Origin of the sequence: Saccharothrix luteola (assembly GCF_020859565.1) — a bacterium.
Taxonomy (GTDB): Bacteria; Actinomycetota; Actinomycetes; order Mycobacteriales; family Pseudonocardiaceae; genus Actinosynnema; species Actinosynnema luteola.
This window is the reverse complement of the sequence record NZ_JAJHUO010000012.1, coordinates 81,055-137,823: the sequence shown is the minus strand read 5'-3', so window position 1 is coordinate 137,823 and position 56,769 is coordinate 81,055. Positions and strand designations below refer to the sequence as shown.

Sequence of the window (56,769 nt, the reverse complement as noted above, 5' to 3'; positions counted from 1 at the left end):
CGGCGCGAGTTGCGCCAGTGGCGACTGGCGGCGGGCCTACGCTGACTACCTGGTCAAGTACGTGCAGCTCAACCGGGACTCCGGGGTGCCGATCACGCACCTGGGCTTCGTGAACGAGCCCGAGCTCACCACCACGTACTCCAGCATGATCGTCAACGGCGCGCAGGCGGCGGACTTCGTCAAGGTGCTCGACTCGCGGCTGCGCGCCAACGGCCTCGACCTCGAGATCGTGTGCTGCGACGCCATGGGCTGGCGGCACGGCAACGACATGGTGAACACCATCGCCCGGGACGGTGCGGCGTTCTCCGCGCTGGACGTGGCCGGCAGGCACGGTTACAGCTCCCCGCCCACTACGCCGTTCACCCAGGCGGCCAAGCCGACGTGGATGACCGAGTGGGCGAACTTCGACCCGTTCACCACCGCGTGGGACGACGGGTCGGCCGGCTCCGGCTTCACCTGGGCCGACCGGACGATGACCGCGCTGACCTCGGCGAACGTGAGCGCGTTCCTGCACTGGTGGGGCGCGGCGAACAGCACCGCCAACTCGCCGCTGATCCGGCTGAACGGCGACTCGTTCCAGACCTCGTCGCGCCTGTGGGCGCTGGCCAACTACAGCCGCTACATCCGCCCCGGCGCCACCAGGGTCTCCGCCACCGCCGCCGACGCCGACGTGAAGGTGGCCGCGTTCCGCAACGCGGACGGCTCGCTGGCCGTCGTGGCGCTGAACACCACCCGCTCGGCCGTCTCCGTGCCCGTCACCCTGCGCGGCACGGACATCGGCACGCAGGCCGTCCCGCACCTCACCAACGGCTCGAACAACACCGCCGCGCAGACCCCCGTCACCATCAACGGCGGCGCGTTCACGTCCACGATCCCCGCTCGCTCCCTGGTCACCTACGAGGTCCGCTCATGAGCCGCTCACCGGTCGTGTCCGCGCTCCTCGGCTTGGTCGTCCTCGCGACGGTGGCGCCGGCGGTCGTGATGACCGCCCGCGCACCGGACGCGTCGGCCGCCGCCGAGGGCGACTACATCTCGTTCGCCCCGGTGGACGGCGGGTTCACGCTCGCCGCGAACGGCAGGGCCACGCCGGTGTTCGTGAGCGGCGGCGACTACCCGGGCGTGGTGCGGGTGGTGGACGACCTGCGCACCGACGTGGAGCGCGTCACCGGCGTGCGGCCGACCGTCTCCACGGGCACGCCGACGTCCGGCGAAGTGGTGCTGGTCGGCACCCTCGGCCGCAGCGCGCTGATCGACGGGTTGGTGTCCGCCGGGAAGCTCGACGTCACCCGGATCCGGGGCAAGTGGGAGACCTCGCTGCAACAGGTGGTCGAGAACCCCGTGGCGGGGGTGAGCCGGGCGCTGGTGATCGCGGGCAGCGACCAGCGGGGCACGATCTTCGGCGTCTACGACGTGTCGCGGCGCATCGGGGTGTCGCCGTGGCACTACTTCGACGACGTGCCGGCCCGCAAGCACAGCGCCTTGTACGTCCGCCCGGGCAGCCACTCCCAGGGCACGCCGGCCGTGAAGTACCGGGGCGTGTTCATCAACGACGAGAACCCCTCCACCGGGCGGTGGGCACGGGCGACGTTCGGCCCCGGCCTCGCGCCCGGCCAGGCCGGTGGGTTGAACCGGCTGTACTACGAGAAGGTCTTCGAGGCCATGTTGCGCCTCAAGGCCAACTACCTCTGGCCCGCGGTGTGGGGCCGGGCGTTCGCCGAGGACGATCCCGAGAACCACGCCACCGCCACCCGGTACGGCGTCGTGATGGGCACCTCGCACGAAGCCCCGATGATGCGCGGCATCGAGGAGTGGAAGCGCAACCCCACCCGCTACGGCGGCAACGGCGAGTGGAGCTTCGTGCGCAACGCCACCGCCGTGGAGAACTACTGGGCCGACGGCATCAAGCGCATGGAGCGGGAGAAGTTCGAAGGCGTCGTGACCCTGGGCATGCGCGGCGAGGGCGACACCAGCCTGCCGGACGGCGACGGCGTCGAGCTCATGCAGGGCATCATCGCGAGCCAACGCCGGATCCTGGACCGCGAGAGCAGCGCACCGCTCGACCGGATCCCGCAGGTCTTCACGCTCTACAAGGAAGTCCAGCGCTACTGGGACCGCGGCATGCGCCCGCCCGACGACGTCACGGTGGTGTTCGCCGACGACAACTGGGGCAACATGCGCAATGTCCCGGACCCCGCACTGGCGCCGCGGTCGGGCGGGTACGGCCTGTACTACCACTTCGACTACGTCGGCGGCGGACGCAACTACAAGTGGGTCGACACGATCAACCTGGCCAACACCCGCGAGCAGCTGGACTTGTCGTACCAGAGCGGCATCGACCGGTTGTGGGTGGTCAACGTCGGCGACCTGAAGAACGAGGAGGCGCCCACGCAGTTCTTCCTCGACTACGCCTGGAACCCCGCCGCCATCCCCGCCGACGGCGTCGAGGAGTGGACCCGGCAGTACGCCGCCCAGAACTTCGGCGAGCAGGCCGCGCCCGCGATCGCCGACGTGCTGCACGCGTACGGACAGCTCCAGGCGCGTCGCAAGCCGGAGGCGACCAACCGGCGTTACACGAGGAACGCGGCCGGCGCGATCACCACCGACGACGCGATGACCCCGTACAGCATCGAGAACTACGGCGAGCTGGACCGGGTCACGGCGGAGTGGGAGGCGTTGGCGGCCCGGGCCCAAGCGGTGGGCCGCACGCTGCCCGCGGCCGACCAGGACGCCTACCACCAGCTCGTGCTCTACCCGGCGAAGGCCACCGCCAACCTGTACGCCCTGCGCAGGGCGCAGTTCCTCAACCGCTGGTACGCCTCACAAGGCCGGGCGGCCACCAACGACCTCGCCGCGACCGCCGAGGCACGCCTGGTCGACGACGTGGCGATGTCCAACCACTACAACAACACCCTCGCCGGCGGGAAGTGGACCGGCTGGCAGACGCAGACCAAGTTCGGCTACGGCGACAAGGCCCGGTACGGCAACAACGCCAGTTGGCAGGAACCGCCCGAGCCCGACCAGATCTACCCGGCGGTGCAGCGCGTCACCGTGCCGTCGGCGGCGTCGATGGGCGTGGCGATCGACGGATCGCTCAACTGGTGGCCCAACGCCACCGAGCAGCCGGTGCTGCCCGAGTTCAGCCCGTACCAGACCCAGCCCGCCCAGCACGTCGAGGTGTTCAACCGGGGTGCCGCCGCGTTCACCTACCGGATCACGCCGTCCGTGCCGTGGCTGACCGCGACCCCGGCCAGTGGCACCGTCACGAAGCAGACCCGTGCCACGTTCACGGTGGACTGGTCCCGGGCACCGGCCGGGAAGACGACGGTGCCGATCACCGTCACCGGCGCGGGCCGCACCGTCACCGTGCAGGCGGTGGTGAACAAGCCCGCCGCGCCGCAGGAGGGTTTCGTGGAGGCGAACGGCTACGTCTCCATCGAGGCCGACCACTACACCAGGGCCGTCGACGGCAACGGCGTCTCGTGGTCGCACCTGCCCGGCATCGGCCGCACCGGGTCGGGCATGCGACCCAGCCCGGTGACCGCCCGTGACCAGACACCGGGCGGCGCAGGCGCGCGCTTGGAGTACCAGGTCACCCTCACCACGACCGGACCGGTCACGGTGTGGGCCTACCTGTCACCGCGCAACAACGTCCGCCCCGGCGCCGGTGTCGAGTACGCGATGTCGATCGACGACCAGGCGCCGAAGACGGTGAACATCACGACGGCGACCGGGTCCGACGACACGGCCATGAACAAGGGCTGGGAGATGAACGCCCTGGAGGCCGTCAACCGCACGTCGACCACGTTCACCGTCTCGTCCCCCGGCGTGCACACCCTGAAGTTCTGGGCCGTCGACCCCACGGCCGTGCTGCAGAAACTGGTGGTCGACACCGGCGGCCTGAAGTACAGCTACCTCGGCCCACCGGAGAGCCACCGGGCCTCACCCGACGATCCGACGACGACCACGCCGACCAGCACCACCACGACGCCGGGCGGTCCGGCCGGGTGCACCGCGTCCGCGTCGTCGAACTCGTGGAACGGCGGCTTCACCGCCACCGTGAAGGTCGCCGCCGGGTCGTCCGACGTCGACGGCTGGACCGTGACGCTCACCCTGCCACCCGGCGCGACCGTCACCAACGCCTGGAACGCCCACCGTGACGGCGACACCGGCACCGTCCGGTGGACCAACGCGAGCTACAACGGCCGCGTCGCCGCCGGCCAGTCCACCGAGTTCGGCTTCCAGGGCACGGGCGTCGGCACCGGCCTGGCCCCGACCTGCACGACCGGCAGGGCGAAGGAGGGGTCATGAGCAGGACTTCGTCGATCATCGGGCTGGCCGCCGCGGCGGCCCTCGTGGTGGCGTCGCAGGCGATCGGCTCGGCGCCGGCGTCCGCCGAACGCTGGGTGCACACGTGGGCGTCGATGCCCCAGCTGACCGAGTCGTCCAACATGCCCCCCGCGCCGTTCACCCAGAACGGCGTGGTCATGGCCAACGCGACCCTGCGCCAGACCGTGCACGTCTCCGTCGGCGGCGACCAGCTCAGGCTGCGGTTCTCCAACGCCTTCGGCGGCGCGCCGCTGCCCATCACCGCCGTCACCGTCGCCCAGCCGCGCGGCGGCCAGGCCGGCGTGAACGCCGTCGAGCCGGGCACATCGCGCCAGGTCACGTTCCACGGCAAGACGTCCACGACCATCCAGAAGGGTGCTCAAACGGTCTCCGACCCGATCTCCTTCCCCCTCGCGGCCCAGGCGAACCTGACCGTGACGACCTACCTGGCACAAGGACAGGCGTCCACGAGCATCACCTCGCACCCCGGCTCGCGCACCACCTCGCACCTGCTGGCCGGCAACCACGTCCGCGCCGACGCGATGTCCGGCTCCACACCCACCGACCACTGGTACTTCCTCAGCGGCGTCGAGGTGCTGTCCGGTCCGACCGCGGCCGCCGCGGTCGTGCTCGGCGACTCGTTGACCGACGGGCGGGGTTCCACCACCAACGGCAACGACCGCTGGCCCGACCAGCTCCTGGCCCGGCTCCAGTCCCAGCCGGACACCGCGGACGTCGCGGTGATCAACCAGGCCGCGGGCGGCAACAGCGTGCTCCGGGGCGGCCTGGGCCCGACCGCGCTGTCCCGCCTGGACCGCGACGTGCTGGCGCAGAGCGGGATCGCGTGGCTGGTGGTCTTCGAGGGCGTCAACGACATCGGCGGCTCCCCCGCCACCGACGCCGGTCAGCGCCAGGTCGCCGCCGAACTGATCGACGCCTACGACCAGATCATCGTCCAGTCCCACGCCCAGGGCATCCGCGTCCACGGCGCCACGCTCACACCGTTCGGGGGCAACGGCTACGACGACGCCGCGGGCCACCACGACCAGGCCCGGCAGGCGGTCAACACCTGGATCCGCACCAGTGGCCGGTTCGACGCCGTGATCGACTTCGACCAGGCCGTCCGCGACCCCGCCCAACCACGCAGGCTCCGGGCCGCCTACGACAGCGGCGACCACCTGCACCTCAACCCCACCGGCTACCGGGCGTTGGCGGACGCGGTGCCGGCGCACCTGCTCACCACCACCTAGTGGTCGCGCCCGCTGGTTCGTCGGGGGTTGGCGCCAGGCGGTGATGTCGTTGAGGTAGAGCCCACAGGCGCAGTCGAGGGCTTCCTGTGGTGTGCCGAAGGGGTGTCCGCTGGGCAGGATCGAATTCCCGTAGTCGTTGTGGCTGGCGCGGTGGATGGCGAAGCCCCGGGTGGTGGCGGATCCGTTGTAGCGCGACCGCAGCAGCGGCAGGGTGGTGCCGTCGGCGAGGTCGCCGGTGACGTAGGCGAACGCGCCGTGGTGGCGCACCCGCACGCTGGCCAGTCGGGGCCGGCGTTCCCGGGCGCGTGCCGGCAGGCGTTGGCGCAGCGAGACTTTGTCGACTCGGGCGGGGAGGCCATGGGTCACGATCCTGCCCGATACCGTCCCACTCCCGTAGTCGATCTTGGAGTGGGTGGATTGAGTGGCCGTGCGGAGCCCGTATGCGATCACGCTGGACGAAGCGGATCGGCAGGCACCGGAGGCTCTGGCGCGCAGTGGTCGTGCCGAGCATCGCCGGGTGCCGCGGGCCCGGATCGTGTTGGCCGCCGCCGACGGGTGGTCCAACGCCGGCATCGCCCGCGAACTGCGGATCCTCGAGGACACGGTGCGCAGGTGGCGCAGGCGGTTCCGCCACGAAGGGCTGCCGGGGTTGGCCGACCGGCCGCGCGTGGGGAGGCCGCGGGTCTTCCCGGCCGCGGTCGTGGCGGAGGTCAAGGCACCGGCCTGCGAGCCGCCCACGCAGAGCGACATGCCCTTGGCGCGGTGGAGCTGCCCGGAGCCGGCCCGCGAGGCGGTCGCCCGCGGCGTCTGCAAGCGGGTGTCGGCATCCACGGTGCGCCGCCGGCTGGCCGCCGACGCGATCAAGCCGTGGCAGCACCGGTCGTGGATCTTTCCGCGCGATCCGTACTTCGCGGTCAAGGCGGCCCGGGTGCTCGACCTGTACTCCCGCGTCCGGGAGGGTGAGCCGTTGGGAGAGAACGACTTCGTTCCCAGCGCGGACGGGAAACCCGGCGTGCGGGCCCGGTACCGGCTCCACGTCACCCTGGCCGCCGGTGCCCACCGGCCGATGCGGGTGGAATCCGAATACTCCCGTGGCGGCACGCCGGCCTACTTCGCCGCCTACGACGTCCGGCATGCCCGTGTGATCGGCCGCTGCGAGCCCACCACGGGCATCGTCCCGTTCTCCCGTCTGGTCGACCAGGTCATGACCACCGAGCCCTACGCCGGCGCCCGCCGCGTGTTCTGGATCGTGGACGACAGGGCGTCCCACCGCAACTGGGCCGCCACGGCCCGGATGAACGACGCCTTCCCCAACGCCCACCTGGTCCGCTCACCGGTACACGCCTCGTGGTTGAACCAGGTGGAGATCTACTTCTCCGCCGTGCAGCGCAAAGCGCTCACCCCGGACGACTTCGGCGACCTCGACGAAGCCACCGAACGACTGATGTCCTTCCAGGAGCACTACAACGCCACCGCCCAGCCCTTCGACTGGACCTTCACCCGCCACGACCTCAACCGGCTGCTCACACGGATCGGCCGCCATGACCGCCACGCCCCACAACCACCGACAGCATGATCACCCCCGACGAACTAGCGGGCGCGACCACTAGTTCCGGTCTGGGTGTTCCCTGTGAGTGCGCCGCGGCGGCGGTGCGCGGCGCACGGTCGGGTGCGTCGGATTCCCAGGGTTCTCCCAGGAGCACCCAGGGATCGGCCAGGCCGGCGCGCCAGGCTCGGACCCATGACGATGATCGACGTGCGGGGCCTGACCAAGCGGTACGGGCCCGACACCGTGGTGGACGACCTGTCGTTCACCGTCGAGGCCGGGCAGGTGACCGGGTTCCTCGGGCCGAACGGCGCGGGCAAGTCCACGACCATGAAGGTGATCCTGGGGTTGGCCGCGCCCACGAGCGGTTCGGCCACGGTCGGCGGACGCCGCTACCGCGACCTGCCCGTGCCGCTGACCGAGGTCGGCGCGCTGCTCGACGCGGGCGCCGTGCACGGTTCCCGCAAGGCGTACGACCACCTGCTGGCGCTCGCCGTGAGCAACGGCCTGCCCCGGCGGCGGGTCGACGAGGTGCTCGCCAGGACCGGGCTCGAAGGCGTGGCGGGCAAGCGGGCGGGCGGGTTCTCGCTCGGCATGCGGCAGCGGCTCGGCATCGCGGCGGCGCTGCTGGGCGACCCGCGCGTGCTGATCTTCGACGAACCGGTGAACGGGCTCGACCCCGAGGGCATCCGCTGGATCCGGGACTTCATGCGGTCCCTGGCCCGCGAGGGACGCGCGGTGCTGGTCTCCAGCCACCTCATGAGCGAGATGGCGCAGACCGCCGACCACCTCGTCGTCATCGGCCGTGGCCGGCTCATCGCCGACACGGGCATGGGCGAGTTCCTCCGCGGCAGCGGCGAGGGCACCGTGCTCGTCCGGACGCCCGAGCCGGCCGCGTTCGCGCTGCGGCTGACCGCGTCCGGCGCGACCGTGCGGGAAGGTCCCGAAGCCGCGCTGGTCGTGTCCGGCCTGACGAGCGGGGAGATCGGCAAGCTCGCCTGCTACCACGGTGTCGTGCTCAGCGAGCTCACCCCGCAGCGGCCCTCGCTCGAGGACGCGTTCATGGAGCTGACCAGGGACAGCGTCGAGTACCAGGGGGCGGCGGCATGAGCGGGCTCGTGACCCGCGTGCGGTTCGGCCACGCCCTGCACGCCGAGTGGGTCAAGCTGCGCAGCCTGCGTTCCACCTGGTACACGCTGGCGTGCCTGTTCGCGGTCGGGCTCGGCATCACGTTCCTCTCGATGGGCGCGGCGGGCGAGGAGTACGCGACTTCATCCCCTGCGGACCGGCCGGCGTGGGATCCGACGAACCTCAGCCTGACCACGCACGTCGTCGCCCAGTTGATCATCGGTGTGCTCGGCATCCTGGTCGTCACCTCCGAGTACGCGACGGGCCTGGTGCGGACGTCGTTGGCCGCCGCGCCGCGCAGGAGCCGGCTGCTGGCGGCCAAGGTGGTGGTGGCCGCCGCTGTCGCCGCGGTGGCGGGGCAGGCGCTGATGTTCGCCGCGTTCCTGCTCGGCCAGGCGCTCCTCGCCGGGCACGGCGTGCCGCACGCGCGGCTCGGCGACCCCGGTGTGCTCCCCGCCGTGGCGGGCGGCGGGCTCTACCTCGCGGCGATCGCACTGCTCGCGATCGGCCTCGGCACGATCATGCGTGCCACGGCGGGTGCGCTCGCCACGCTGGTGGGGATCGTGTTCCTGGTGCCCGCGCTGTCGGGGCTGTTCCCGTCGTGGCTCCAGGGCCTGTTCGACTTCTGGCCGAGCAAGGGTGCGGTCGCCGTGCTCGCGACGGTGCCGGACCCGGCCCACCCGCACCCCTGGCTGAACCTGGGCGGGATGTGCCTCGGGGTCGCCGCGGTGCTGGCCGCCGCGTTCGTCGTCTTCCACCGTCGTGACGTGTGATGGTCACGCCGCGGGAGGTGTGCCGGGGTGTGGTGGCGTCGGTCGCGGCGTTGGCCGCCATGGTGGGGGTCGCGGCGGCCGGGCTGTTGCTGCTGGACGCCGACCGGATCGGCGGGTTCGGCGGGCTGACGGCGGCCGTGGTCGCCCTGGCCGTGGGCGGGTCGGTGGAGTTCAGCGCGGCGGCTGACCTGCCTTTCGCCGTGCGGGGTGGCGTCACGGTGGCGCCGCTGGGTGTCTCGCTGGTGGGCGCGGTGGTGCTGGCGTGGCTGCTGCTGCGTCGTCGGGACGGTCTGCTCGGCCGGGGTGCGGCGGCGGTGGTGGCGTTCCCGGCGGGGGTGGCCGCGGTGGCGTGGGCGGCCCGGGGGACGGTGGCGCTGCCGGGCGGTGCGACGGGCGGCGGGTCCGGGGCGTCCGCCTGCGGGGTGCCGGCGGCGGGGCCGTTCGGCCGGGGTGGGTCCGTGGACGCGCTGGGCGCCGGGTTCGCCGTGCCGGTCTGGCCTGCCGTGGCAGGCGCGGTGGGCTGGGTGCTCGCGGTCGTCGGCGTGTGCTGGCTGGTCACGCGTTTCCGGGTGGCCGTGCGGGGCGTGGTGTGGACGACGATCGCGCTCACCGTCGTGTGCCTGCTCGTCGCGTGGGTGTTCTCCGGGGCCGCGGCGGCCGGGGCGGTGCTGCTCGGGCTGCCGCTGGTGGTGTTCGGCGCGTTGTCGCTCGGGCTGGGCGTGCCGTGGACGGTGACCTCGGACGGCGCGCTCTCGTGCGTCCTGGACGCGGTCGGGCCGCCCACGCCGGGCGGGCCGCTGACCTGGGTCGCGGTGGCCGTGCTGCTGGGTCTCGGCGCCCTCGTCGCCCGGTCCGGTGGTCGCGACGGCGGGCCGCTGCGCCGTGCCGCGCGCGTCTCGGTGTGGCTGGCGGCGGTGGTAGGAGCGGCACTGGGCGGGTCGGCAGTGCTGTCGCGGGTGACGGTGGAGCTGGGCGTCGTCGCGTTCGGGTTCACGCTCCCCGTCTTGGAGGCGCGGTTGGCGGCCGACCCGCTGGTCGCACTCGGGCTGGGGCTCGCGGCCGGCGCCGCGGCGGGCTTCTCGGGCAGCCTGCTCGTCGACCTCCGCGCGCGGTTCCGGTCTGCCGACCAGACCACACGGTGATCAGGCGGCGGATACCGGAACGCGCCGGGCCTCCGAACCCGACGCGGCGCAGACCCGCACGGCGCGGCGGGAACGCGGTCACCGAGGCGGCGGGGCGGCGGTAGCGTCCGGCGGATGACCGTGCGGGTGGATCCGACCAACTCCGACCAGCTCACCGCGTGGGACGGCGACCAGGGCGCCTTCTGGACCGACCACGCCGACCGCTTCGACGAAGGTGCCGCCCGGTACCACGAACGGCTGCTCGACGCGGCCCGGGTGGACCCCACCGACCGCGTCCTGGACATCGGCTGCGGCACCGGCAAGTCCACGCGCGAAGCCGCCCGGCGCGCCGCCCACGCCCTCGGCGTGGACCTGTCGTCCAGGATGATCGAAGAGGCACGGCGGCGGGCCGGGCTCGACGGGATCGCCAACATCGCGTTCGAGCAGGCCGACGCCCAGGTGCACCCGTTCCCCGAGGCCGCGTTCGACCTCGTGATCAGCCGCCACGGGGTGATGTTCTTCGGCGACCCGGACAAGGCCTTCGCCAACATCGCGACCGCCCTGCGACCCGGCGGCCGGATGGCGCTGCTGACGTGGCAACCGTTGGCGCGCAACGAGTTCGCGTCCACGTTCCGCACGCTGTTCGCCGCCGGCAAGCCCCTGCCCGCAGGGGCGCACCCGTTCTCGCTCGGCGACCCCGACCGGGTGCGCGCGCTGCTGACCGGCGCGGGCATGACGGACGTCGAGCTGCACGCCGTCAGCGAACCGGTGTGGCTCGGCCACGACGTGGAGGACGCGTTGGCGTTCATGACCGCCCGGCAGGCCTCTCAGCTGGCCGAACTCGACGAGGACGCGCGCGCACGGGTCGTCCAGGCCGCACGGGAGGACATCGCCCGGCACCTGGACGAGCACGGCGTGCGCTACGCGTCCGCCGCGTGGATCGTGCAGGCGGTCAAGCAGCCCTAGGCGGAACCCCGCCGTCCCAGCCAGTTCAGGATCACCCGGTTCGTTTCTTCCGGCTTCTCCTGCTGGATCCAGTGACCGCAATCCAGGCTGACCACCTCCACCTCGGGCACGAAGTCCGCCAGGTTCTCCGACTTCGCCACCGGATCCCGGTCGCCGTAGACCATGAGGGTGGGCTGGTGGATGATCGGGTCCACGTCCGCCAACAAGTGCCAATTGCGGTCGAGGTTCCTGTACCAGTTCACACCGCCCGTGAACCCCGACGATTCGAAAGCGGACACGAACACGGCCAGTTCACCATCGCTCATGACGGGCTCACCGAGCGGCTTTTCCGCCCTGGCAAGATTGATCAACGCCATACCCGGCCGGGGTTCTGCGGGAGGCACGTTCTTCCGGTACAGGTTGCGGAGGAATCGGAGCGGGTTCTCGTCGAACACGGCGTCCGCGACGCCTGGCTGCCGGTTGAAGTGGACGAAGTAGAAGTCGCCGCCGAACACCTGTTCCAGGACCTCGATCCAGGGCTTCTCGCCGCGTTCGATGTACGGCAAGCTCAGGTTGACCACCTTGTTCACCCGCCCGGGGTGCAACAAGGTCAACCCCCAGACGACCATCGCACCCCAGTCATGGCCGACGAAGGTGGCATCGTCGTAGCCGTAGTGGTCGAGAAGTGCGACGAGATCACCCGACAGGTGTTCGATGTCGTAGTCGGTCACCTCGGTCGGACGGGACGAGTTGCCGTAACCCCGCTGGTTCGGAACGATGACGTGGTAGCCTGCGGCGACGAGGGCGGGAATCTGATAACGCCACGAAAAGGCGTGCTCCGGCCAGCCGTGGCAGAGCACGATGGGCTCGCCGCCGTGGTGCCGGCCCGCTTCGAAGACTTCGAGTTCCACGCCGTTGACGGAAACGGTGGTGGGCTCGGGAAAATCGGTTGGGTTGAACATCGTGTTCCCTCGTCATCCATGAACAGGGTGGTTCGGCCTGATCGGCTGCCGCCACCGTAAGCGGCATTGCGGACAAGTCCGGCCCTCGATAAGTGGCGACGGAGAAAAATGCGGAAGGACCCCACCGGTCGAGCGCTTCGGCACCCGAGCCGGCCGAGAGCGCAGCGACGAACACCCCGTCCGCGGCCAGAACGGGGCAGTTCCCTCAGGTTGGCCTCCGTATCCTGGCCGGCGTGGGCGGACCTGGTCGGGCGATGACGCTGCTGGTGGTGGACGACGAGGCGACCGTGCGCGAGCTGCTGTCCGCGACGCTGAGGTTCGCGGGGTTCCGGGTGACGTCCGCGGCGACCGGCGCCGAGGCGCTCGCCGCGGCCACCGCGGAGGCGCCCGACCTCGTGCTGCTCGACGTGATGCTGCCGGACGTGGACGGGTTCGAGGTGGTCCGGCGGCTGCGTGAGCGGCGCGCGGAGGGCCACCGCGGTCCGGTGCCCGTCCTCTTCCTCACCGCGCGGGACCGCCAGTCCGACAAGGTCACCGGGCTGTCGCTCGGCGCGGACGACTACGTGACCAAGCCGTTCGACCTGGAGGAGCTGATCGCCCGGATCCGCGCGATCCTGCGCCGCACCTCGGGCCACCAGGCCGGCGTGCTGACCGTGGGCGCGCTCGCGCTCGACGCCGAGGGGCACCAGGTGACGCGGGCGGGACGGCCCGTCCGCGTCTCGCCCACCGAGTTCCGGCTCCTGCGCTACCTGATGGAGAACGCCGGGCGCGTGGTGTCCAAGGCGCAGATCCTCGACCGGGTGTGGCGCTACGACTTCGGCGGCGACGCCGGCATCGTCGACACCTACATCTCCTACCTGCGCCGCAAGGTCGACGTCGAGGACCCCAAGCTGATCCACACCGTGCACGGCGTCGGCTACGTGATGCGGGAGCCGACGGGGTGAGGCGCGTGCTCGGCCGGTTCTCGCTGCGGGCCAGGCTGCTGCTGCTCACCTCGGGCCTGCTGCTGGCCGGGTTGGGCCTCGTCGGCGCGGTCGTCTCCGACCAGCTGGAGCGCTACCAGCTCGCCCGCATCGACGACCAGCTGCGCTCGTTCGCCGCGATCGTCTCCGGCGTGTCGACCACCGGGCCACCCGAGGTCGTGGACACCGCCCGCCACCCCGAACTCCTCGACCCGGCCCTCGAACTTCTCGGCACGCCGTACCTGGTGTACCTCGACGCGGACGGCGAACCGGCGGGCGGCATCCACGCCAGCCGCCTCGACGGCGCGACGTTGCCCTCGCCCGACGAGCTGCGCGCCGTCCCGGCCGGTGGTGACGCCGTCGACCTGCGCGCCGCGGGCGACTCGGCGAGGTGGCGCGCCGTCGCGATGCCGATCACCGGCTGGGGCGGCACGGTGATCGCCGCCGCACCGCTCGCCGAGGCCGACGCCACCGTCGCCCGGCTCCGGACGACCAGCCTGGTCAGCGGCGCCGTGCTGCTCGTGCTGCTGACGGCGGTCGGCTGGTTCGCGCTCGGCCGCGGCCTGCGACCGCTGCGCCGGATCGAGCACACCGCCGCCGCCATCGCCGACGGCGACCTCACCCGGCGCGTGCCCGTGCTCGCCGCGCCGACCACGGAGGTCGGGCACCTCGCGGCGTCGCTCAACACCATGCTGGGCCAGCTCGAACAGGCCTTCGCCGACCGGGCCGCGGCGGAGGCCCGCATGCGCACGTTCCTGTCGGACGTCAGCCACGAGCTGCGCACGCCGCTGTTCGGCATCAAGGGCTCCACCGAGCTCTACCGGATGGGCGCGATGCCCGGGCGCGCCGACGTGGACGAGGCGATGCGCCGGATCGACCGCGAGGCCACCCGGCTCACCGCCCTCACCGAGGACCTGCTGCTGCTCGCCCGGCTGGACGAAGCGCCGGAGGGCCAGCTCGACCCCGCCCCGATGGACCTGCGCACCCTCGCCAACGACGCCCGGCACGACCTGCGCGCCCTCGACCCGTCCCGAAAGGTCGAGCTCACCGGCCCCGACGGCGCCGGACCACCCGGACCGGCCCCGGTGCACGGCGACGAGGACCGCCTGCGCCAGGTCATCACCAACCTGGTGGGCAACGCCGCCACGTACACCCCGCCGGGCACCGCCGTCCGCATCGGCGTCGGCACGGCGGACGGCCGCGCCGTGCTGGAGGTAGCCGACGAGGGGCCGGGCCTGACGGCCTAGCAGGCGACCCGCGTCTTCGACCGCTTCTACCGCGCCGACCACTCCCGCAACCGCACGGGCGGCGCCAACGCCGGGCTGGGCCTGGCCATCGCCCGCTCCCTCGCCCGCGCGCACGACGGCGACATCGACCTGGACACGGCGCTCGGCGAAGGCGCCCGCTTCCGGCTCACCCTGCCGCTGCTCGACCAGGACTGAGCGCCGGGATCCGGCGCGTGCCGGCACAGCGGCATTCCGACGCGAAACCCCCCGTCGTGGGGCACGCTTCTTGCGCAACGTTCCGCAACCCGGTCCACTCGTGCGAGCGCCACCGGCTCTCGGCGGCGGCACACCACTGCCGCGAACAGGCCAACTTCACGGTTGCGCCTGGACAGCGGCTGGTGAGCGGGGCGGTTCGGCGTCCACCCTGCTCCGACCACCATCCGCCGCCGCGTTCGCCGGGGTGAGCGCGGCCCATCCTGATCAAGGAGTGCTCGCATGTCTCGGAGCAGCGGCTTACGCAGACGCTTCACCACCTTCCTCGCCCTCACGTCCGCCGTGTTCCTCGGCGCCTCGTTGACGGCCACGCCCGCGCAGGCGACCTACGGTCCCGCGCAACCGGTGGACATCCAGCTCAGGGGTTACTCGGGCGGTTACACCACGCTGGTCGGCCGGCTGGTCGGCACGGTCCGGTTCGACGACGGCAACTCGCTCTACCGGCTGGACCTGACGCTGTGCCGCCAGTCCAGCTACACGAGCACGAAGCTCACGGTCAACGTCAACGGGGCCTTCCACCAGTGGTACTCCCGCGAGGACGGCTACCGGCCGGAGGCCTGCGGGGGCGGGCACGGCCTGTCCGGCGTGGTCAACGTCGACCTGCCCTACGCCGGCGTCGTGCAGAACATCGGCCTGGTCTACGAGGGGCTCCACTTCTCGGGTTCGACCGCCACGCCGGTCTCCCGCGGCGCGTTCTACGACAACCCGTTCAACTAGTGCGGTGACCCGGGTGGCGGCCCCCGCCACCCGGTCCGCCGATGTTCGCCGCGTGTTCGCCTCGCCGCGACCATCGGCGGGTTGACGACGTCACGCCCCGGCCGGGAACCTCGGTGCCGGCCGATGATCTCCGCGACACCGGCCGCTCCGCCGCCGTGCCAGTCGACACCGGATGGAGGGCATGGTCGTCGTGACCGCCCAGTTGACCGACCCGTCCCGCACCCCTTCCCGAACCAGGCGGACGACCGTGAGACTGCTGAGCGCGCTCGTGGGCGCGACTCTGCTCGCGGTGCTCGTGCCCGGAGCCGCGTGGGCCGAGCCGCCACAGGCCCTGCCCGCGAACTACACCGCCGCCGACGGCAAGTGGCAGCCGGCGTTCGACTACGACACCGACGGCTGCTACCCGACACCGGCGATCTCGCCGTCCGGGGCGGTGGCCACCGGGCTGAAGAACTCCGGAGCCCTCAACGGCCAGTGCCGCGACCAGTCCGACCTGGACAACACGAACTCCTACTCGCGCTCCAAGTGCAACAACAACTGGTGCGCCTACCTCTACGACCTGTACTTCGAGAAGGACCAGGCCGTGGCCGGCTGGGACTGCTGCGGCCACCGCCACGACATCGAGCACGTCATCGTGTGGGTCAGCGGCGACCAGGCCCAGTACGTCTCCACGTCCGCGCACGGCAAGTACTCGACCTACCTGCGTTCCCAGGTCGCCTGGGAGGGCACGCACCCCAAGATCGTCTACCACAAGGACGGCCTGAGCACGCACTGCTTCCGGCTCGCGGGCGCGAGCGAGCAGCCGGAGAACCACTACGGCACGTGGCAGTACCCGGACCTGGTCAGCTGGGACCGCTTCCCCGCCGGCGTCCGCGACATCCTGGTGAGCGCGAACTTCGGCAGCGCGAGCCTGGCCATCAAGGACGGCGCGTTCGCCTACAACCTCGCGCAGGCGAAGCCGAGCGGCATCCCGTTCGACCCGAACGCCTGACCCGGCGCGGGAACCCCGTCCGCCCGGGCGGGGTTCCCGCTCACCCGGTGAAGTGGACGTCGTAGCGGTCCTGCTCCGACCGCAGGGCCTCGACCGTGTCCAGGCCACGCGCGATGCGGCCCAGGTGGCGGAAGTAGCCGAACCGCTCGACACCCGGCGTGAGGACGACGAGCACGTCGGCGTGGTGGCCCGGCGCCGCGCCGAACGCGTGCGGCACGCCCGGCGGCACGATGACCAGCCCGCCGCGGTCCACTGTGGTCGTCGCCCCGTGCCGGAACTCCAGCACGCCGTCGAGCACGTAGAACAGCTCGCTGGACCGCGCGTGGAAATGGGGCTTCGCGCCGTCCGCGCCGACGTCCAGGGTGAGCCGGTTGACGCCGAACGCGCCGCCGTCGGCCAGGAGTCGGAACGCGCTTCCGCCGGACAGGGCCACGACCTCGGCGGTGTCGGCGGGGATCACGGTGATCGTTGACATGCCCCGAGTCAAGCGCGGGAACAACGCGCGAACCAGGAGCGGTTGACGATGGCGGGGATCACCGGACGTGATGGATCGAGGGGCGTGGAGTTCCGGCAGTTGGAGGCCTTCCTGGCGGTCGTCGACGAAGGCGGGTTCGGGCGGGCGGCGCAGCGGCTGCACATCGTGCAGTCGGCGGTGAGCCAGCAGGTCAAGCGGTTGGAGCGGGAGCTCGGCGTGACCCTGTTCGACCGCGGCGGTCGCGTGGTGCGGCTGTCCGCGGCCGGTGAACGCCTGCTGCCCGAGGCGCGGGCCGTGCTCGCGGCCGTGCGGCGCACCCGTGAGGTGGCCGCACGGGTGGCGTCCGGCGCGGAGGGCGTGGTGCGGCTCGGCACGGTCAACGGCTCCGGCGAACGCCTCTACCGCGCGTTGGCCAGGCTGGACGCCGAAGGGCTGCGGGTGCGGCCGGACCAGTCGCCGCCGGCGCGACGGCTGGCCGCCGTGCGGGACGGCGCGCTGGACGCGGCCCTGGTGCGGGCGGCGACCGACGTGCCGGGGCTGACGGTCGTGCCGGTGTGGACCGATCCGCTGTACCTGGCGCTGCCCGCCGCCCTGGCCGACCGCCGCGGACCGCACCTGGGCGACCTCGCCGACCTGCCGCTGCGCCTGGCTCCCCGTGAGCACAACCCGCCGTTCCACGACCTGATCACGACGGCACTGCGGGCGTCGGGCCACGTGCCGCCGGCCGGGCCGCCGTTCACCACGCTCCAGCGGACCCTGGCGGACATCGCGTCGGGGCCGCCGTCGTGGACGGTGGTCTACCGGGTGACCGACCTGCCGCCCGCGCCGGGCATCGTGTTCCGCCGGCTCGCCGACCCGGTGCTCACGACCTCGCTCGTCCTGCCCGCCACGCCCTCTCCGGTGCGACGGCACCTGCTCGCCGCGTTCGGCGGATGACGGTTCAGTCGTACTGGTCCTGGTTGAGGAAACGCGCGAAGCCGCGCCACGAGTTCGGGCCCATCACACCGTCGATCGGGCCGGTGTAGCCCCACCGCGCCGCCAACCGCTGCACCGCCGCCCACGTGTTCGCACCGGGCGCACCGTCGATCGGGCCCGCGTAGCCGTGCGCCCGCATCGCCCGCTGCAACGCCGCGTACGTGTTCGTCCCCGGCACGCCGTCGATCGGACCGGTGTACCCCTGCTCGATGCGCAGCCAGTTCTGCGCTCGCTTCCACATGGTCGGGCCGGGGACTCCGTCCTGCTCGGTCGTCGTCTTGGGCAGGCCGCTGCCGCTGCCGACGTAGAGCAGCGGGTTGATGCGGGTACCGCTCGGGTTGACCATGTGCCAGTGCAGGTGCGGTCCGGTCGACGAGCCCGACCCCGGTGCGCCGACCGCGCCGCCGGACAACCCCACGACACCGCCCGTGCCGACCCGCGTGCCGTTGGCCAGCAGGAACTGCGACAGGTGCAGGTACTGGGTGCGGTAGCCGTTGTCGTGCTGGATGGTGACGGTGTGGCCGCCCGTGCCGTTGTTCGGGATGTTGGTCACCACACCGCCGCCCGCCGCCGGCAGCCGGGTGCCGACGGCCATCCCGTAGTCGATGCCGCCGAGCGAGCCGCTGTTCAGGTGGTCCTGCCAGGTGCCGGTGATCCGGTAGCCGGTGAACGGGTTGTAGAACCCCGGGACGGCGGCGCCCGCCGTGCCCGTGCCGAACGCCGTGATGACGCCGGCCGCCACCGTGCCCCGCAACAGGGCACGCCTGCCGATCCAGTCGTTGGTCATCACCCGAACGTAGGGACGGTGTGGCGCACTGACATCCTGTGTTCGACCGACGGCCATTCGGGTGGGTCGCCCGGTCGAGCGGGTGGTGCCCGCCGGGACCGGCTAACGGCGCCGCGGCCGCGGCGAAGGTCCGACCATGAGACTGTCACGACTCGTCCTCGCCCTGATCGCGGTGCCGGCGTTCGGCCTGTCCGCCGTGCCCGCCCACGCCCTGGCCGTCGAGCAGACGTGCGTCGGCACGGAGGTCACCACCTTCGACCCGCCGCTCACCCTGACCGCGCGCCCGGTCACGATCACCGTCAGCGGCACCTACCCCACGTGCACGAACGCGGGCGCGGTGACCGCGACCTACAGCGAGACGTTCAGCCTCACCGCGTCCTGCCTGGTGCTGTTCGACTCCGGGTCGGCGCTGCGCACGTTCACCTGGGGCGGGACGGTGGCGTCGAGCGAGTTCCAGTACAACGTCACCTCCAGCGCGGTGGCCGGTCAGGTCGTGGTCACGAACACCGGCGTGATCACCTCCGGTGGTTTCGCGCCCGCCGGCGCGGTGCAGGTGATCACTCTGGTGACGCCGAACATCGCCCAGTGCCTGGCCGGCGGGGTCGCGAACGTGGCGGGGCCGACCACCCTCACCATCCACCGACCGTGACTGTGGCGTCGTCCCACCGCGCCGTTGGCGCTGGACCACTCGTCACACTGCGCCGAGTCGCCGACCGGGGACCACCGAACTGGGCGGCACGTTCATCGCTTCCAGCCGGGTCTGCCCGGCCGACAGCGTGAACCGGCTGAAACAGCCGGTGTCCCAGGGCACTCGGCGCACGTCGTCCAAGTCGCCCCCGAGCGCCCGCCCCACCAGCCACGAATGCGGCCCGGCGTGGCCGACGACGAGCACCCGCTTGCCGGCGTGGAGCGCGGGCAGGTCGTCGAAGAACGACAACGCACGGGCCGCTTCGTGGGACTCGTCCGACGCGTTGTCCCGCAGCGCTTCGGAACGCTCGACCGTCACGTCCAGTCCCGCGGTCGCGAGCCTGGCGGTGTCCCAGGCCACCGCGGAGTCCGAGCTGACCACGACGTCCGGCGCGAACCTCCGGACCGCCGCGCCCGCAGCCGTCGCCTCCGCCCGGCCGAGCGCGGAAAGCCCCACCCCGAACGCCTCCCCAGCGTGGTCGGGCTCGCCGTGGCGGAGGAAGAGCAGGTCGACCTCGTGATCATCGACCTCGACCGACGGGCCCTCGGTCCGTTCGAGGTCGATGATGTCGAGCACGTCGTCGCAGACTTCCTCGGGCAGCTTCCCCCGGATGCCCAGGGACACGCCGATCGGCCGGAAAGCTTCGTGCAGCTGACGGATCCGGGCCTCGTCCATTTGCTGGAGCGGGTCGCGGAGCAGGTTGCGGTGCAGCAGGTCCGCCACGTCGGCGGCCAGCGAGATCGTGATGAGCTGATAGCCGCGCCGTTCGAAGCGCAACGCCTGGCCCGCCAGGAAGTCGAGGTCCTCGAACACACCGTCCACCACCGGCAGGAACCCGCTGTCGCAATAGGACAGCGCGAGGTCGAGGCACGCGAGCTCGGACGCCTCCAGGGTGAAGGCGGTGAAGTCGCGCGGGTGCGCCATGTACCTGACGGAGTCGTTCGACACCCGGACCGAGGGTGGCAGCGCGTCCCTGAGCAGGGCCGCCGTCGTCGTCTTCCCCGTGCCCGGCAGGCCGCGGATCAGCACGGCGAACCGCCGCCCCACCACATCACCCGTCTTCGCGTCGTCCATCGATGTCACCGAACCCCACGTCGAGCCTAGCGCAACGGTTCACCACCACCCGTAACTCTGGCGCCGCAACCGCTCGATCCGCACCCAACCGCACGCGGACGGACCGCAGCCACCGATCCTCTGTCCTCAGTAGACGGTCGCCTGCCGGGATGTCGCCCTGGCGCCTTGCGGCCGTTGAAGATCCGGTCGACCTTGCACTGCGAGACGATCGTCGACACCGCCACCAAGCATGAACCGGTCAAGTGATTGCTACGATCACAACTCCCCACCCTGCGGAGGTCGAACGTGCCGCCAACCACGCGCGACGCTCTCGTCGCACTGGCCGCCTTGCTGGCCCCCGACGTTCCGGCCGTCGCCGACCTCGTGACCAGCGCCCACGACGACCCCGACGGCTACTTCCACACCCACGCCGACCGCCTCGACGAACGGGGCATCGACGAGCCCGTGCCCGAGCTGGCGTGGATCGCCCTGGTCGACGCGCTCACCGACCACGACCTGCTGGCCGAGGTGGACTGGAAGGAGGCGGCCGGCGAGATCGTCGCCCAACTGCGGACCCTGCGCTCCAGCCCCACCGACCCGGCCGCGTGGACCTGGTTCGGCGACCTGACCGACGACCAACCCGCCTACGACTTCCTGGACCGCGCAGGCGCCGAACTCCGCGCCACCGGCACCACCCTCGCCGTGCTCGACATCGAGTCCGACTGCTACCCCCTCGTGCTCCTGCCGAACACCCACGCCGACACCGCGCGCGACCTGGCCACCGCGGCGGGCTTCACCGCCGGCATCCTCGGCACGCCCGCGCCCACCCCGCCCCCTACGCTCCAGGAACCGCCCCACTGACCCCACCGACCGCACCGGCCCACTCGTGGTCGCCGCCGGGCCGGCCGTTTTATCCGGCTAACGTGAGACATGCGATTCGGGTTGTCCCAGGTTGCATTCTTCGCCCAGTCGAGTGATCGCCCCCCAGACACGAAGACCACCAACCCCACCCCCGCCCGACGACGCCGCCGTGTGGGGCGCGACCGGACCCGACGCCGGATGGACCCGCGACCGGATCGTCCCGGCCACGCTGGAGCGCCGCGTCACGCTGTTGTGGGCCACCCGTGCGGTCGGCACGGAATGAACCCGAAGTCGCGTCGCTGCGGGAGATCTCGCTGTGGGTGCGGCAGGGCTGGAAACCGGTGCGGACGTAAGCGACGCGGGCGCTCTACGGGTACGCACGCTCGCACGCCAGACTCGCGTCCTTGGCCGCAACGTCGAGTTCGCGGAGCATGGCCTCGCACTTGGCGCGGTTGTTGTTCCGCCCTTCGGCGCAAGCCTCAGCATGAGCGTTGGTGACCTTGTAACCCTCCTCATCCAGAACCTGGACGCAGTCCACAAGCCCGGCTTGGGCCGGTGCGGCGGTCATCAGCGGGAGGGCTGCCGCGGCGAACGTGGCGATGGCCACGCCGACCACGCGGGCGTTACGGAACATCGGTCACCTCGTCGTTGAAATGGAGCTCAGACCCGGACGACCTGACATGCGCCCCGGATCAAGAGCGAAACCCTGGTATTGCGAGTGTCCGGCGCGACAGGCGAACGTGCTCACCGCCCAAGCCCATCGGGAACCCGCCTCACCCGACCGGGCTTCGACATGTCCGGCGGTGTGACCAGTGCCGCCGTGACCGGTACGTCGGGCGGCGGTCGCCCTGGTCACCGTCGGGTGGTTCGCCGTCACGGTCGGCTGGCCGCAGCCGCTTGCCGGTGTCCGCTCACGGCAAGCCGAGGACCGGTCACCCGCCAACTCAGCCGGTCCGCATCCGCAACGCGATCTCCCGCGGCGATCTGACCTCGGGTTCGGATGGGTCCCCCTGCCGGGTGGGCGGACCTGTCGCGGAGGTGGCGGCGGTGCCGGGCCGGTCCAGTGGGCCGGTGCCGTCGTCCTCGGACACCGTGCCGCCCAGGGCTGTGGCGACCGTGGCCCACCGCAGCGTCACCCGCCGTTCGAGGGCGGCGATCAGGACTTCGGGCCGCGTCCACCCGGTGTGAATGATCAGCTGCTGCCACTGCGTCCACGGGACGCTCGCCGCGAGGAAGGGCCGCCTCCGGAAGACCTTCTACGCCCTCGGCCCGTGGCAACTCAGGCTGACGGTGATCGACGTCCCTGTGGATGTCGCGCCTGGCACTCAAAGGGCGCCATGGCAAAACGTGCGACACGCGCGTTCTGGACGTAGGACACGCGGGACGGTCGCGGTGGTTAGGACGAGGTAGGTTGATTGGCCACGTCCCGGACCCTGCAGCAGAGTTCCTGCGTGCGCACGGCGTCAGCGTAGTCGCACACGAGCAGGGTCGGGTCCTGTTGCCGAACGGCGCTCAAGAACCGCTCGTCCGCGATCACCAGAGGGTCGCGGCCGACGGGCACCTCGTGGCTGCCGTCGGCGTCCTCCCGCCTCAGCACCTTGCTCGTCAACGTCAACTTCCGCCCCTCGCAGAAGAACTCGATCCCGGCGTCCACGGTGCCGTGCAGGACGCACGTCGCCGTGAACACACCCACCGCCCCCGAGTCGAACGCGAGCGTCGCCGCGCTGACCGTCGCCACGTCCAACCCGGGGTGGTCCGCGAGCGCCGCACGTCGCCCCACCGCGTGCACCACCTCCGCCTCGCCCACCACAAAACGCGCCAAGTCGAACAAGTGCGTGGCCTGCTCCACCACCTGCCCACCGCTCTCCGCCTCGACCCGCCACCACGGCGCCGGCGGCACCAGGCCGTGCCAGGCGGCCCGCACCAGGTGCGGCGGCGTCTCGGCGAGCATCCGGCGCAGTTCGGGGATCACCTCCATACCGCGCCAGTAGTAACCGACGCCGGCCATCACCCCGCTCTCGCGCAACGCCGTCTCCACCCGACGCGGCCCGGCCGAGTCCGTGCCCACCGGCTTCTCCACGTAGAACGGCACACCGCCCGCGATGAGCGCGTCCTCGATCTCGCCGTGCGCAGCCGGCGGAACGCAGACCCACGCCGCGTCCACCTCCTCCCGCGCCAGCAGATCCGCGGTGTCCCGATACGCCCGACCACCCCACCGCGCCGCGGCCTGCTCGGCCCCGGACCGGCCGACGTGACCGACGATCTCCACCCCCGCTCCGGCCAACGCCGCCGCGTGCCGGCCGGCGATGTACCCCGTCCCGATCAACGCCACCTTCACCTGGTCTCCTCCTCCACCCCGTGCCAGACCTCGATCCGGCTCCGCCAGTCCTCGGTGTGCCCCGGCGCGGGCGGCGGCGGGAAGGCCGAAGGCAGCCCCACGGCCATCAACGCGGCCCCGGTCGTGACGAGACCGTCGCCCGAACGCCGGTAGCGCCGCTCGGCGTCCAACCCCCGCAACCGGATCCGGCGCGGCCCCTCCCCCGCCACCCCGCGCACCTGGTACACGAACACCACGACCTCACCCCGGTCACGGGACACGTACTGCACCGCGCACGGCCCGGTGTCCGACGGCGGCACGAGCCAGTGCTGGTCACCGTCCTGGATCGTCGGCCGCACCCGCTTGTACCGCGCGATCAACCCCGCGGCCCGCGCCCGCTCCTCCTCGCCCCACCCCAGGATGTCGCCGGAGATCCCCAGCACGCCCTGCATCGCGACGTGGAACCGGAACTCCGCCGGGCTGGTGCGGCCGGTGGTCGGCTCCGGCGCGTCGGCCACCCACCCGACCATCGCCCTCGGCGCGTAGGCGCGGCTGAACCCGTACTGCATCCGCAACCGGTCCGACGGGTCGGTGTTGTCGCTGACCTGCGCCATGTCGGCCACCCCGAGCATGCCCAGATCGGCACGCCCACCACCGCCCGCGCACGTCTCGACCATCAAATCGGGGAACTCCGCGCGCAGCCGTGCGATCACCTCGTAGACACCGCGGACGTGGCGCACCCACACCTCGCGCCGCCGTGCCACCGGCGCCTGGGGCCAGCCCACCTCCGTGTACGGCCGGTTGTGGTCCCACTTGACGAAGTCGATCCGGTGCTCGCCCAACAGCGCCCGCACCTGCCCGAACACCCCCTCCCGCACGTCGTCCCGGGCGAAGTTGAGCACGAGTTGGTTGCGGGACGACGTGGTCTCGCGGTCCGGCAGGTGCAGCACCCAGTCCGGGTGGGCGCGGTGGAGGTCGCTGTCCGGGTTGACCATCTCGGGTTCCAGCCAGATCCCGAACTTCATCCCCAGCCGGTGCACCTCGTCGATCAGCTCGCCCAGGCCGCCGGGGAACTTCACCGGGTCGACCACCCAGTCACCGAGCCCGGCGTGGTCGTCGGTCCGCCCGCGGAACCAGCCGTCGTCCACGACGAACAGCTCGACCCCGAGTTCGGCCGCCCGCGCGGCGAGCCGGAGCTGGTGACCCACCTCCACGTCGAACGACGTCGCCAGCCAGGTGTTGTAGTGCACCGGCGGCGGGGTGTCGCGGTGCCGTGCGGGCAGCACGTGGTCGCGCTGGTACCGGTGCATCAGCCGGGCGGCTCCGTCGAGGCCGCCGTCGCTGTACCCGCACACCAGCGACGGCGTGCGGAAGCTCTCGCCCGGTTCGAGGTGCCAGGCGGAGTCGAACGGGTTCACGCCCGCGACCACGTGCAGCGCGTCGTTGCGCTCGGTCTCGAACACGATCGACCAGTTGCCGCTCCACGCCAGCGCCCCGAACCAGACCGGCCCCTCCTCCCCCACCCGGGTGAGCGCGAACCAGGGGTTGGCCTCGTGGCTGGTGAACCCGCGCCTGCTCTCCACCACGACCTTGCCCGGCGCCAGCTCGCGGCGGGTCAGCTGGTACTCGTCGCCCCACCGGCCGTGCAGCGTCCACGACTCGTAGCGCGCCGGGGGCAGGCCGAGCACGGCGCTCGCGATCCGCTCCACCCGCAACGGCGCCGCGCCCCGGTTCTCCACCCGCACGTCGCGCACCACGACGCCGTGCTCGACCGACACCGCGAACCGGTGCTCCACCACGAGACCCGAACCCGGGTCCTCGAACACGAGCCGCAGCACGTCGTCCGAGACGTGGTCCTCGCGCAACGACAACCGCGACACCGACGAGCCGTCCTCGCGGACCACCACCAGCCCCGGCTCCTTGAACGCCGGATCTCCGTGCACCGAGTACGCCAGCGGCACGCCGTCGAGGAAGTGGGCTTGCGACGGCCGGTTCCACGGCGTGTGCGGCAGGTACGAGTCGCCGCCGAGACCGCCGCCGTCGCCGCCCCAGTGGTCGAGCACCACCACCCCACCGTCCGCGACGGACAACAGCATCGCGTTCCACGCCGTCCGCACCAACCAGGCCGGTCGCCCGGCGCAGGTGGTCCGACTGATAGCAGGCATCGCTCTCCCTCGAACTCGAGAAATCGCCCGGCCGTCGACGCGGGTCAGCCTTCCGGCGCGAGCCGCGCGTCGACCGCCTCGGCCGAGAAGACCTGGTCGATCACCATGTGTCGCGCCCCGTGGACGCCCGCCCGGTCGCCGAGCCGGCTCTGCACGACGGCCAAGCTGCTGGTCAACGCCGACACGGTCCGCTCGTACAGCCGCTCGCGGACTCCGACGAGGAGGTGTTCGCGGGCGAGCGCGAGGTCGCCGCCGATCACCACGACGGTCGGGTTGAGCAGCGCCACCGCCGTCGCCAGCACCTCGCCCAGCAGCCGTCCGGCGTCGCGGACCAAGGTGATCGCGTCCGCGTTGCCCTCCAGCACGAGGCGCACGACGTCACGGCTGGTCCGCGCCTCGATCCCGCGTTCGGTGAGCTGACGGGCCAGCGCCGCCCCGCTCGCGTGCGCGGCCAGGCATCCGGTCGCGCCGCACCGGCACCGGGCGCCGTCGACCGGCCGGGCGATCCGGATGTGGCCGATGTCGCCGCCCTGGCCGGTCGCGCCCCGCTCGGGCCGGCCGCCGAGGATCACCCCGGCCCCGATCCCGGTCCCCACCTTCACGAACAGCAGGTTGTCCACGTCCGGGTAGCGCTCGCGGACCTCGCCCAGCCCCAGCAGGTTGGCGTCGTTGTCCACGAACGCCGGGCACCCGAGGGCGTCGGCGAGCGTCTTCGCCACCGCGGTCCCGTGCCAGCCGGGCATGATCGGCGGCTGCACGGGCCGCCCGGTCCGGAAGTCGACGGGCGCGGGCAGCCCCACACCCACCCCGGCGAGCCGGTCCCGATCGCGACCGGCGCCCTTCAGCAGCTCGCGGCACCGCCGGATGACGAGCTTCAGCACCACGTCGGGGTCCTGGCCGATCGTCAGGTCCTCGGTGCGCTCGCCCAGCATCCGCCCGCCCGCGTCGGTCAGCGCGAACCGCGCGTGCGTGGCGCCGAGGTCGGCCGCCAGCACCAGCTTGTCGCTCTCCTCGAACGAGAGCACCTCGGCCGGTCGCCCCGCCGTGCCGCGCCGCTGCTCGACCGTGCGGATGTACCCGGCGGAGATGAGCTGGCTGAGGCGCAGCGCGACCGTGGAGCGCGACAGGCCGGTGAGTTCCTGGAGGTCCTTGCGCGTCTTCACACGACCTGACCGGACCAGCGCGAGGATCTCGCCCGGTGACGCCGTGAACCCGCTGCGCCCCACCCGGGGTTCCCTCCTCGCCGCAGGTGTCGGACCCGCTGCCACCACCGCGTTCAGCCCTTCTCCGCGCCGCTGGTCAGCCCTTGTGAGAGTAGCCGTTCGGTCAGGAAGAACAGCAGCACCACCGGCGCGGTGATGACGACCGACCCGGCCATGAGCACGGTGGTGGGCACCTCGATGCTGCCCGACAGCTGCGCGAGCCCGAGCGAGACCGTCCAGCTCTCGCGCCGCTCGACCAGGAAGAGCAGGGCGAACAGGAACTCGTTCCAGGCGATCATGAACACGAAGATGCCGGTCGCGATCACCGACGGCACGGCCAGCGGCAGGCTGATCCGGCGGATGACGCCGACCCGGCTCAGGCCGTCGACCAGACCCGCCTCCTCGACGCCCGCCGGGATCGTCTCGAAGTAGTTCTTGAGCATGTAGATCGCCACGGGCACGGTCTGCGCGATGTAGACCAGCACCAGGCCGAGAAGCGAGCCGCGCAGCTGCATCCGGGTGAGCAGCACGAACAGCGGTATCGCCAGCACGATGCTCGGGAACAGGTACACCACCAGGAACAGCGAGCTGACGTGCCGCCTGCCGAAGAACTCCAGCCTGCTCACCGCGTACGCGCCGGGGATCGCGATCGCCAAGGCCAGCGCCACGGACGCCGTCGCCACGATCGCGCTGGTGCCCAGCAGGCTCAGGAACCCCTGACCGCCCTCCGCCACGGGCCGCAGCACGTCGGCGTACGTGGCCAGGGTCAGCTCGCCCAGGTCGACCAGCAAGGAGTCGGGCCGCCGCAACAGGTCCTCGATCGGCCGCAACGACAGCATCAGCATGGAGTAGAACGGCAGCAGCGTGGCGATCAGGAAGCACCCGATCACCACCGGCCGCAGCACGGCGATCACCGCCCGCTCGAACCCGTCCCGGGTCACGTCCTCGCCCCTTCCCGCCGCCGCAGCAACCACAGGTAGGCGCTCAGCAGCACGACCAGCACCGACGCCAGCAGCACGGACTGGGCGGCGGCGGCGCCGACGTTGCGCTGCACGGTCAGCAGCTCGTACACCCGGACGCTCACCACCTCCGTGCCCGCCGCGCCACCGGTGAGCAGGAAGACGTCGTCGAACTCGTTGAACGTCCAGATCGTCCGCAGCACCACGAGCACCGCGATCACCGGCATCAGCTGCGGCAGCACGACGTGCCGGAACCGCTGCGTCGGCGTCGCGCCGTCCACGGTCGCGGCCTCCTCCAGGTCGCCCGGCAGGGCCGACAACCTGGCCAGCAGGAACAGGAACGCGAACGGGAAGTACCGCCAGCCCTCGAACGCGATCACGGTGAGCAGCGCGGTGGGCACCGGCACGTCGAGGCCGAGCACCGTGATCTCGCCGCGCGCCTGCGACAGGAACGCGATCGGGTCCTCCCACCCGAACAGCCGCCTGCCCCAGCTGTTGACGATGCCGAACTCCGGGTTGAGCAGCACGCGCCAGACGAACGTGACCGCGACGACCGGCGCCACGTACGGGATGAGCATCGCGGCGCGCACGAACGACCGGCCGGGGAACGGTCGCCGCACCGCCAGCGCCGCGACCAGCCCCAGCACCACGGCGAGGGCCGTCGAGCCCACCGTGTAGACGACTGTCGTCCGCAGGCTGTCCCACAGCACGTCCGAGGCGAACACGCGGGCGAAGTTGTCCAGCGTCAGCTTCTCGAACAGCCCCGTGCGGCCCACGTCGATCAGCCGCACGCGCTGGAACGCGATCAGCACCGACCACGCCACCGGCACGAGCACGACCGCGAGCACGATCACGAGCGTCGGGGTGAGCAGCAGCAACCCGGTGCGGGCGTCGTGCCGCCTCAGCGTTCGCGCCACCGCGGACCCGCTACTCGCCGAGTTCCCGGGCGAGCGTGGCGGCCTGCTCGCTCGCCTTGCGCGCCGCCGCGGGCGCGTCACCGCCGCCGTTCACCGCCTCGGCCAACGCCTTGGGCACGACCAGTTGCCCGGCGACCGCGCCCGCGAGTTCCCCCTTGCCCTGCGTGAAGCCCCACCGGCTGAAGCTGCGCGGGCTCTCCTGCACCACCCGCAACGTCTCCGCGTCGTAGAACTGCGCCAGCGGCGCCTTGGCGTCCACGCCGACGTCGAGCCCCAGCCACGCCTCGACGTGCTGCCGCGGGTTGTCCCTGGTGCCCGCGCGGACCGGCACCTTGCCCTCCGGCGCGATGGCCAGCCAGTCCCGGTACCCGTCGGTCATCAGGTACTCGACCAGCTTCTTCGCGTCGTCGGTCGCGGCGTCCTTGAGCACGGCGAACGACGCGGTCTCGCCGAACGTGGTCGGCTCACCGCCATCGGGCCCGCTCAGCGCGGCCACCACGCCGGTGTTCCGCGCGAGGAACGTCGGGTCGGCTTGGCACTGCGGGCACGTCGGCAGCGCGTCGTTCCGCAAGCCGGCGAGCTCGTCGAGCAGGTACGACGACCAGATCACCATCGCCGACCTGCCCGCGAAGTACGTGGCCCGCGTGGTGTCGACGTCCTGGTTGCCCGCCACCGAGTGCCGGGTGACGAGGTCGGTGTAGAACTGGAACGCGCCGACGCACTCGGGGCTGTGCAACGCCACCTGCCCGTCGTCCCCGACGAGCCCGCAGCCGTTGGCGAGCGCGAGGTGCTCGAACGTCTGGTGGGTGAACACGTCGGCGGGCGTGGTGCTGACGGCGATCCCGGCGACGTCGCCCTGGTCGAGCCGTTCGGCGGCCTGCCGGATCGCGTCGTAGGTGGTCGGCGGCCGCAACCCGGCCGCGGCGAACAGGTCCTTGCGGTAGAACAGGAGTTGGGCCCACCCGTCGCTGGGCACGACGAGCTGCGCGTCGCCCTCGCGGGTCAGCTCCAGCGACTGCGGCGCGAACGTGTCCGCGCCGAGGCCGGCCACGACCTGCTTGGCCGCCTCGGTGTCGAGCAGGTCGTCGGTGCGCAACTGGCTCATGATCGGCAGCGAGATCGACCCGATCACGTCCGGCAGCTCGCCGGACGCGGCGGCCGAGGTCAGCACGGTCGTGAGCTGGTTCTCGGCGACCGCGACCACCTCGGTCTCGATGCCGGTCCGCTCGGTGAACCGCGCCAGGAGGCGTTCCTGGGCGCGCACCCGGTCGGCGGTGTCCTCGATGGTCCAGAAGACCAGCGGGCCGTCCGCCCCACCACCGGGATCGCCGCTGCCGCAGGCCGACAGCACGAGGGCGACAGGCGCCGCGGCGGCGAGCACGCGCAGTCCACGTCGGGTCATGGTTGCTCCCTTCCGGTGGTCCGCGACCTCTCACGGGCCAGGGCCGGGTGTCCGGTGGCGTCACTGAACACCCGGGTTTGTCCCGTGACAACCGCCAATCCGGACGTGACTTCGGGCCCGCAGCAGGGGTGTTGGCACGCCGTTCGCCGATCGGACCACACAGGGATCGGGATACCGCATTGTCGTTTTGACTGATGACGGGATTAATGTCGGCCATGCCGCAGTGGAAGATCGCCTGTCAGGAGCAGCTGCTGCCGGGCGCCTCGATCGAGCAGAAGTGGGAGTTCGCGCAGTCGGCGGGTTTCGCCGGGATCGCGCTGCGCACGCGGGGCGGCGAGGCGTTCGAGACCAGACGGGCCGGGCTGGAGCGCGCGGCCGGCCACGGTGTCGTGCTGCCTTCCGTGCGCCTTGACGTGCCGCCCCACGTCGGCGACGTCGATCGACAGGTGTCCTCGTTCGCGGCGCTGGGCGCGCTGGCAGTGGTGGTGCCGGTGTCCGACGCACGCCGGGTGCCGCTGCCGCGCTCGTCCACACCGGACACCCCGGACCACGGCTCGCCAGCGCACGGCCTGCTGACCGACGGCCTGCGCCGCCTCGCCGAGCGGACCGCGCGGGAGGGCCTGTCGCTGTGCCTGCAACCGGTCAACCGCTACGAGGGCCAGCCCGTCAACACGCTCGAGCAGGGGGTGGAGCTGTGCCGCGCGCTGGGGTCCGCGCGGGTCGCGGCGGGCACGTTCCACATGAACATCGAGGAAGCCGACCCCGCCGGCGCGCTGCTGGCCGCCGGGCCGTGGCTGGGGCACGTCGAGCTCGCCGACTCCAACGGGCTCGAACCCGGCGCGGGCCACGTCGACTGGCCGTCGCTCTTCGCGGCGCTCGACGCCGCCGGGTACGAGGGGTGGGCGAGCGTCGCGTGCCGCCTGTCCGGTCCGGCCGACTCCGCGTTACCCGCGGCGGTCGGCGTGCTGCGCCAGGCGGGCGGATGAGGTGGTGACCATCGGGACGACACCGGAGCCGCGCGCGCCGGACATCGCCGACCTGCGGCGCAAGGCCGCCGCGACCCTGCTGCGGAACTGGCGCGGGTCGGCCACCGTGCCGACGAGCGCGCTCTACCCGCACCAGTGGAGCTGGGACTCGGCGTTCATCGCCATCGGCCAGGCGCACCTGAGCCCGCGGCGGGCGTTCGCCGAGCTGACCGCGTTGCACGGCGCGCAGTGGGCCGACGGGAGGGTGCCGCAGATCGTGTTCAACCCCGCCGTGCCCGAGGACGCCTACTTCCCCGGTCCGGCGTTCTGGCGGCCGCTGCCGCCGCACGGGCCACCGGCGGGGGTGTCGACCACGGGCCTGGTCCAGCCGCCGGTGCACGCCGCCGCCGTGCTCGCCATCGCCGAACGCCACCCCGGTCACGCCACCGACGCGGCCGTCCGGCGCCTGTACCCGCGGCTCGCGCGCCTGCACGACTACCTGTTCGAACGGCGACGCGTGGCGTCCGGGCTGGTCGGCATCGTGCACCCGTGGGAGTCGGGGCTGGACAACAGCCCGGCGTGGGACGAGCCGCTCGGCGCGGTCGACCCCGGCCTGGCCGACGACATCACGGTCCTGCGGCGCGACCTGCGCCACGCCGACGCCGGGCACCGTCCGACGGACGACGACTACGCGCGTTACATGGGCATCGTCGCCGCCTACCGCGACCGCGGTTACGCCGACGACGACCTGCTCAGCCTGCCGTTCTGCGCCGTGGACCCGTTGTTCTGCGCGGTGCTGGCCTGGTCGGAGCACGCGTTGGCGGCGCTCGCCCGGCGCGTCGGCGTCGACCCGGGCAGGCACACCGAGCGGGCGCGGGAGTTGGCGCACCAGGTCCACACGCGGCTGTTCGACCCGGCGCTGGGGTGCTACGTGGCGCTCGACGCGCGCACCGGACGTCGGCTCGCCAAGCGCACGGTCTCCGGCCTCGTGCCGCTGCTGCTGCCCGGGGGGCACCGGTCGGCGCTGCTGGCGACGCTCACCGGACCGGCGTTCGCGGCGCCGGGCGTGCGCGGCGTGCCCAGCTACGACCTCACCGCGCCCGACGCCGACCCGCGCCGGTACTGGCGCGGCCCCACGTGGCTGAACACCACGTGGTTGTTGTGGCGGGCGCTGCTCGCGCACGGCGAGACCCGCCACGCCGAACGGCTGGCGTCCGACATGGTCGGTCTGGTCTCCGGCGCCGGGTTCCGGGAGTACTTCCACCCGGTGACCGGCGAAGGTCTCGGCTCCGACCACTTCAGCTGGACGGCGGCGCTCCTGCTGGACGTCCTCGCGCGTGAACCGGAAGGGCGGCGATGGGAACGGTAGTGCGGCTGGACGCGCCCGGATGCGTCTCGATCACGGAGGAGCCAGACCCGCCGCTGCACGCGACCGGCGTCCGCCTGCGCACGCTGTACTCGGGGATCTCGGCGGGCACCGAGCTGACCCAGTACCGCGGCACCAACGCGCACGTGGTGAAGACGTGGGATCCCGGCGCGCGCCTGTTCGTGCCGGGTCGCCCGGCGGTCGCGTACCCGGCGGTGGTGGGGTACGAGGAGGTCGGCGAGGTGGTCGAGGTCGGCGGCGGGGTCACCGCGGTCCGGCCAGGCCAGGTCGTGTGGGGCGTGTGGGGGCACCGCTCGACCACCGTGGTGGAGGAGGGGTACGCGGCGGCACGGCTGCTCGACCCGGCGGCGGACCCGGTGCTGGGGATCTTCAGCCACATCGGCTCGGTCGCGCTCAACGTGGTGCTGGACGCCGACATCCACGTCGGCGAGACCGTCGTGGTGTTCGGCCTCGGCGTGGTGGGGCAGATCGTCGCCCAGCTCGCCCGGCGCAACGGCGCGCGGGTGATCGGTGTCGACCCGCTCCCGGACCGCCTGGAGCTCGCCCGGGCGCTGGGCGCGGACGTGGTGCTGGACGCCGTCGGGGGCGGCATCGCCGAGCAGGTCCGCGCGTTGACCGCGGGCCGGGGCGCGGACGTCGCCCTGGAGGTCAGCGGCAACCACGAGGCGCTGCACGAGGCCGTCCGCACGGTCGCGTACAACGCGCGCGTCGTCACGGGCGGCTTCTACCAGGGCGAGGCGCGCGGCCTGTTCCTCGGCGAGGAGTTCCACCACAACCGGGTCGATCTGGTCTGCTCGCAGATCTCCGGCGTCGCGCCCGGTCTCGCGCACCGGTGGGACAGGGCACGGCTCAACGCCACCGTCATCGACCTGGCGGTGGCGGGACACCTGCTGCTGCGGCCGTTGGTGTCGCACGTCGTGCCGTTCACGGACGCGGCGTGGGCCTACGACCTGCTCGACTCGCGACCGGACCAGGTGACGCAGGTCGTGCTGGAGTTCCCCGCGCCAAATGGGTACGACCACCCGCGCGGTGACGGCTAGCGCTCCCGCCTCCTCGGCGGTGGCGCCGGTGGGACATCGGTGGTTCCGCCGGTCCCCCGCGTCCTCGCTGGCCGCGGGTGGGTGCGGTGCGCCAGATTCCGATTGCGCCGCACCAATCCCACCCACGCCACCGATGGAGAAACCATGCGATTGCGCAGTGCGATTCTCACCGTCCTCGCCCTGGCCGGGGTGCTGACCGCGACGACCACCGGCCCGGTCGGCGCGGCGGCCGAAGCCGGGGCGCCGCCCTCCGTCATGGGCGGATCCGGGCCCTACTCCGCGGGCTACGAGACGACCCTCCGGTTGACCAACCACACGATCTACCGGCCCAACACCCTGCCCACGGGCGTCAAGCTGCCCATCGTGGCCTGGGGCAACGGCGCGTGCCGCGCGGACGGCACGTGGTTCGAGAACATCCTGACCGAGTGGGCCTCCCACGGCTTCCTGGTCATCGCGAACGGCCGGCCGGGCGGCACCGGCTCGACCGACTCGGACATGCTCGTCGACTCCATCGACTGGGCGATCGCCGAGAACTCCAGGCGCACCGGCAAGTACTACGGCCGGATCGACACCACCAAGATCGCCGTGATGGGCCAGTCGTGCGGCGGCATCGAGACCTACGAGGTGGCCGCCGACCCGCGGCTGACCACGACCGTGCTGTGGAACAGCGGAATGCTCAACGACTCGCAGAACTACCTGTTGCAGCGGCTGCGCGTGCCGATCGCCTACTTCATCGGCGGGCCGACCGACATCGCCTACGAGAACGCGATGGACGACTGGCGACGGCTGCCGGCCGGGCTGCCCGCGTTCATGGGCAACCTCGACGTCGGGCACTTCGGCACGTTCGACCAGCCCAACGGCGGTGAGTTCGGCCGGGTCGGCGGGCACTGGCTCAAGTGGCACCTCAAGGGCGACCAGGCGAGCAAGGCTCAGTTCGTCGGCCCGAACTGCGGTCTGTGCGCCACCTAGTGGGACGTTACGCATAACAACGGGACCGGACGCGGGCCCGGACGCCTGTGCCGCCCGCTGTGGCGGGCGGCACAGGCGCCTGTGGTGCGAACGGCCCACAGTGGGCCGGACCGATCGTGGCTACGGTGCGGCCCATGCAGTCGTTCAGGCACGTCAATCGCACGCTGGTCGCTTCCGTGGGCGCGCTCGCGCTCCTGCTCTCGGCCTGCGGCGACGCCACCACGGGCACCGCCGCGCCCGCCTTCACCACCGAGGCGACGGAGAAGACCACGTCGAGCGCCGCGCCGAAGAGCTCGGCCACCACCACCGCCGAAGACGCACCGGCCGGTGACGTCACCGCGCCCGGCACGAAGCTCAAGGTCGGCGAACGCGCGGTGATCCCGTTCAAGTACGGCTCCGACAAGAACGGCACGATCGCTATCACCGTAACGGCGATCGAGCAGGGCGCCAACGCCGACCTGACCGCCTTCGGCGAGAAGGCCAAGGGCATCACGCCGTTCTACATCAGGGTCACCGTGGAGAACGTCGGCGGCACCGACCTGTCCTACAGCTCGCTGAGCCTGCGGGCGCTCGGCGCGGACGGCAAGGGCACCGGCGTCATCATCAGCGGCGACACCAAGCAGTGCGAGTCGGAGACGGCGAAGAAGGACTTCACCACGGCGGGCGCGAAGTACGAGACGTGCGTGCTGCAGGGAGCCCGCGAGGGAGCCGCCGTCGCGGGCGCGAGCTACGCCAACGGCGACGGCTACGACAAGTCCCCCATCACCTGGTCGAAGTGACCTCCGGTCGCCGGCCCGCGGGCACGCGCGCGCACCCGTCGTGCTCGAAGTCGGGTTGCGCCGTCATGGTCGTGCTCCCGGGGTGAGGACCTGGCCCAGCAGGCTTTGCCGAAGTCGGCGCGCTTGCTTGGGCATGTTCCAGCCGAGGACGCCGACGGGCTCGCCCGCACGCTCGTAGAGCGCGACGAACCGGCGCTCGGTGACGTCACCGTCCACGACGGACACCTCGGCGTCGCCGGGCAGCAACCCGAAGACCTGGATCCTGGCGTCGAACTGGTCGGTCCAGAAGTACGGCACGGGCGTGTACGCGCGGTCCGCGCCCAGGATGTTGTCGGCCACGACGGCGGCCTGCTCGGCGGCGTTGGTCCGGTTCTCCAGGCGCAGCGAGGCGCCCAGGTGTTCGTGGTGCCACCGAGCCACGTCGCCGACCGCGTAGACGCCGTCCGCGGCACGGCACCCCGCGTCGCACACCACGCCGTTGTCGAGCCGCAGGCCGCTGTCGAGCAGCCAGTCGGTGTTGGGGACGGCGCCCAGCGCGACCACGACCACGTCGGCCGGCAGCACGTCGCCGGTATCCAGCCGCACGCCGGTGACGCGCCCGTCCCGCCCGGTCAGGCCGAGCACGGCGACCCCGAGCCGCAGCCGGACGCCGTGCCCGGCGTGCAGGTCGGCGAGCAGACCGGACGCGAGCGGTCCCAGCTGGGCGGCCAGGGGCGCGGTCTGCGGCCCCGCGAGGGTGACGTCGAGGCCCAGGCCGCGCGCCGTGGCGGCGACCTCCGCCCCGAGCACGCCGTCGCCCACCACCACGAGCCGTTCGGCGGCGAGCAGGTCGGCCCGCAGCGCCACCGCGTCGTCCAGGGTGCGCAGCACGTGCACACCGCCCAACCCGGCCTGGTCGGGCAGGGTCCTCGGCCGCACGCCGGTGGCGACGACCACGGCGTCGGCCCGCAGCACGGTCCCGGACGCGGTGCGCACGACGAGCGCGGGCAGGTCCAGGGCCACCGCCGGGTCGCCGGGCAGGTGCGTCGCGCCCAGCTCGTCGAACACGTCCGGGCCGCGCAGCCGGGCGCGGTCGGGCTCCCAGGCGCCGGAGAGGACCTGCTTGGACAGCGGCGGCCGGTCGTACGGCGGGTGCGCCTCGTCGCCGAGCAGGGTCAACCCGCCGGTGAAACCCTTGCGGCGCAACGCCTCGGCGGTGGCCAGCCCGGCGGCGGAGGCTCCGACGACGAGCACGTCGGACACCGCGGTCACGCCCGCTCCCCCAGCAGGATCGCCGCCGCCGGGCACACCTCGGCGGCCTCGCGGACCGCGGCGTGCAGGTGCTCGGCGGGTTCGGGGTCGAGCAGCACGACCACGCCGTCCTCGTCCCGCTGGTCGAACACCTCGGGCGCGGCCAGCACGCACGAGCCCGCCCCGCAGCACTTGTCCTCGTCCACGGACACCTTCATCTGTCGCACTCCTCCGGTTCCTCGGGCCGTCACCAGCGGACGGGCAGTTCCTGGAGCCCGCCGACGACCAGGCCGTCGACGCGCGCCAACTCGGCCGCGGGCACGGCCAGCTCCAGCGTCGGCAGGCGGCGCAGCAGCACGTCCAGCACGGCCTGGAGCTCGGTGCGGGCCAACGACTGCCCGAGGCACGAGTGCGCGCCCGCGCCGAACGCCAGGTGCGTGTTCGGGGTGCGGGCCAGGTCGAGCTCGGCGGCGTCGACGAAGGCGTTCTCGTCCCGGTTGGCCGCGGCCAGGTTGCACACCACCGTCGTGCCGCGCGGGATGACCGTGCCGCCGACCTCGGCGTCCTCGGTGATGTAGCGCGGGATGCCGAACCCGGGGTTGGCGTCGGCGCGCAACGCCTCCTCCACCGCCGTGCGGACCAGGGCGGGGTCGGCCACCAGCGCTTCCCACCGGGTCCGGTCGGCCAGCAGCATCCCGACCATCTTGCCGATCATGTTGGCCGTGGTCTCGTGCCCCGCCACCAGCAGGCCCTGCGAGGTGGCCAGCAGCGCCACGTCCGGCATGACGTGCCCGGCGTCGACCGCGGCGGCGATCAGTTCGCTGATCAGGTCGTCGCCAGGGTTCTCCCTGGTCGCGGCGATGTGGGCGCTCATGTAGGCGGCGAAGTCGGCCTGGGCGGCGTCGATCTCGGCCTGCGTGTAGCGGGTGAGGCTGAGCAGCGTGTTCGACCAGTAGGCGAACTTGTCCCGGTCGCTCTCCGGCACGCCGAGCATGTCGCAGATGACCCACACCGGCAGCGGGAACCCGAGTGCCGCCTTCAGGTCGGCGGGCGCGCCGTTCGCCACCATCTCGTCGATCAACCGCTCGGCCATCGCCTCGATGCCCGGCCGCAGCGCCGTCATGCGCTTGGCGGTGAACCACTTGCCGACCATGCGCCGCCACTGCTGGTGGTACTCCTCCGGCAGGGCGCTGCCCAGGCCGCTGTTGAACACGCCGCCGGACTCGTTAGCCGAGATCCGGGCCGCGTCCGGCGCGTCGAGGTTGCGGGTGAACCTCGGGTCGGACAGCACCTGCTTGACGTCGTCGTAGCGGGTCAGCAGCGACGCCCGGTCACCGCTGGGCAGCCGCACGTGGGCGACCGGACACCCCTGCCGCAGCTCGGCCCACGCCGCGGGCGGCTCCAGCGCGGCCGGACTCGGGATCGGGTAGTCCAGCACGTGGTCGGTGTCTCCGAGCGCCACGGCAACCGCCTCCTCAGGGCTTGAGTCAATCAACTGACTTAAGACTGCCGGCGATCGGGGTGCGACGCAACGTGATGGTTCGACTGCGCAGTGAGAAGGGCTACGACCCGGGTTCGGCGGTGTACGGGGCCGTCCACAGGCCGGTGATCGCGTCGATCAGGCCGGTCGCGGCCTCGTCCCAGGTGGACCTCGGCGTCCCGGTCCCCTCGGCGAGGGCGCGCTCGCGCTCGGCGCACACGTGCACGATCAGGTGCCGGACCATGTCCGCGCGGTCCTCGCGCACGTCGGCGGGCATGTCGGGCAGCAGCTCGATCAGGTTGTCGACCACGTGCCGCAACGAGTCCTCGGCCAGCGCCTCCTCCGCCAGGATCACCCGGAACACGGGGTCGGTCATGACCTGCGCGCTGAACCGGGCGAACCAGGTCGGGCCGCCCGACGACGCCAGGTAGGTGGTCACCGGGCGGACCAGGCACGCCACCCAGTCCCGCACCTCGCGCGACCCGGCGACGGCCGCCACCGCGTCGTGGCGCAACGACTCGATGCGGGACGTGTGCCGGAGCATGATCGCCCGGACGAGGTCGGACTTGGCGCCGAAGTGGTAGCCGACGGCGGTGTTGTTCCCCTGCCCGGCGGCGGCGCTGATCTGCCGGTTGGACACCGCGTACAGGCCCTGCTCGGCGAACAGCCGCTCCGCGGTGGTGAGGATCTGCTGCCGCGTAGCTCCGACCTGCTCCGCCCGAGGGGTCCTGCCGACGTCCGCCACCACGGTCGACACCGTACCGGGACGCGCGTCACCCGACCCGTCGCCGCCTCGGGGTTCGGCGCCGACGCGATCACGCGTCGACACTGACCCCGCTCGTCGGCGCCGGTCAGGGCCGCTCCCGTCGGCTACTCGGCGTAGTGCTGGTCCGCTCCCGTGGCGCTGTGGGCGACGCTCCAGACGTAGCCGTCCGGGTCCGCGAAGGTGCCGCCGTACCCACCCCACGGCAGGGCGCCGGCGGGCTTGAGGATCGTGGCGCCCGCCTGCTCGGCCTCCGCGATGACCTCGTCGACCCGCGACTGGGCGCGGACCACGTAGGTGAGGACGACCCCGCTGAAGCCGGTGCCCTCCGGACTCGTGCCGACCTGCTCGGCCAGGCCCTCTCGCCGGTAGAAGCCGACGAGCGAGCTGCCGTCCGACTCGTAGAACACCGAGACGCCGTAGTCGTCCTTGACCTCCCAGCCGAGCCCTTCCCCGTAGAACCGCTTGGACCGGTCCATGTCCCCGACGCCGAGGAGGATCGCGGTGGCGTGCGCTTTCATGCTTGTCTCCAGGTGTTCCGCTGTGTCCGCTGCCTGATCCGACGGGCCGGGCACCCTGGCCGGGCGTCACATCGACGCCGCTCCGCCGGTCAACCGGTATGACAGGTCCAGAGCGGGGAGTGTGACGAATGGTCGAGCGGGACTGGCTGAGCGAGCGGTTCGCCGAGCACCAGGGCCGCCTGCGGGCGATCGCCAACCGGATGCTCGGCTCACCGGGCGAGGCCGAGGACGCGGTGCAGGAGGCGTGGCTGCGGGTCAGCCGCGCCGACACCGGCCGGGTGGAGAACCCCGGCGGGTGGCTGACCACGGTCGTCGCCCGGGTCTGCCTGAACGTGCTCGAAGCACGCCGGTCCCGGCGCGAGGACTCGGCCGGCGCGCTGCCGCCGGAGCCCGAGACGCCGCACGCGACCGACCGGGCCGGCCCCGAAGAGGAAGCGTTGCTCGCCGATTCGGTCGGTGTCGCGCTGACGGTCGTGCTGGACACCCTGACGCCCGTCGAGCGGCTCGCGTTCGTCCTGCACGACGTCTTCGCCGTGCCGTTCGGCGAGATCGGCCCGATCATCGACCGCTCGCCGGCCGCCGCCCGGCAGCTCGCCAGCCGGGCCCGCCGCCGGGTCCAGGGCACGGCCGAGACCTCTGCCGCCGCCCGATCGGGGAAGCGGGAGATCGTCGCCGCCTTCCTCGCCGCCTCCCGGAACGGCGACTTCGCCGCCCTGCTCGACCTGCTCGACCCCGACGCCGTCGCGGTCGACGACCTGCGCGGGGCCGAGGCGGTGGCGGCGTTCTTCTCCGGCCGGGCCCAGGCCGCCCGCCTCGCGCTGGTCGAGGGCGAGCCGGGGGCCGTCTGGTCGCACCAGGGCAGTCCGCGGGCCGTCTTCGCCTTCACCGTCGACAACGGGAAGATCACCCGGATCGCCGTCGACACCGACCCGGACCGACTGCGCGACCTGGACGTCGTCTACCTCGCCACCGGCCGCGAGACGCAGCCGTGACCGGCGTCGACCTCAGGCTCGCGTCCTTCGCCCTCGCCGTTCGCGACCTCGACGAGGCGCTCGGCTTCTACCGCGACGTGCTCGGCTTCGAGGTGTGCGACGGCGCCGGAGGGGTGCGCCGGGTCGCCGTCGGCCCGCCGTCGCAGCCGGACGTGCGGATCGTCCTGCTCGAGTCGCCGGGCGACGAGCGGACCGCCGAGGGCTGCCTGGTCTTCGCGACCGACGACTGCGACGCCACCTTCGAGCACGTCGAGGCGGCGGACGCGGAGGTGTTGCAGGAACCGATCAGCAGGCCCGGCGGCGTCCGCGACTGCGCCTTCCTCGATCCGTCCGGCAACCTGCTGCGCTTCACCCAGTCGTGACGGCACATCCCGTGGCACGAGCCCGGCTACGCTGCCGAGGTGCAGCCGGATCACCCCCTCGTGCGCGACGTCCACCCCGAAGGGCGGCCGTACGGCGAGGGGCACCGGTGCGTGCCGCTGCTGTCCGCGACCGGCATGCTGAACCTCGACGTCGTGGCGGACCGGATCATGTGCATCGAGGTGCTCAGCCGCCCGCCCCTGCGGGTGCGGTGACGTCCCGCTCGGGAGGAGGACGCATGGCCCCGGTCTCGGTGGTGACGGGCGCCGGTTCGGGTGTGGGGCGCGTGGTGGCCCGCGCGCTGCTCGACGCCGGTCACCGGGTCGCGCTCGCCGGACGACGTGCCGACCGGCTGGCCGAGACCGCCGACCGGTCGCCGGCGGGGCACGTCCTGGTCGTGCCGACCGACGTCACGGTGGAGGCGTCCGTGGACGCGCTCTTCACCACCGTGCGCGACCGGTGGGGGCGGGTCGACGTGCTGTTCAACAACGCCGGGACGAACGTGCCCCCGACGCCGCTGGAGGACTTCACCGCCGAGCAGTGGTCCACGGTGGTCGGCACGAACCTGACCGGCGCGTTCCTGTGCGCCCGCGCCGCGTTCCGGGTGATGCGCGAGCAGGACCCGAAGGGCGGCCGGATCATCAACAACGGCTCGGTCTCCGCCCACGCCCCACGCCCCGACGCCGTGGCCTACAACGCGAGCAAGCACGCCATCACCGGGCTGACCAAGTCGATCTCGTTGGAGGGCCGCCGCCACCGCATCGCCTGCGGCCAGATCGACATCGGCAACGCCGCGACGCCGTTGACCGAGCGGATGACCGACGGCGTCCGGCAAGCCGACGACTCGATCGCGGCCGAGCCGACCATGGACGTCGGGCACGTCGCCGACGCGGTCCGCTACATGGTCGGGCTGCCGCTGGACGCCAACGTGCAGTTCATGACGGTCATGGCGACCACGATGCCGTTCATCGGACGCGGCTGACCCGCCCGGTCAGCCCGTCACCGCGGCGGCCAGGTCCCGGATCGCGTCCGGGCCGACCTGGCAGCACCCGCCGACCAGCCGCGCGCCGCCCGCCACCCAGCCGGCCACGCGCTCGGGCCGGAAGGCCGGTTCGCCGGTCCAGCTCCGGGTGGTGGCGTCCCAGCCCTGGCCGCTGTTCGGGTACACCACGACGGGCTTGCCGGTGACCCGCCGCGCGATGGCCACGGCCTCGTCGACGTCGGCCGGGTCGCAGCAGTTGACGCCGACGGCGACCACCTCGGCCACGCCACGCACGACCTCGAACGCCTCCGCCAGCGGCTGACCGGCGCACGTCCTCGTGCCCCGCGCGCTGTAGGACAGCCACAGCGGGACGCCCGACCCGGCGACCACCCGGAGCACCGCCTCGGCCTCCTCGACGTCGGGGATCGTCTCGACCGCGAGCACGTCCGCCCCGGCCTCGGCCAGCACCTCCACCCGGGGCCGGTGGAACGACTCCAGCGCGCCCGGCGCGAGGCCGTACCGGCCCCGGTACTCCGAGCCGTCGGCGAGCATCGCGCCGTACGGGCCGACCGACGCCGCCACCCACCGCGGTCCGTCCACTTCGGACGCGGCACGGCGGGCGAGCGCCACGCTGTCGCGCAGCAGGCCTGCCGTGTCCGCGGCGGTGAGCCCGCGCCGGGCGAAGCCCTCGAACGTGGCCTGGTAGCTGGACGTGATCGCGACCTCGGCGCCGGCCCGGTAGTAGGCGAGGTGCGCGGCCGTGATCGCGTCCGGGTCGGTGAGCAGCAGGCGGGCCGACCAGAGCGAGTCGGACAGGTCGTGCCCGGCGGCCGTGAGCGCGGTCGACAGGCCACCGTCCACCACCACGACCCGGCGGGCCAGCACGTCGGACAACCGTTCCTCGGGCACGACCACGACCCTACAGACTTGACACTTGTCAATTTCCTGACAGGCGTCATACTCGGTGCGTGGACCAGACGGCACACCGCCCGGACCGGAGGGTCCGCCGCTCGCGGTCCGCCCTCCTGGGGGCGGCCGTGGCGCTGGTCGCCGAACGGGGCACGACGAACATCCCGATCTCCGACCTCGCCGAGGCGGCGGACGTGAGCAGGCAGCTCGTCTACCAGCAGTTCGGCGACCGCGACGCGCTGCTGACCGCCGCCGCGCTCGACCTCGTGGAGACCGGGCTGCTGCCGGAGGTCACGCGCGGCGCGGACCCGTCCGACGAGCACGCGCGGGCGTTGACCGCGGCACGGCACTTCGCCCGGCACCGGCCGTTCTACCGGGCGATGCTGACCGGACCGTGCGCCTACCGGCTGAACGTGGCGTTGAGCGGCCTGCTCAGCCCGTTCAACCGGGAGCTCGTGCGGCGGCTGCCCGGCGCGCCGCAGGCGCCGGACGTGTTGGACGACCTCACCGCGTTCGTGACCGGGGGGTGGGCGGCGGTGGTCAACACGTGGGTGGTCGAAGGGCCGGAGCCGCTCGACCCGGCGGCGTTCGCCGACCGCCTGATGGAGGTGTTCTCGGTGATCACCGGGGGCGCCCTGACCGAGGAGCGCGACCGGTGAACCTGAGCAGCCACCTCGTCCAGCGCCTCCTGCGCCTGGACCCGCCGATCACCCGGGACCTCGTCGTCCGGCACGACCTGCGCACGCCCATGCCCGACGGCGTCGAGCTGCTGGCGGACCGCTGGGCGCCGCGGGTCGGCGGCGAGTCGTTGCCGACCGCGCTGATCCGCGGCCCGTACGGGCGGCGTGGCGTGATCGGGACGGCCCTGGCGCGGCCGTTGGCCGAACGCGGGTTCCAGGTGCTGGTGCAGAGCACGCGCGGCACGTTCGGCTCGGGCGGCACGTTCGACCCGATGCGGCGCGAGCGCGAGGACGGCCTGGCCACGCTGGCGTGGCTGGTGGAGCAGCCGTGGTTCGGCGGCTCGATCGTGCTGGTGGGCGCGAGCTACCTCGGGCACGTGCAGTGGGCCGTGGCCGACCGCCTGCCGCCGCAGGTCAAGGCGATGATCCCCCAGGTGGCCGAGTCGGCGTCGACGCTGGAGTTCCTGCGCGCGGACGGGTTCTCGCTGGAGGCGCCGTTCGCGTGGGCGGTCATGGTCGCGGGCCAGGAGCGCCGCTTCGCCCGGCTGCGCAACGTGCTCCAGGGCCGCAGGACCCGCCGCGCGCTGACCACGCTCCCGCTCGGTCGCGCCGACGTGGCCGCCACCGGGCGCCGCTCGGACTACTTCCAGGACGTCCTGGCCCGCGACGCGGACGACGAGCGGTGGGCCGCGATGGACCACCGGCGCCGGGTGGCGCGGACGACGGTGCCGGTCAGCTCGATCGCCGGCTGGTACGACATCTTCCTGCCCGGCCAGCTGCGCGACTTCCGGGCCTTGCGGGAAGCCGGACGTCCGGCGCGGCTCACCGTCGGGCCGTGGACGCACGTGTCCCCCACCGACACCCCGATCCGGGAAGCCCTGGGGTTCGGTCTCGCCCTGGCACGCGGTGAGGAGCCGCCCGAGCGCGCTCCGGTGCGGCTGTACGTGACGGGCGAGGAAGCCTGGCGCGACTTCGACTCCTGGCCGCCACACGGCTACGAGCCCCGGCACTTCCACCTGCGGCCCGGCGGCGAGCTGGGCGAGCGGCCTCCCGCCGGGTCGACGCCCGACCGGTACCGGTACGACCCGGCCGACCCGACGCCCGCCGTCGGCGGTGTGCGGCTGGGGTCCGGCGGCGGCCGGGTCGACAACACCGCGCTGGAGGCCCGGCCGGACGTGCTCACCTACACCACCGCGCCGCTGGCCGACGACGTGGAGGTGATCGGCGACGTGACGGCCGAGGTGTGGTTCCGCTCCAGCCTGCCGCACGCCGACGTGTTCGTCCGGCTGTGCGACGTCGACCCGCGCGGCCGTTCGGTGAACGTCTGCGACGGCCTGGTGAGCCTGTCCGGCGCGGACGAGACGACCCGTGCGGAGGTCGCGCTGTGGCCGACCGCGCACCGCTTCCGGCGGGGCCACCGCGTGCGGGTGCAGGTGTCCAGCGGCGCGTTCCCCCGGTACGCCCGGAACACCGGCACCGGCGAGCCGCACGCCACCGCGACCCGGCTCCTGGCCGCCGAGCAGTCCGTCCACCACGACCCGGACCACCCGTCGGCGATCGTCCTGCCCGTTCGGCGGCAGCCGTCAGGCGGCTGACGGCGAGAGGGCGCGGTCAGGCGGTACGCGCGGCGGCGACGAACTCCCGCATCAGGCCGTGGTCCTTGACCCCGCGGCTCGCCTCGATACCGCTCGACACGTCCACACCCCACGGCCGGGCGCGGGCGACGGCCTCGGCGACGTTGTCCACACCCAGGCCGCCCGCCAGCAGCCAGTCGCCTTCCGGTCGGGCGCCGTCGAGCGCGGCGAGGTCCCACCGGTGGCCGGAGCCCGCCCGGGGCGAGTCCAGCAGGAGCATCCGCTCGCCGTACGCGCCGACCCGCACGTCGGTGTCCGCCGTCAGCGCGACCGCCCGGACCAGCGGCACACCGACGACCGCCACCTCGTCGAACGCCGCACGCGGGTAGTCGCCGTGCAGCTGCACCGCGCCGACGCCGGACTCCTCGGCCAGCCGGCGCACGTCCGCCGCCGCCACCCCGCTGAACACACCGATGGACAGCACGTGCGGCGGCACCTCGCGCACCAGCCGCCGCGCGGTCTCCGGGTCGACCTGCCGGACGCTCGCGCTGAGCACGAAACCGACCGCGTCGGCACCCGCGTCCACGGCGGCGGCGACGTCGGCCGCCGTGCGCAGCCCGCACAACTTCACGTACATGCCGCAGACATTAGCGATGAGCTTCCCGTGACCCCAGCGCGTGGTGATAGTGGTTGTGGCGCTGCGCCCACCGCGGCGGGGAGGTGGCACGCGTGCGGCACGCCGGGCGGGACCTGGTCGGGCGGGAGCCCGAGGTGGCGGTGGCGGCCGGCGTGCTCGACCGCGCCCGGACGGGCGCCGCGTGCCTGGTCGTGTCCGGCGAGGCGGGCATCGGCAAGACCGCGTTGTGGGAGCACGTGCTGCGGGACGCGGAACGGCGCGGGTACGCCGTGCTGTCCTGCCGGCCCGCGCAACCGGAGGCGCGGCTGTCCTACGGCGCCCTGATCGACCTGGTCGAGCGCGTGGACGACGAGCTGATCGCCCGGCTGCCCGGCCCGCGGCGCTCGGCGCTGGACGTCGCGCTGCTGCGCCGTGACGCGGAGGACGGGCCCGGTGATCCGCGCGCGGTGCACGTGGCCGTACTCGACATCGTGCGGGCGATGGCCGCGACCGCGCCCGTGGTGCTGGCGGTGGACGACGCGCAGTGGCTGGACGAGCCCACCGCGGCCGTCCTGGAGTACGTGGTGCGCCGACTGGCCGACGAGCACGTGGCCGTCGTGGTGTCGGTCCGCGCGGACGACGTCCCGCTGGGGCTGGCCGGACGTGCGGACCTCGCGCACCTGCGGCTGTCCGGGCTGAGCGTCGGCGCCCTGCACCGGCTGCTGCGCTCGCACCTCGGCACGCCGCTGCCCCGGCCGACGCTGGTCCGCCTCCGGCAGGCCAGCGGCGGCAACCCGTTCTACGCCTTGGAGATCGCCCGCGCCCTGCCCGATCCCGGCGGGGTCGGCGCGTTCGGCCTCCCGTTGCCCACCACGCGGGCCGTCGAGGACCTGCTCGCCGACCGGCTCGCCGTGCTGCCCGACCACAGCCGGGACGCGTTGCTGTGCGCGGCGGCGCTGTCGCACCCGACCGTGGACCTGGTGCGCCGGGCCTCGGACGACCCGGGCCGGGCCGAGGACGCGCTGGTCGACGCCGAGGACCGCGGCGTGATCGAGATCGTGTCGGGCGCGATCCGGTTCACCCACCCGTTGCTGAGCTCCACGTTGTTCTCCGCCGTGTCGGGCACCAGGCGCAGAAGGGTCCACCGCAGGCTGGCCCAGGTCGTGGACGACCCGGAGACCCGCGCGCTGCACCTGGCGTTGAGCACCGACGGTCCGGACCCCGAGGTGGCGCGGGCGCTGAGCGAGGCCGCTCGCGGCGCGTCGGCCCGCAACGCCCCCACCGCCGCCGCCCGGTTGTGGGAGCTGGCCGGTGCGCACGCGACGGACCCCCACCACCGGGCGGTGTCGTTGACCTCGGCGGTGGTGTGCCGGTACCGCTCCGGTGACGCGTCGGGCGCGCGGAGGCTGTTGGAGGCGTTCGACGTCGAGGACGTGCCGCCGGGGCCGGAGCGGGCGGCGCTGCTGGTCGACCTGGCGTACGTGGTGTTCTTCGAGGAGGGCCCGGTCCGCGCGACGGCGATGACCGACGAGGCGTTGGCGCAGATCGGCGACGACCCGGTGCTGCGGGCGCGGGCGTACCTGCGCCGGTCGCTGTTCTGCCAGGACGACACCCGGCTGCGCTGGCGCAACACCGAGCAGGCGCGGGAGGCGATCGCGGGGCACGAGGACGGTGTGCCGGCCGACCTGGTGGCGTGCATCCTCGTCTCCAGCGCGTACTACCGGCTGCTGGCCGGGGGCGGCCTGGTCACCGACGACATCGCGCGGGCCGCGGCACTCGTGCCGCCGACCGACCAGACGCGCGAAGCGCGCACGGCCCGCAGCACCCTGCGCGTGCTGGCGAAGTACCTCGACCCGGTGCAGGGACGGGCGCTGATCGAGGCGGCGCACCGGGACGAGGTCGCGCGCGAGGACGAGGCGGTGGCCGTGCACGAGCTGGTCCACCTGGCCGAGTTGGACGTGTGGCTCGGCGACTGGGCGCGGGCCGGGCAGCGGGCGGCGGAGGCCGTGGAGGCGGCGGAGCAGTCCGGGCAGCGGCCGTGGTTCGCCTACGCGCTCTACACCCGGGCGCTGGTGGACGCGCATCGTGGCCGGTGGGAGCAGGCGCACGAGGCGGCGACGCGCGGGCTGGAAGTGGCCGCGGAACTGGGCGACCCGTGGGTCTCGGTGCACCAGCGGGCCGTGTTGGGGTTCGTCGAGCTGTCCCGGCACGAGCCGGGCGCGGCGCGCGGGCACCTGACGGCGGCGGTGGCGTTGTGCGCGGAGGTGGGCATGGCCGACTTCCCGATCAGCACGCTGTACGGCGACCTGGTCGAGGCGGTGGTCGAGCTGGGTGAGCCCGTCGAGGCGACCCGGCTGCTCGCCGAGTTGGAGGAGCGGCGCGAACGCGCGCCCCGGCCGTGGATCACCGTGGTCACGGCCAGGTCCCGTGCGCTCGTGCGGATGGCGTGGGGCGATCCGGAGGGCGCGGAGGAGGCGTTGGCGACGGCGGCCGAGGCGTTGGACCGGCTGCCGATGCCGTTCGAGCGGGCCCGCACGGACCTGGTGCGCGGCCGGGTGCTGCGGCGGCGTCGGCTGAAGCTCGCGGCGCGGGAGGCGTTCCTTGCGGCACGGCGGGCGTTCGACGGGTTGGGCGCGCCGTCGTGGGTCGAGGAGGTCGACGCCGAGCTGGCCCGGCTCGGGTTGCGGCGCGGTGACGAGCACGAGCTGACGGCCACCGAGCTGCGGATCGCGCGGTTGGTGGCGGCCGGGATGAGCAACCGGGAGGTCGCGGGCGCGGCGTACGTGACCGAGAAGACGGTCGAGGCGCACCTGACCCGCATCTACCGCAAGACCGGCGTGCGCACCCGCCGTGAGCTGGCCCGCCTGGACTTCCTCCGCGCGCGGTAGCAACTGTGGGGTCGCTCCCCGATTCGCCGGCGCGCCGTGGGGCCGAGAGTGACCGCATGACCGTTATCGGAGTGGAGCGGCAGCCGACCAGGCTCTTCCTGGCCGAGTGCTACCTGCACGCGGCGAACCCGCGCGAGGTCGCCGCCGCGATGGCCGCGGTGCGTGCCGCGGCCGACCTGTGCGCACCGCCCGTCACCATGCGGTGCTGTCTCGCCGTTCCGGGTGACGACAGCTACTTCGGCCTCTTCGCCGCCGACGACGCCGAAGCGCTGGAGCGGGTCTTCGACCGGGCCGGGGTGTCCTTCGAGCGGATCGTCGAAGCCTCCGCCGTGCCGCTCGACCGGGTCTCCGGGGCGACCGGTTTCGAGTCCGCGCCACTCGGGTGACGCTGTACCCGGCGGTGGGCGCGGCGCTCAGGGGGAGCCCCCGCACCCACCGCCGGACCATGACCGGCGAGACCGGGACCCCTCCGCCCGCTCTCGCTGCGAGGGGCCGGTGCCAAAGCTGGGGGCTGGCACCGGCCCCGCGCCTCACGGCGCCACGACCTCGCCGTTCCGCGGCCTTCACCGCCGCTGCCCTTGCGCCCCTGCACTCGCGGTTCCGCCGCTGTCCTCACCGCCGCCGTCCTCACGGCGCCCAGGTCAAGCCCTCGTGCCGCACCGTCCAGCCGTCAGCGGGGAAGCCGGGGGTCGGTGGGCCGCCGTCCCAGCCCGCCGCCATCAGGGCGACCGCGGCCAGCAGCCCGCCGTTGCCCGGCAGGTACACCGGCAACCAGTCGGACTGCCGGTTGTGCCCGTTGGCGAGGTAGCCGTTCTTCGGCGTGTCCTTGAGCAGCACGTCCACCGCGGTCCGGCGCTCGCCGAGGCGGGTCGCGGTCATGGCCATCGCCGGGTAGTCCCAGCCCCACGTGCCGGGCCAGTGCCAGTCCGACAGCACGTCGTGCAACGTGGCCCGCATGACCCCGTGGTCGACCACACCGGTCTCGGGGACGAAACCCAACGCGTACAGCATCGACGGGTGGTCCTCGCGCACGGTCCACGGCGGCGTGCCGATCGCGGCGTACCGGCCGTCGCGCACGGTCGGCGGCACGAGGCCGTCCGCCACCGCCGTCCACGACGGGTCCTCCGCCAGCCCCAACCGCACCCGCCACCGCTGCGCCACCCGCAACGCCCACGCCCAGTACGCCAGCTCGAACGTCGGGTTCACCACCGCGGCCCGGTCGCGGTAGTACGACTCCTGCGCGGGCACGAGCGGCGGCCCGAGCGCGTAACCGCCCTCCGTCGCCACCGCGAAGTCCGCCATGAACGCCGCCGTCTCCAGCACGCACTCGCCATAACGCGCCACCGCACCGCGATCACCCGACCTGCGCATCAACTCGGCCAGGTGGATCAGGTGCGGCTGCTGCCACACCAGGAACGCCCCGATCGGGCTGGGGCTCTCCCGCCCGTCCGGCCCGACCTGCTTCGGCCACCGCGCGCCCCGATAACCCTGACCACGTGCCGCGGCGCGGGCGACACCCAGGCTCCGCGAGTACCAGTCGAGGCTCCTGGCCAGCAGCGAAGCCCTACCCCACAACGGGAAGTGCGCGCCGTGCCACCAGTGCATCTCCAGGTGGAACCGGCCGCGCCAGCTGTTCGCCGTCAGCCCCGTCTCGGCAGGCGGCAGCGAACCCGCGCACTGGATCGCGGTGAGGTACTGCGACAGCACGATCCGCCGCTGCAACTCCGGCGCGCGGTCGTCCTCGCTGGAGTCGAGCTCGACCGCACCGCCGGACGACCAGAACCGCGGCCACCAGCGCTCGCTCGCGATCAACGCCCCGGTGAACGCCACCGGCTCGGCGCCGTCGCCGAACCGGACCCCGAGTTCCAGGACGTCCCGGTCGGTCGCCACCACGAACTCGTGCGGCCCGGTCCGCCGCACCGTCGCACCCGCGTTGACGTGGACGCGCACCGGGAACCGGGTCGCGTCGAGCCGCCGGTCGATCCGGACGCCGTCCGCGAGCACCTGCGACGCGCTGTCGTGCCGGCCGGGGCGCTCCCAGTCGGCGGCGTCGTGCCACGACTCCGAGCCGTACGGGAACGCGATCCGCACGGCGAGCCGACCGCCCGCGAGCCCCGGCGACGCCACCCGCACGCCGAGCGCGTCGAGCTCCGGGTGGCAGCACGTGGTCACCCGCACCGGCATCCCCGCCAGCAGCACCGCGCTGGTGATCGTCCCCGTCCACAGGTCGAGCCGTTGCCGCGGCTCGCGCAGCTCGACCGGGTCGGGCGGCGTCCCGTCGACGACCAGCCCGATCCGGGCCAGGTCCAGCCGGTGCGGGTTGGCGCGCAGCCACCGCTGGCCGGGCGTGGCCGCGTCGAAGTCGGCGAGGTCGACGTACGGCACCCGGCCGCGTGGCGTGTCGTACGAGCGGACGCTGTCGGCGAGGTCCGGCACGTGGCCGGGCGCCGGTGTGCTGTGCCAGCCCCATTGCGCCATCGTGCCGAGCAGCGTGCCGCCGTCGCCCGCGTACTCCTGCGGGAACGTCTGCAACCCGGTCACGTCGACCGTGGCGCACAGCTCGCCGTTGCCCACCGACAGCGGCGACCGCGGGTCGACCTCGGTCACCTCGACGGCGTACCGGTCCACCAGCGCCCTGCGGTCGATCGAGGTCATCAGCCGATCGCCGCGGCGACCTCGTTCACGAACCGCCGTGCCGCGTCCGGCGGGCCGAGCCGGTCGAACAGCACGTCGGAGTTGACCCGCTGGAGGATCTGCGACGTGTCGGTGGACCCCACCGGGCCCGGCACCAGCTCGTCGGTGACCTTGCCGCTGACCTCGTCGATGAACGCCACCTCCACCTCCTGGTGCTCGGTGAGCGAGCCGGCGATGCGCTCGCGGATGGTCTCGTTCGCCGGGATGCCGCGGTCCGTGCCGATGGCCGCGCCCGCCGCCGGGTCGTTGACCAGGAACGAGATCAGCTTCGCCGCCGCTTCGGGGTGCTCGGTGGCGGCGTTGACCGTGTAGAGCTGCGAGGCCTGCAACCACATGCCCGGCCGCCCGGCCGCCGTCTCGCCCGGCGCGCGCAGCATCACCAGCGGCTGGGCGGACGCGGCGCGCAGCGCGGTCAGCCGGTTGCTCCAGTCGAACCGCATCCCCGCGACACCGCGGCCCATCAAGGTCTGCTCGGGCGCGGACAGGGCCGCCTGCTCGATGGTCACGGTGGCCTGCGGCGTGCTGCCCGCGTCACGCAGCCGTGTCGTCATCCGGAACCACTCCTCGACGCTGCCGGTGCTGATGCCGACCTTGCCGTCGGGAGTGTAGAGCCCTTCGCCGCGTTGCTTGGAGAAGATCTCCAACGTCTCCGGCGCCGTCGGGTCCTCCACGCCGACCGTGCCCTCCGGGGCCCGGTCGGCGAGCTCGCCCGCGATCCGCTCGAAGTCCGCCCACGTCCACTTGTCGTCGTCGGGCAGCGGCACGCCGGCGGCCTGGAAGACCGCCGGGTTGACCACGATCCCGTACGTGTTCACGCCGGTCGGCACGCCGTACTGGACGCCGTCGAACCGGCCGTTGGCCACCGCCGGCCCGTCCAGCCCGCCGAGGTCGAGCGAGCCGCTCACCTCGTCCAGGTCGAGCAGCGCGCCGCGGCCGCCGTACTCGCGCGGGTACACGCCGCCCATCGTGATCACGTCCGGCGCGTCGTTCGCCGCGACCTGGGTGGCGATCCGGTCGAAGTAGGCGTTGAAGTCGGCGTACTCGCCCTTCACCGCGATGCCGGGGTTCGCCGCCTCGAAGGCGTCGATCGCCTGCTCCGTGGCCCGGGCGCGCTGCTCGTTGCCCCACCACGAGAACCTCAGCTCGACCGGTCCCCCGGCGTCGCCCGAACCCGGCGCGCAGCCCGACAACGCCAAGGCCGCGACACCGACCAAGCACAGCACCAGCCTCGTCATGACCGTCTCCTCACTTGATGCCCGTCGTCGCGATCCCCTGGGTCAGGTAGCGCTGCCCGGCCAGGAAGAAGCCGAAGATCGGCGCCAGCCCGACCACCGACATGGCGAACAGCGGCCCCCACGAGCTGCGGCCCTGACCGTCCACGAAGGTGCGCAGCGCCACCGGGACGGTGTGCAGGTCCTGGTCGGTCAGGAAGATCAGTTGGCTGAAGAAGTCGTTCCAGGTCCAGATGAACGTGAACACCGCCGTGGTGGCCAGCGCGGGCGTGCACAGCGGCATCACGATCCGCCAGAAGATCCGCCAGTGGCCGCAGCCGTCGATGCGGGCCGCCTCGTCCAGCTCGGTCGGCAGCGACCGGATGAACTGCACCATCAGGAAGACGAAGAACGCGTCGGTGGCCAGGAACTTCGGCACGACCAGCGGCAGGTAGGTGTTGATCCAGCCCAGCTCGGAGAACAGCACGTAGCGGGGCACGATCAGCACGTGGATCGGCAGCATGATCGTGGCCAGCATCATCGCGAACATGAGCTTCTTGCCGCGGAACTCCAGCCGGGCGAACGCGTACGCGGCCATCGAGCACGACAGCAGGTTGCCCACCACCGAGGCCACCGCGATGATCGCGGAGTTGGTCAGGTAGCGCTGGAACGGCGCGCCGAGCGCGGTCCAGCCCTCGACGTAGTTGGCCAGGGAGAACTCGCTGGGCCACGGCGACGGGTCGCGGAAGATCGTGTCGGTCGGCTTGAACGAGCTCGACAGCAACCACAGCAGCGGGTACAGCATCACCACGCCCAGCACGACCAGCAGGCCGTGCCGCAGCGGCGCCGGCAGGCGGCGTTCGCTCGCGAACGGGTCAGTCACCGTAGAACACCCATCGCTTGGCCAGCAGGAAGTTCACCGCGGTCAGCGCCGCGACGATCACCAGCAACAACCAGGCCAGCGCCGAGGCGTAGCCCATCTGGAACGAGCCGAAACCGCGCTGGTACAGGTACAGCGTGTAGAAGAGCGTCTTGTCCGACGGACCGCCCGTGCCGCCGCTGACGACGAACGCCTGCGTGAACGCCTGGAACGCGCCGATCATCTGCAGCACCAGGTTGAAGAAGATGATCGGGGTCAGCAGCGGCACCGTGACGTGCCGGAACCTGGCCCACCGGCCCGCGCCGTCCACTGTGGCCGCTTCGTAGTACGTGGTCGGTATCTGGCGCAGACCGGCCAGGAAGATCACCATCGGCGCGCCGAACGTCCACACGTTGAGCAGCACCAGGGTGCCCAGCGCGAAGTCGGGGTGCGCGATCCAGCCGACGCCTCGGACGCCGACCAGCGCCAGCAGGTCGTTGACCAGGCCGTCGGTGCCGAACATCTGCCGCCACAAGATGGCGATCGACACGCTGCCCGCCAGCAGCGACGGCAGGTAGTAGGCCGAGCGGTAGAACGCCAGGCCGCGCAGCCCCCGGTTGAGCAGCAGCGCCAGGCCCAGTGCCACGGCCAGTTGCAGCGGCACGGAGACGAACACGTACCGGAACGTCACGCCGAGCGAGTTCAGCAGCCGTTCGTCGCCGACCATCCGGGTGTAGTTGGCCAGGCCCGTCCACTTCGGCGGGCGCAGCAGCGAGTAGTTCGTGAACGAGAGGTAGAGCGAGGCCAGGATCGGGCCGATGGTGATCGCGACCATCCCGGTGATCCACGGTGCCAGGAACAAGTAGGCCGCCCGACCGTCACGGCGGCGCAGGTTGCCCTTGGCCCGGGAATCGACCACGCGCCCCCCTCGGCGAAGTGACGCGCCGAGCCCGCCCGGCGCCACAGTCGGGAAACCGCTTTCTTCCGCGATTCCTGTTTACCACCCGGCACGGATTTCCTTGCCCAGCTTCGATAATTTGCGCAACGTTGGGAAATGCGGTCCGGGTTCGGATGGACGGCCGCTGGACCGTGTTCCAAAGGTTCGTAGCCAGATGTTGATGGCTGCGATGTGGACGGTCGCGTGGTAGCGGGACAGCGACCTTGTCGTACCGGGTCGCGACGGCGCGGTGTTGTTCGAGCAGGTTGATGCCGCATTCCACGGCGTGGCGTTGCTTGCAGACCTCCGGGTCGAACGCCGGTGGCCGCCCGCCGCGGGAGCCTTTGGCCTTGCGGTGGGCAGCCTGGCCCCGAGGCTGGGCGATGGTGGCCTTGGTCCTCCGTCACCCCAGGTCGACGCGATTGGCCCGGGAGCTGTAGGCCTTGTCCGTCGGCACCCGGTCCGGTCTGGTCCGCGCACGACCGCCACCAGGCCGGGGCACCCGGATCTGCTCGATCACCGCGGTGAACTGCGGGCTGTCGCCGCGCTGTCCGGCGGTGACCAGCAGCGACAGCGGTTTGCGGCCCTGTTCGCAAGCCAGGTGCAGCTTGCTGGTCCACCCGCCCCGCGACCGCTCCAACCCGTGATCGGCAGGCTCGACCTGGAGCCCTCCTGTCTACGGGCGTCGGCGGCGTGGTGGTGCGCCCGCATGATCGTGGAATCCACGCTCACGTCCCACACGATCACCCCGTTGACGTCCGCGCGGGCCTGCAACGCGGTCAGGAGCTCCCGCCACACCCCCGCGCGCTGCCAGCGCCGGAACAACCCGTACACGGTCTGCCAGGGCCCGCAATCGGGCGGGACGTCCCGCCACGGGACACCGGCCCGCGTCCGCCACCGGATGCCGTCGATCAACTGTCGCTCGCTCCACTTCGGCGGACGGCCCGGCCTGCGCTCGACGGGTAAGAGCGGTTTGCAGCACCGCCCACTGCACGACGGTCAGGCCGTGCCGCCCGCTGCCGCTACGCCGGCCACGAGGTCTCCGGTGTTGTGGGTTTGCTTGGTCGCCAACCCATCTGCCGGAGACCTCGTCTCGTCAGGACCACCGACACGCCGGCGGCCACCTCACCTTTGAAACACGGCCGCTGGTCGCCGATCCCGACGGTCCCACCTCACCTCACCGTGACCGACGCCACCGCGCTCGCCGAACACCGTCCTACTCGCGATACTGGCCTCGTGACCGCGAGAGAGCCCCGCCTGGAGATCGAGTACTGCACGCAGTGCCGGTGGTTGCTGCGCGCCGGGTGGACGGCGCAGGAGCTGCTGACCACCTTCACCACCGAGCTGGGCGAGGTCGCGCTGATACCCGGCACGGGTGGCGTGTTCGACGTCCGGCTCGGTGGCGAGACGTTGTGGTCGCGCAAGGAGCAGGGCGGGTTCCCCGAGCTCGCCGCGCTGAAGCAGCTCGTGCGGGACCGGATCGCCCCCGACCGCGACCTGGGCCACACCGACCGCCACCGGAAGGCGTCACCCCAGTAGGGAGAGGCGCGACGAGTCGGCGACGGCGCGATGGCGTCGGGTACAACACGCCGACGTCGCACAGGCCAGGCACATGACCTGCCAGGCGGGCGACCCGTCAGCCGGGCGCCACATCAACCGCGCGACCCGTCAGGGCGCGGTAAGTAGGCGGCCACCTCGGCCAAGGCGTCCAACGTCTCCGGGTCGACGTGGCCGGCCGCTGGTTCGGCCTCGGCGATGGTGATGGTGCTGCCGTCGGTGTCGGTGCCGTAGTAGTGGCCGGTGAACGTGATGTCGGCCAGGCCGAGCAACGACGCCCCGAGCGGCCGGATGTCGCCGCTGCCGTGGCGGTCCTCGATCCGCTTGAACGCACGCATGTCACGCGCGCTCCGGAAACCGACCCACGCGACGGACAGCACCGCGTTGTTGCCGCTCCCGTCCCCGACCGCGATCACCATCCGGTCCAGCGAGGTGCACGGCGTGTGGGTGAAGAACTCCCGGACCTCGCCGTGCGATGCCGACAGGCACTCCACCTGCTGCCGCACCCTGTCGTCCAACCTCCGCATCCCCATCCGCTGCCACGCGCCGTCACGGTCGCCCCGCTTCGCCGCCTTCTGCCCGTCCACCTTGCGCGCGGCCACGCCGGCCGACCCCGGCGGACCGCCCGCGCTCGACCCCAGCAGTCCGCCCCCGCCGGCCACGCCCGTGGAACCGACCAGTCCCAGCACCAGCACCCCTGCCGCCACGACGGCCCCCGCACCTCCCTTCTTGCCGGTGATCGGCCTGACCCGGCCCTGTCCGTCGGTGTAGAAATCCGGTGCCATCACTCGCTCCCCCGCTCGGTGGGTATCCCCGATCGGCAAGCTATCGACGGGCACCGACAATTCCGGCCCCTTCCCGGACCTCGTCACCCGATCGAGCGACACAGAAAACGGGGCCCCGCGCGCGAACGCGGGGCCCCGTCCTCAGTGGAGCGTAGGTCAGCTGGTCGGGAAGTTGTCCGTCGTGCTGATCCGGCTCTTGAGCAAGGCGCCGGATTCGGTGAGCACGCCGCTGCTGGAGTAGTCACCGCCGTTGCACGTGCCCGGGCGGAACGCGGCGCTGCTCTCGTTCGCGTCCGAGTACGTCCAGTTCGCGTAACCGATCTTCAACTGGTCCAGCAGGTCGAGCCAGGCGATGGTGCTCGTCCGGTCGAACGTGCCGCCACCGGTGGCCAGCACCGTGCCGAACTCCGTCACGAAGAGCGGCAGGCGCGACGCCGCACGGCTGACCGCGGCGCGGTAGTTGTCCTTGTGGCTCGCGGCGTAGAAGTGGAACGCGTACATGATGTTCGTGGCGTTGACCGGGTTGTTGATGACCTCGGTCTCGCTGGAGCCCTCCGACACGCCCAACGA

General features: G+C 72.6%; 54 protein-coding genes and 2 pseudogenes (2 of these 56 cut by a window edge). 29 read left to right on the top strand and 27 right to left on the bottom strand.

Annotation, left to right across the window (positions count from 1 at the left end):
* The 8 genes from LNK82_RS18460 to LNK82_RS18425 all read left to right on the top strand — a co-directional run.
* Positions 1 to 913 carry the 3' portion of a glycoside hydrolase family 30 protein gene (locus LNK82_RS18460; RefSeq protein WP_230568240.1) on the top strand. Its footprint begins 512 nt before the window's first position, so only the last 913 of its 1,425 coding nucleotides appear in the window; its start codon lies off the left edge, out of view; its stop codon occupies positions 911 to 913.
* The gene (locus tag LNK82_RS18455; protein ID WP_230568239.1) at positions 910 to 4,308 is read left to right on the top strand and encodes a glycosyl hydrolase 115 family protein; all 3,399 of its coding nucleotides are present in this window, start codon (positions 910 to 912) and stop codon (positions 4,306 to 4,308) included. The genes LNK82_RS18460 and LNK82_RS18455 overlap by 4 nt, the downstream gene beginning before the upstream one ends.
* On the top strand, positions 4,305 to 5,576 hold the full coding sequence (locus LNK82_RS18450) for an SGNH/GDSL hydrolase family protein (protein WP_230568238.1): 1,272 nt from the start codon (positions 4,305 to 4,307) through the stop codon (positions 5,574 to 5,576). Before LNK82_RS18455 ends, LNK82_RS18450 begins: the two co-directional genes overlap by 4 nt.
* A 427-nt stretch (positions 5,577 to 6,003) precedes the next feature.
* Entirely contained in the window at positions 6,004 to 7,152 is a 1,149-nt protein-coding gene (locus tag LNK82_RS18445; protein WP_230568237.1) for an IS630 family transposase, read from the top strand.
* A 171-nt stretch (positions 7,153 to 7,323) separates the two neighbouring features.
* Complete coding sequence (locus LNK82_RS18440; RefSeq protein WP_372470519.1) at positions 7,324 to 8,232, top strand: ABC transporter ATP-binding protein; 909 nt, start codon at positions 7,324 to 7,326, stop codon at positions 8,230 to 8,232.
* On the top strand, positions 8,229 to 9,023 hold the full coding sequence (locus LNK82_RS18435) for an ABC transporter permease (RefSeq protein WP_230568235.1): 795 nt from the start codon (positions 8,229 to 8,231) through the stop codon (positions 9,021 to 9,023). The genes LNK82_RS18440 and LNK82_RS18435 overlap by 4 nt, the downstream gene beginning before the upstream one ends.
* Positions 9,023 to 10,165, top strand: a complete 1,143-nt coding sequence (locus LNK82_RS18430; protein ID WP_230568234.1) for a streptophobe family protein — start codon at positions 9,023 to 9,025, stop codon at positions 10,163 to 10,165. Before LNK82_RS18435 ends, LNK82_RS18430 begins: the two co-directional genes overlap by 1 nt.
* A gap of 114 nt (positions 10,166 to 10,279) precedes the next feature.
* A complete protein-coding gene (locus tag LNK82_RS18425; RefSeq protein WP_230568233.1) occupies positions 10,280 to 11,110 on the top strand; it encodes a class I SAM-dependent methyltransferase in 831 nt (276 codons plus the stop codon).
* Here LNK82_RS18425 and LNK82_RS18420 read toward each other — a convergent pair.
* Positions 11,107 to 12,051: an alpha/beta fold hydrolase gene (locus LNK82_RS18420; RefSeq protein WP_230568232.1), complete on the bottom strand. Its 945-nt coding sequence runs from the start codon at positions 12,049 to 12,051 to the stop codon at positions 11,107 to 11,109. The two genes, LNK82_RS18425 and LNK82_RS18420, sit on opposite strands and share 4 nt — an antisense overlap.
* Positions 12,052 to 12,305: 254 nt before the next feature.
* Here LNK82_RS18420 and LNK82_RS18415 point away from each other — a divergent pair, with 254 nt between their 5' ends.
* From LNK82_RS18415 to LNK82_RS18400, 4 genes and pseudogenes are all read left to right on the top strand, one after another.
* The gene (locus LNK82_RS18415; RefSeq protein ID WP_230568338.1) at positions 12,306 to 12,995 is read left to right on the top strand and encodes a response regulator transcription factor; all 690 of its coding nucleotides are present in this window, start codon (positions 12,306 to 12,308) and stop codon (positions 12,993 to 12,995) included.
* A 425-nt stretch (positions 12,996 to 13,420) separates the two neighbouring features.
* Positions 13,421 to 14,455: pseudogene (locus LNK82_RS18410) on the top strand (HAMP domain-containing sensor histidine kinase).
* Positions 14,456 to 14,734: 279 nt separating this feature from the next.
* Positions 14,735 to 15,229 (top strand): hypothetical protein, encoded by a 495-nt coding sequence (locus LNK82_RS18405; RefSeq protein WP_230568231.1) that lies wholly within the window; start codon positions 14,735 to 14,737, stop codon positions 15,227 to 15,229.
* A gap of 247 nt (positions 15,230 to 15,476) precedes the next feature.
* Positions 15,477 to 16,220: an NPP1 family protein gene (locus tag LNK82_RS18400; protein WP_230568230.1), complete on the top strand. Its 744-nt coding sequence runs from the start codon at positions 15,477 to 15,479 to the stop codon at positions 16,218 to 16,220.
* A gap of 40 nt (positions 16,221 to 16,260) precedes the next feature.
* On the opposite strand, the gene LNK82_RS18395 is transcribed toward LNK82_RS18400, so the two are convergent.
* Positions 16,261 to 16,695 carry a cupin domain-containing protein gene (locus LNK82_RS18395; protein WP_230568229.1) on the bottom strand — a complete coding sequence of 145 codons (435 nt, stop codon included), beginning with the start codon at positions 16,693 to 16,695 and terminating at the stop codon, positions 16,261 to 16,263.
* Between the two features lie 84 nt (positions 16,696 to 16,779).
* On the opposite strand from LNK82_RS18395, the gene LNK82_RS18390 reads away from it, so the two are divergent.
* Positions 16,780 to 17,631: a LysR family transcriptional regulator gene (locus LNK82_RS18390; protein WP_230568228.1), complete on the top strand. Its 852-nt coding sequence runs from the start codon at positions 16,780 to 16,782 to the stop codon at positions 17,629 to 17,631.
* Positions 17,632 to 17,635: 4 nt separating this feature from the next.
* Here the strand turns inward: LNK82_RS18390 and LNK82_RS18385 are convergent, their stop codons facing one another.
* Positions 17,636 to 18,457 carry a peptidoglycan DD-metalloendopeptidase family protein gene (locus LNK82_RS18385; protein ID WP_230568227.1) on the bottom strand — a complete coding sequence of 274 codons (822 nt, stop codon included), beginning with the start codon at positions 18,455 to 18,457 and terminating at the stop codon, positions 17,636 to 17,638.
* A 136-nt stretch (positions 18,458 to 18,593) separates the two neighbouring features.
* On the opposite strand from LNK82_RS18385, the gene LNK82_RS18380 reads away from it, so the two are divergent.
* On the top strand, positions 18,594 to 19,106 hold the full coding sequence (locus tag LNK82_RS18380) for a hypothetical protein (RefSeq protein WP_230568226.1): 513 nt from the start codon (positions 18,594 to 18,596) through the stop codon (positions 19,104 to 19,106).
* A 42-nt stretch (positions 19,107 to 19,148) separates the two neighbouring features.
* Here LNK82_RS18380 and LNK82_RS18375 read toward each other — a convergent pair whose 3' ends face one another.
* Complete coding sequence (locus LNK82_RS18375; RefSeq protein ID WP_230568225.1) at positions 19,149 to 20,219, bottom strand: histidine phosphatase family protein; 1,071 nt, start codon at positions 20,217 to 20,219, stop codon at positions 19,149 to 19,151.
* A 285-nt stretch (positions 20,220 to 20,504) separates the two neighbouring features.
* Between LNK82_RS18375 and LNK82_RS18370 the strand changes: the two genes are divergently transcribed.
* Positions 20,505 to 21,059 (top strand): DUF6630 family protein, encoded by a 555-nt coding sequence (locus tag LNK82_RS18370; RefSeq protein ID WP_230568224.1) that lies wholly within the window; start codon positions 20,505 to 20,507, stop codon positions 21,057 to 21,059.
* Between the two features lie 367 nt (positions 21,060 to 21,426).
* On the opposite strand, the gene LNK82_RS18365 is transcribed toward LNK82_RS18370, so the two are convergent.
* The 8 genes from LNK82_RS18365 to LNK82_RS18330 form a co-directional block, all read right to left on the bottom strand.
* Positions 21,427 to 21,693 carry a hypothetical protein gene (locus tag LNK82_RS18365; RefSeq protein WP_230568223.1) on the bottom strand — a complete coding sequence of 89 codons (267 nt, stop codon included), beginning with the start codon at positions 21,691 to 21,693 and terminating at the stop codon, positions 21,427 to 21,429.
* Between the two features lie 310 nt (positions 21,694 to 22,003).
* Positions 22,004 to 22,195 (bottom strand): hypothetical protein, encoded by a 192-nt coding sequence (locus tag LNK82_RS18360; protein WP_230568222.1) that lies wholly within the window; start codon positions 22,193 to 22,195, stop codon positions 22,004 to 22,006.
* 260 nt (positions 22,196 to 22,455) lie between these two features.
* The gene (locus LNK82_RS18355; RefSeq protein WP_230568221.1) at positions 22,456 to 23,397 is read right to left on the bottom strand and encodes a Gfo/Idh/MocA family protein; all 942 of its coding nucleotides are present in this window, start codon (positions 23,395 to 23,397) and stop codon (positions 22,456 to 22,458) included.
* Positions 23,394 to 25,541, bottom strand: coding sequence for an alpha-galactosidase (locus LNK82_RS18350; protein WP_230568220.1), 2,148 nt, complete (start codon positions 25,539 to 25,541; stop codon positions 23,394 to 23,396). Before LNK82_RS18350 ends, LNK82_RS18355 begins: the two co-directional genes overlap by 4 nt.
* Positions 25,542 to 25,585: 44 nt before the next feature.
* Positions 25,586 to 26,767 carry an ROK family transcriptional regulator gene (locus tag LNK82_RS18345; protein WP_230568219.1) on the bottom strand — a complete coding sequence of 394 codons (1,182 nt, stop codon included), beginning with the start codon at positions 26,765 to 26,767 and terminating at the stop codon, positions 25,586 to 25,588.
* Between the two features lie 50 nt (positions 26,768 to 26,817).
* Positions 26,818 to 27,684, bottom strand: coding sequence for a carbohydrate ABC transporter permease (locus tag LNK82_RS18340; RefSeq protein WP_230568218.1), 867 nt, complete (start codon positions 27,682 to 27,684; stop codon positions 26,818 to 26,820).
* Positions 27,681 to 28,619 carry a carbohydrate ABC transporter permease gene (locus LNK82_RS18335; protein WP_230568217.1) on the bottom strand — a complete coding sequence of 313 codons (939 nt, stop codon included), beginning with the start codon at positions 28,617 to 28,619 and terminating at the stop codon, positions 27,681 to 27,683. Before LNK82_RS18335 ends, LNK82_RS18340 begins: the two co-directional genes overlap by 4 nt.
* 10 nt (positions 28,620 to 28,629) lie before the next feature.
* A complete protein-coding gene (locus LNK82_RS18330; protein ID WP_230568216.1) occupies positions 28,630 to 30,021 on the bottom strand; it encodes an ABC transporter substrate-binding protein in 1,392 nt (463 codons plus the stop codon).
* 194 nt (positions 30,022 to 30,215) lie between these two features.
* Between LNK82_RS18330 and LNK82_RS18325 the strand changes: the two genes are divergently transcribed.
* The 5 genes from LNK82_RS18325 to LNK82_RS18305 all read left to right on the top strand — a co-directional run bounded on the left by LNK82_RS18325 (position 30,216) and on the right by LNK82_RS18305 (position 35,161).
* Positions 30,216 to 31,007: a sugar phosphate isomerase/epimerase family protein gene (locus tag LNK82_RS18325; protein WP_230568215.1), complete on the top strand. Its 792-nt coding sequence runs from the start codon at positions 30,216 to 30,218 to the stop codon at positions 31,005 to 31,007.
* Positions 31,008 to 31,011: 4 nt separating this feature from the next.
* Positions 31,012 to 32,355: an MGH1-like glycoside hydrolase domain-containing protein gene (locus tag LNK82_RS18320; protein ID WP_230568214.1), complete on the top strand. Its 1,344-nt coding sequence runs from the start codon at positions 31,012 to 31,014 to the stop codon at positions 32,353 to 32,355.
* Positions 32,343 to 33,413 (top strand): zinc-dependent alcohol dehydrogenase, encoded by a 1,071-nt coding sequence (locus tag LNK82_RS18315; RefSeq protein ID WP_230568213.1) that lies wholly within the window; start codon positions 32,343 to 32,345, stop codon positions 33,411 to 33,413. The genes LNK82_RS18320 and LNK82_RS18315 overlap by 13 nt, the downstream gene beginning before the upstream one ends.
* Positions 33,414 to 33,557: 144 nt before the next feature.
* Positions 33,558 to 34,382: a poly(ethylene terephthalate) hydrolase family protein gene (locus tag LNK82_RS18310; RefSeq protein ID WP_230568212.1), complete on the top strand. Its 825-nt coding sequence runs from the start codon at positions 33,558 to 33,560 to the stop codon at positions 34,380 to 34,382.
* Positions 34,383 to 34,516: 134 nt separating this feature from the next.
* Complete coding sequence (locus LNK82_RS18305) at positions 34,517 to 35,161, top strand: hypothetical protein (RefSeq protein WP_230568211.1); 645 nt, start codon at positions 34,517 to 34,519, stop codon at positions 35,159 to 35,161.
* A 63-nt stretch (positions 35,162 to 35,224) separates the two neighbouring features.
* On the opposite strand, the gene LNK82_RS18300 is transcribed toward LNK82_RS18305, so the two are convergent.
* From LNK82_RS18300 to LNK82_RS18280, 5 genes are all read right to left on the bottom strand, one after another.
* The gene (locus LNK82_RS18300; protein WP_230568210.1) at positions 35,225 to 36,412 is read right to left on the bottom strand and encodes an NAD(P)/FAD-dependent oxidoreductase; all 1,188 of its coding nucleotides are present in this window, start codon (positions 36,410 to 36,412) and stop codon (positions 35,225 to 35,227) included.
* Complete coding sequence (locus LNK82_RS18295) at positions 36,409 to 36,609, bottom strand: ferredoxin (protein ID WP_230568209.1); 201 nt, start codon at positions 36,607 to 36,609, stop codon at positions 36,409 to 36,411. The genes LNK82_RS18300 and LNK82_RS18295 overlap by 4 nt, the downstream gene beginning before the upstream one ends.
* A gap of 29 nt (positions 36,610 to 36,638) precedes the next feature.
* Positions 36,639 to 37,853 (bottom strand): cytochrome P450, encoded by a 1,215-nt coding sequence (locus LNK82_RS18290; RefSeq protein ID WP_230568208.1) that lies wholly within the window; start codon positions 37,851 to 37,853, stop codon positions 36,639 to 36,641.
* A 100-nt stretch (positions 37,854 to 37,953) separates the two neighbouring features.
* Entirely contained in the window at positions 37,954 to 38,628 is a 675-nt protein-coding gene (locus LNK82_RS18285) for a TetR/AcrR family transcriptional regulator (protein ID WP_372470518.1), read from the bottom strand.
* 113 nt (positions 38,629 to 38,741) lie between these two features.
* A complete protein-coding gene (locus LNK82_RS18280) occupies positions 38,742 to 39,155 on the bottom strand; it encodes a VOC family protein (RefSeq protein ID WP_230568206.1) in 414 nt (137 codons plus the stop codon).
* A gap of 128 nt (positions 39,156 to 39,283) precedes the next feature.
* On the opposite strand from LNK82_RS18280, the gene LNK82_RS18275 reads away from it, so the two are divergent.
* Genes LNK82_RS18275 through LNK82_RS18260 form a run of 4 tightly spaced genes read left to right on the top strand, consistent with a single transcriptional unit; the run spans position 39,284 to position 41,489 of the window.
* The gene (locus LNK82_RS18275) at positions 39,284 to 40,147 is read left to right on the top strand and encodes a sigma-70 family RNA polymerase sigma factor (RefSeq protein ID WP_230568205.1); all 864 of its coding nucleotides are present in this window, start codon (positions 39,284 to 39,286) and stop codon (positions 40,145 to 40,147) included.
* Positions 40,144 to 40,509, top strand: a complete 366-nt coding sequence (locus LNK82_RS18270; RefSeq protein ID WP_230568204.1) for a VOC family protein — start codon at positions 40,144 to 40,146, stop codon at positions 40,507 to 40,509. The genes LNK82_RS18275 and LNK82_RS18270 overlap by 4 nt, the downstream gene beginning before the upstream one ends.
* Before the next feature lie 39 nt (positions 40,510 to 40,548).
* Positions 40,549 to 40,722, top strand: coding sequence for a hypothetical protein (locus LNK82_RS18265; RefSeq protein WP_230568203.1), 174 nt, complete (start codon positions 40,549 to 40,551; stop codon positions 40,720 to 40,722).
* Positions 40,723 to 40,745: 23 nt separating this feature from the next.
* Complete coding sequence (locus LNK82_RS18260) at positions 40,746 to 41,489, top strand: SDR family oxidoreductase (RefSeq protein WP_230568202.1); 744 nt, start codon at positions 40,746 to 40,748, stop codon at positions 41,487 to 41,489.
* Positions 41,490 to 41,498: 9 nt separating this feature from the next.
* Here the strand turns inward: LNK82_RS18260 and mmuM are convergent, their stop codons facing one another.
* Entirely contained in the window at positions 41,499 to 42,398 is a 900-nt protein-coding gene (gene mmuM, locus LNK82_RS18255) for a homocysteine S-methyltransferase (RefSeq protein WP_230568201.1), read from the bottom strand.
* A gap of 59 nt (positions 42,399 to 42,457) precedes the next feature.
* Here mmuM and LNK82_RS18250 point away from each other — a divergent pair, with 59 nt between their 5' ends.
* Positions 42,458 to 43,057 (top strand): TetR/AcrR family transcriptional regulator, encoded by a 600-nt coding sequence (locus LNK82_RS18250; RefSeq protein WP_230568200.1) that lies wholly within the window; start codon positions 42,458 to 42,460, stop codon positions 43,055 to 43,057.
* Positions 43,054 to 44,673, top strand: coding sequence for a CocE/NonD family hydrolase (locus LNK82_RS18245; protein WP_230568199.1), 1,620 nt, complete (start codon positions 43,054 to 43,056; stop codon positions 44,671 to 44,673). The genes LNK82_RS18250 and LNK82_RS18245 overlap by 4 nt, the downstream gene beginning before the upstream one ends.
* Before the next feature lie 16 nt (positions 44,674 to 44,689).
* Here the strand turns inward: LNK82_RS18245 and LNK82_RS18240 are convergent, their stop codons facing one another.
* Positions 44,690 to 45,289: a phosphoribosylanthranilate isomerase gene (locus LNK82_RS18240; protein WP_230568198.1), complete on the bottom strand. Its 600-nt coding sequence runs from the start codon at positions 45,287 to 45,289 to the stop codon at positions 44,690 to 44,692.
* 92 nt (positions 45,290 to 45,381) lie between these two features.
* Between LNK82_RS18240 and LNK82_RS18235 the strand changes: the two genes are divergently transcribed.
* Positions 45,382 to 48,156, top strand: a complete 2,775-nt coding sequence (locus tag LNK82_RS18235; protein ID WP_230568197.1) for a helix-turn-helix transcriptional regulator — start codon at positions 45,382 to 45,384, stop codon at positions 48,154 to 48,156.
* A 56-nt stretch (positions 48,157 to 48,212) separates the two neighbouring features.
* Positions 48,213 to 48,542, top strand: coding sequence for a hypothetical protein (locus tag LNK82_RS18230; protein ID WP_230568196.1), 330 nt, complete (start codon positions 48,213 to 48,215; stop codon positions 48,540 to 48,542).
* 241 nt (positions 48,543 to 48,783) lie between these two features.
* Here LNK82_RS18230 and LNK82_RS18225 read toward each other — a convergent pair whose 3' ends face one another.
* The 6 genes and pseudogenes from LNK82_RS18225 to LNK82_RS48615 all read right to left on the bottom strand — a co-directional run.
* Positions 48,784 to 50,811 (bottom strand): hypothetical protein, encoded by a 2,028-nt coding sequence (locus LNK82_RS18225; RefSeq protein ID WP_230568195.1) that lies wholly within the window; start codon positions 50,809 to 50,811, stop codon positions 48,784 to 48,786.
* Positions 50,811 to 52,085: an ABC transporter substrate-binding protein gene (locus LNK82_RS18220; RefSeq protein WP_230568194.1), complete on the bottom strand. Its 1,275-nt coding sequence runs from the start codon at positions 52,083 to 52,085 to the stop codon at positions 50,811 to 50,813. The genes LNK82_RS18225 and LNK82_RS18220 overlap by 1 nt, the downstream gene beginning before the upstream one ends.
* A gap of 10 nt (positions 52,086 to 52,095) precedes the next feature.
* Positions 52,096 to 52,944: a carbohydrate ABC transporter permease gene (locus LNK82_RS18215; protein ID WP_230568193.1), complete on the bottom strand. Its 849-nt coding sequence runs from the start codon at positions 52,942 to 52,944 to the stop codon at positions 52,096 to 52,098.
* Complete coding sequence (locus LNK82_RS18210; protein ID WP_230568192.1) at positions 52,937 to 53,839, bottom strand: carbohydrate ABC transporter permease; 903 nt, start codon at positions 53,837 to 53,839, stop codon at positions 52,937 to 52,939. Before LNK82_RS18210 ends, LNK82_RS18215 begins: the two co-directional genes overlap by 8 nt.
* Before the next feature lie 421 nt (positions 53,840 to 54,260).
* On the bottom strand, positions 54,261 to 54,497 hold the full coding sequence (locus LNK82_RS48620; protein WP_443706260.1) for a transposase: 237 nt from the start codon (positions 54,495 to 54,497) through the stop codon (positions 54,261 to 54,263).
* A 203-nt stretch (positions 54,498 to 54,700) separates the two neighbouring features.
* Positions 54,701 to 54,772: pseudogene (locus LNK82_RS48615) on the bottom strand (hypothetical protein); the annotation flags it as partial.
* A gap of 321 nt (positions 54,773 to 55,093) precedes the next feature.
* On the opposite strand from LNK82_RS48615, the gene LNK82_RS18200 reads away from it, so the two are divergent.
* Entirely contained in the window at positions 55,094 to 55,396 is a 303-nt protein-coding gene (locus LNK82_RS18200; protein WP_230568191.1) for an Rdx family protein, read from the top strand.
* A gap of 113 nt (positions 55,397 to 55,509) precedes the next feature.
* On the opposite strand, the gene LNK82_RS18195 is transcribed toward LNK82_RS18200, so the two are convergent.
* Positions 55,510 to 56,199 (bottom strand): hypothetical protein, encoded by a 690-nt coding sequence (locus LNK82_RS18195; RefSeq protein WP_230568190.1) that lies wholly within the window; start codon positions 56,197 to 56,199, stop codon positions 55,510 to 55,512.
* A 156-nt stretch (positions 56,200 to 56,355) separates the two neighbouring features.
* Positions 56,356 to 56,769 carry the final stretch of a cellulase family glycosylhydrolase gene (locus tag LNK82_RS18190; protein WP_230568189.1) on the bottom strand. Its footprint extends 990 nt past the window's final position, so the window shows 414 of its 1,404 coding nt (coding positions 991-1,404); its start codon lies off the right edge, out of view; the stop codon is at positions 56,356 to 56,358.

Excerpts from the sequence above, each read along its gene's own strand:
- LNK82_RS18455 (WP_230568239.1), top strand. The coding sequence starts at position 910 with ATGAGCCGCTCACCGGTCGTGTCCGCGCTCCTCGGCTTGGTCGTCCTC.
- LNK82_RS18450 (WP_230568238.1), top strand. The coding sequence starts at position 4,305 with ATGAGCAGGACTTCGTCGATCATCGGGCTGGCCGCCGCGGCGGCCCTC.
- LNK82_RS18440 (WP_372470519.1), top strand. The coding sequence starts at position 7,324 with ATGATCGACGTGCGGGGCCTGACCAAGCGGTACGGGCCCGACACCGTG.
- LNK82_RS18435 (WP_230568235.1), top strand. The coding sequence starts at position 8,229 with ATGAGCGGGCTCGTGACCCGCGTGCGGTTCGGCCACGCCCTGCACGCC.
- LNK82_RS18430 (WP_230568234.1), top strand. The coding sequence starts at position 9,023 with ATGGTCACGCCGCGGGAGGTGTGCCGGGGTGTGGTGGCGTCGGTCGCG.
- LNK82_RS18425 (WP_230568233.1), top strand. The coding sequence starts at position 10,280 with ATGACCGTGCGGGTGGATCCGACCAACTCCGACCAGCTCACCGCGTGG.
- LNK82_RS18420 (WP_230568232.1), bottom strand. The coding sequence starts at position 12,051 with ATGTTCAACCCAACCGATTTTCCCGAGCCCACCACCGTTTCCGTCAAC.
- LNK82_RS18415 (WP_230568338.1), top strand. The coding sequence starts at position 12,306 with ATGACGCTGCTGGTGGTGGACGACGAGGCGACCGTGCGCGAGCTGCTG.
- LNK82_RS18405 (WP_230568231.1), top strand. The coding sequence starts at position 14,735 with ATGTCTCGGAGCAGCGGCTTACGCAGACGCTTCACCACCTTCCTCGCC.
- LNK82_RS18395 (WP_230568229.1), bottom strand. The coding sequence starts at position 16,695 with ATGTCAACGATCACCGTGATCCCCGCCGACACCGCCGAGGTCGTGGCC.
- LNK82_RS18385 (WP_230568227.1), bottom strand. The coding sequence starts at position 18,457 with ATGACCAACGACTGGATCGGCAGGCGTGCCCTGTTGCGGGGCACGGTG.
- LNK82_RS18380 (WP_230568226.1), top strand. The coding sequence starts at position 18,594 with ATGAGACTGTCACGACTCGTCCTCGCCCTGATCGCGGTGCCGGCGTTC.
- LNK82_RS18375 (WP_230568225.1), bottom strand. The coding sequence starts at position 20,219 with ATGGACGACGCGAAGACGGGTGATGTGGTGGGGCGGCGGTTCGCCGTG.
- LNK82_RS18365 (WP_230568223.1), bottom strand. The coding sequence starts at position 21,693 with ATGTTCCGTAACGCCCGCGTGGTCGGCGTGGCCATCGCCACGTTCGCC.
- LNK82_RS18350 (WP_230568220.1), bottom strand. The coding sequence starts at position 25,541 with ATGCCTGCTATCAGTCGGACCACCTGCGCCGGGCGACCGGCCTGGTTG.
- LNK82_RS18330 (WP_230568216.1), bottom strand. The coding sequence starts at position 30,021 with ATGACCCGACGTGGACTGCGCGTGCTCGCCGCCGCGGCGCCTGTCGCC.
- LNK82_RS18325 (WP_230568215.1), top strand. The coding sequence starts at position 30,216 with ATGACGGGATTAATGTCGGCCATGCCGCAGTGGAAGATCGCCTGTCAG.
- LNK82_RS18315 (WP_230568213.1), top strand. The coding sequence starts at position 32,343 with ATGGGAACGGTAGTGCGGCTGGACGCGCCCGGATGCGTCTCGATCACG.
- LNK82_RS18310 (WP_230568212.1), top strand. The coding sequence starts at position 33,558 with ATGCGATTGCGCAGTGCGATTCTCACCGTCCTCGCCCTGGCCGGGGTG.
- LNK82_RS18305 (WP_230568211.1), top strand. The coding sequence starts at position 34,517 with ATGCAGTCGTTCAGGCACGTCAATCGCACGCTGGTCGCTTCCGTGGGC.
- LNK82_RS18295 (WP_230568209.1), bottom strand. The coding sequence starts at position 36,609 with ATGAAGGTGTCCGTGGACGAGGACAAGTGCTGCGGGGCGGGCTCGTGC.
- LNK82_RS18280 (WP_230568206.1), bottom strand. The coding sequence starts at position 39,155 with ATGAAAGCGCACGCCACCGCGATCCTCCTCGGCGTCGGGGACATGGAC.
- LNK82_RS18275 (WP_230568205.1), top strand. The coding sequence starts at position 39,284 with ATGGTCGAGCGGGACTGGCTGAGCGAGCGGTTCGCCGAGCACCAGGGC.
- LNK82_RS18260 (WP_230568202.1), top strand. The coding sequence starts at position 40,746 with ATGGCCCCGGTCTCGGTGGTGACGGGCGCCGGTTCGGGTGTGGGGCGC.
- LNK82_RS18240 (WP_230568198.1), bottom strand. The coding sequence starts at position 45,289 with ATGTACGTGAAGTTGTGCGGGCTGCGCACGGCGGCCGACGTCGCCGCC.
- LNK82_RS18230 (WP_230568196.1), top strand. The coding sequence starts at position 48,213 with ATGACCGTTATCGGAGTGGAGCGGCAGCCGACCAGGCTCTTCCTGGCC.
- LNK82_RS18225 (WP_230568195.1), bottom strand. The coding sequence starts at position 50,811 with ATGACCTCGATCGACCGCAGGGCGCTGGTGGACCGGTACGCCGTCGAG.
- LNK82_RS18220 (WP_230568194.1), bottom strand. The coding sequence starts at position 52,085 with ATGACGAGGCTGGTGCTGTGCTTGGTCGGTGTCGCGGCCTTGGCGTTG.
- LNK82_RS18195 (WP_230568190.1), bottom strand. The coding sequence starts at position 56,199 with ATGGCACCGGATTTCTACACCGACGGACAGGGCCGGGTCAGGCCGATC.